General features: G+C 71.1%; 46 protein-coding genes, 2 tRNA genes, 1 other RNA gene and 2 pseudogenes (1 of these 51 only partly in view). 36 read left to right on the top strand and 15 right to left on the bottom strand.

Going from position 1 to position 44741, the window contains the following annotated elements; translation table 11 throughout:
- The first annotated feature begins 26 nt into the window (after nucleotides 1-26).
- From BLU84_RS13670 to BLU84_RS29030, 4 genes and pseudogenes are all read left to right on the top strand, one after another.
- A complete protein-coding gene (locus tag BLU84_RS13670; protein ID WP_074867790.1) occupies nucleotides 27-1040 on the top strand; it encodes an isocitrate dehydrogenase in 1014 nt (337 codons plus the stop codon).
- A gap of 26 nt (nucleotides 1041-1066) precedes the next feature.
- On the top strand, nucleotides 1067-1534 hold the full coding sequence (locus BLU84_RS26530; protein ID WP_139174986.1) for a hypothetical protein: 468 nt from the start codon (nucleotides 1067-1069) through the stop codon (nucleotides 1532-1534).
- Between the two features lie 417 nt (nucleotides 1535-1951).
- Entirely contained in the window at nucleotides 1952-3304 is a 1353-nt protein-coding gene (locus tag BLU84_RS13660) for a Na+/H+ antiporter NhaC family protein (RefSeq protein WP_074867784.1), read from the top strand.
- Nucleotides 3253-3378, top strand: a pseudogene (locus BLU84_RS29030) (hypothetical protein); the annotation flags it as partial. The gene BLU84_RS13660 and the pseudogene BLU84_RS29030, both read left to right, overlap by 52 nt.
- On the opposite strand, the pseudogene BLU84_RS29025 reads toward BLU84_RS29030, so the two are convergent.
- The 3 genes and pseudogenes from BLU84_RS29025 to gloB form a co-directional block, all read right to left on the bottom strand.
- Nucleotides 3360-3410: pseudogene (locus tag BLU84_RS29025) on the bottom strand (hypothetical protein); the annotation flags it as partial. The pseudogenes BLU84_RS29030 and BLU84_RS29025 overlap by 19 nt on opposite strands.
- A 194-nt stretch (nucleotides 3411-3604) precedes the next feature.
- Nucleotides 3605-5194: a transglycosylase SLT domain-containing protein gene (locus tag BLU84_RS28675; protein ID WP_074867781.1), complete on the bottom strand. Its 1590-nt coding sequence runs from the start codon at nucleotides 5192-5194 to the stop codon at nucleotides 3605-3607.
- Nucleotides 5191-5973, bottom strand: coding sequence for a hydroxyacylglutathione hydrolase (gene gloB / locus BLU84_RS13650; protein ID WP_074867778.1), 783 nt, complete (start codon nucleotides 5971-5973; stop codon nucleotides 5191-5193). The genes BLU84_RS28675 and gloB overlap by 4 nt, the downstream gene beginning before the upstream one ends.
- Before the next feature lie 173 nt (nucleotides 5974-6146).
- On the opposite strand from gloB, the gene BLU84_RS13645 reads away from it, so the two are divergent.
- The 3 genes from BLU84_RS13645 to dnaQ all read left to right on the top strand — a co-directional run bounded on the left by BLU84_RS13645 (nucleotide 6147) and on the right by dnaQ (nucleotide 8308).
- Entirely contained in the window at nucleotides 6147-6887 is a 741-nt protein-coding gene (locus tag BLU84_RS13645) for a methyltransferase domain-containing protein (RefSeq protein ID WP_074867775.1), read from the top strand.
- 66 nt (nucleotides 6888-6953) lie between these two features.
- On the top strand, nucleotides 6954-7424 hold the full coding sequence (rnhA, locus tag BLU84_RS13640) for a ribonuclease HI (RefSeq protein WP_074867771.1): 471 nt from the start codon (nucleotides 6954-6956) through the stop codon (nucleotides 7422-7424).
- 149 nt (nucleotides 7425-7573) lie between these two features.
- Nucleotides 7574-8308 (top strand): DNA polymerase III subunit epsilon, encoded by a 735-nt coding sequence (dnaQ, locus tag BLU84_RS13635; protein ID WP_074867768.1) that lies wholly within the window; start codon nucleotides 7574-7576, stop codon nucleotides 8306-8308.
- A gap of 247 nt (nucleotides 8309-8555) precedes the next feature.
- On the opposite strand, the gene BLU84_RS13630 is transcribed toward dnaQ, so the two are convergent.
- Both BLU84_RS13630 and BLU84_RS13625 read right to left on the bottom strand, forming a co-directional pair.
- Nucleotides 8556-9260, bottom strand: coding sequence for a PP2C family protein-serine/threonine phosphatase (locus BLU84_RS13630; RefSeq protein ID WP_074867764.1), 705 nt, complete (start codon nucleotides 9258-9260; stop codon nucleotides 8556-8558).
- A gap of 355 nt (nucleotides 9261-9615) precedes the next feature.
- Nucleotides 9616-9706 (bottom strand) — tRNA-Ser (locus tag BLU84_RS13625).
- Nucleotides 9707-9888: 182 nt separating this feature from the next.
- Between BLU84_RS13625 and BLU84_RS13620 the strand changes: the two genes are divergently transcribed.
- Nucleotides 9889-10293, top strand: coding sequence for a DUF6165 family protein (locus BLU84_RS13620; RefSeq protein WP_074867761.1), 405 nt, complete (start codon nucleotides 9889-9891; stop codon nucleotides 10291-10293).
- Between the two features lie 13 nt (nucleotides 10294-10306).
- On the top strand, nucleotides 10307-11005 hold the full coding sequence (locus BLU84_RS13615; protein ID WP_074867758.1) for a hypothetical protein: 699 nt from the start codon (nucleotides 10307-10309) through the stop codon (nucleotides 11003-11005).
- Between the two features lie 3 nt (nucleotides 11006-11008).
- Here the strand turns inward: BLU84_RS13615 and ybiA are convergent, their stop codons facing one another.
- Together ybiA and BLU84_RS13605 are read right to left on the bottom strand one after the other, a co-directional pair.
- Entirely contained in the window at nucleotides 11009-11563 is a 555-nt protein-coding gene (gene ybiA / locus BLU84_RS13610; protein ID WP_074867757.1) for a riboflavin biosynthesis intermediates N-glycosidase, read from the bottom strand.
- Nucleotides 11564-11673: 110 nt separating this feature from the next.
- On the bottom strand, nucleotides 11674-12735 hold the full coding sequence (locus tag BLU84_RS13605) for a glycosyltransferase family 9 protein (RefSeq protein WP_074867754.1): 1062 nt from the start codon (nucleotides 12733-12735) through the stop codon (nucleotides 11674-11676).
- A 52-nt stretch (nucleotides 12736-12787) separates the two neighbouring features.
- On the opposite strand from BLU84_RS13605, the gene BLU84_RS13600 reads away from it, so the two are divergent.
- The 7 genes from BLU84_RS13600 (at nucleotide 12788) to BLU84_RS13570 (ending at nucleotide 18149) form a co-directional block, all read left to right on the top strand.
- Entirely contained in the window at nucleotides 12788-13537 is a 750-nt protein-coding gene (locus tag BLU84_RS13600; RefSeq protein ID WP_074867749.1) for a 3-deoxy-D-manno-octulosonic acid kinase, read from the top strand.
- A 77-nt stretch (nucleotides 13538-13614) separates the two neighbouring features.
- Nucleotides 13615-14376: an MBL fold metallo-hydrolase gene (locus BLU84_RS26520; protein ID WP_074867744.1), complete on the top strand. Its 762-nt coding sequence runs from the start codon at nucleotides 13615-13617 to the stop codon at nucleotides 14374-14376.
- The gene (gene moaA / locus BLU84_RS26515; protein WP_074867740.1) at nucleotides 14373-15413 is read left to right on the top strand and encodes a GTP 3',8-cyclase MoaA; all 1041 of its coding nucleotides are present in this window, start codon (nucleotides 14373-14375) and stop codon (nucleotides 15411-15413) included. Before BLU84_RS26520 ends, moaA begins: the two co-directional genes overlap by 4 nt.
- Nucleotides 15414-15556: 143 nt before the next feature.
- The gene (gene moaC / locus BLU84_RS13585) at nucleotides 15557-16093 is read left to right on the top strand and encodes a cyclic pyranopterin monophosphate synthase MoaC (RefSeq protein WP_074867736.1); all 537 of its coding nucleotides are present in this window, start codon (nucleotides 15557-15559) and stop codon (nucleotides 16091-16093) included.
- Entirely contained in the window at nucleotides 16090-16332 is a 243-nt protein-coding gene (locus BLU84_RS13580) for a MoaD/ThiS family protein (RefSeq protein ID WP_074867733.1), read from the top strand. Before moaC ends, BLU84_RS13580 begins: the two co-directional genes overlap by 4 nt.
- A 3-nt stretch (nucleotides 16333-16335) precedes the next feature.
- Nucleotides 16336-16788, top strand: coding sequence for a molybdenum cofactor biosynthesis protein MoaE (locus BLU84_RS13575; protein WP_074867730.1), 453 nt, complete (start codon nucleotides 16336-16338; stop codon nucleotides 16786-16788).
- A 356-nt stretch (nucleotides 16789-17144) separates the two neighbouring features.
- Nucleotides 17145-18149, top strand: a complete 1005-nt coding sequence (locus BLU84_RS13570) for a YncE family protein (RefSeq protein WP_074867727.1) — start codon at nucleotides 17145-17147, stop codon at nucleotides 18147-18149.
- A gap of 160 nt (nucleotides 18150-18309) precedes the next feature.
- Here the strand turns inward: BLU84_RS13570 and ffs are convergent.
- An RNA gene (gene ffs, locus BLU84_RS13565) (signal recognition particle sRNA small type) lies at nucleotides 18310-18406 on the bottom strand.
- A gap of 234 nt (nucleotides 18407-18640) precedes the next feature.
- Here ffs and BLU84_RS13560 point away from each other — a divergent pair.
- On the top strand, nucleotides 18641-19372 hold the full coding sequence (locus tag BLU84_RS13560) for a metallophosphoesterase family protein (protein WP_074867724.1): 732 nt from the start codon (nucleotides 18641-18643) through the stop codon (nucleotides 19370-19372).
- Between the two features lie 205 nt (nucleotides 19373-19577).
- Nucleotides 19578-21281 carry a sensor domain-containing diguanylate cyclase gene (locus BLU84_RS13555; RefSeq protein WP_170849166.1) on the top strand — a complete coding sequence of 568 codons (1704 nt, stop codon included), beginning with the start codon at nucleotides 19578-19580 and terminating at the stop codon, nucleotides 21279-21281.
- Between the two features lie 67 nt (nucleotides 21282-21348).
- On the opposite strand, the gene BLU84_RS13550 is transcribed toward BLU84_RS13555, so the two are convergent.
- Nucleotides 21349-21441, bottom strand: a tRNA-Ser gene (locus BLU84_RS13550).
- A gap of 323 nt (nucleotides 21442-21764) precedes the next feature.
- Here BLU84_RS13550 and dnaX point away from each other — a divergent pair.
- From dnaX to BLU84_RS13520, 5 genes are all read left to right on the top strand, one after another.
- A complete protein-coding gene (dnaX, locus tag BLU84_RS28670; protein ID WP_425479371.1) occupies nucleotides 21765-24341 on the top strand; it encodes a DNA polymerase III subunit gamma/tau in 2577 nt (858 codons plus the stop codon).
- 160 nt (nucleotides 24342-24501) lie between these two features.
- Complete coding sequence (locus tag BLU84_RS13535) at nucleotides 24502-24822, top strand: YbaB/EbfC family nucleoid-associated protein (protein WP_057946968.1); 321 nt, start codon at nucleotides 24502-24504, stop codon at nucleotides 24820-24822.
- 19 nt (nucleotides 24823-24841) lie between these two features.
- Entirely contained in the window at nucleotides 24842-25075 is a 234-nt protein-coding gene (locus tag BLU84_RS13530) for a hypothetical protein (protein WP_074867718.1), read from the top strand.
- 31 nt (nucleotides 25076-25106) lie between these two features.
- Complete coding sequence (recR, locus tag BLU84_RS13525; protein ID WP_074867715.1) at nucleotides 25107-25703, top strand: recombination mediator RecR; 597 nt, start codon at nucleotides 25107-25109, stop codon at nucleotides 25701-25703.
- Nucleotides 25704-25841: 138 nt separating this feature from the next.
- The gene (locus BLU84_RS13520) at nucleotides 25842-26195 is read left to right on the top strand and encodes a histidine triad nucleotide-binding protein (protein WP_074867713.1); all 354 of its coding nucleotides are present in this window, start codon (nucleotides 25842-25844) and stop codon (nucleotides 26193-26195) included.
- Nucleotides 26196-26288: 93 nt separating this feature from the next.
- Here BLU84_RS13520 and BLU84_RS13515 read toward each other — a convergent pair whose 3' ends face one another.
- The 4 genes from BLU84_RS13515 to BLU84_RS13500 all read right to left on the bottom strand — a co-directional run bounded on the left by BLU84_RS13515 (nucleotide 26289) and on the right by BLU84_RS13500 (nucleotide 30784).
- A complete protein-coding gene (locus tag BLU84_RS13515) occupies nucleotides 26289-26774 on the bottom strand; it encodes a Slp family lipoprotein (protein ID WP_074867710.1) in 486 nt (161 codons plus the stop codon).
- Nucleotides 26771-28816, bottom strand: a complete 2046-nt coding sequence (locus BLU84_RS13510) for a transglutaminase TgpA family protein (protein WP_074867709.1) — start codon at nucleotides 28814-28816, stop codon at nucleotides 26771-26773. Before BLU84_RS13510 ends, BLU84_RS13515 begins: the two co-directional genes overlap by 4 nt.
- Nucleotides 28809-29741, bottom strand: a complete 933-nt coding sequence (locus tag BLU84_RS13505; protein WP_074867982.1) for a DUF58 domain-containing protein — start codon at nucleotides 29739-29741, stop codon at nucleotides 28809-28811. Before BLU84_RS13505 ends, BLU84_RS13510 begins: the two co-directional genes overlap by 8 nt.
- A 74-nt stretch (nucleotides 29742-29815) precedes the next feature.
- Nucleotides 29816-30784, bottom strand: coding sequence for an AAA family ATPase (locus tag BLU84_RS13500; RefSeq protein ID WP_074867706.1), 969 nt, complete (start codon nucleotides 30782-30784; stop codon nucleotides 29816-29818).
- A 426-nt stretch (nucleotides 30785-31210) separates the two neighbouring features.
- On the opposite strand from BLU84_RS13500, the gene BLU84_RS13495 reads away from it, so the two are divergent.
- Nucleotides 31211-33055 (top strand): glycosyltransferase family 39 protein, encoded by a 1845-nt coding sequence (locus tag BLU84_RS13495; RefSeq protein WP_139174984.1) that lies wholly within the window; start codon nucleotides 31211-31213, stop codon nucleotides 33053-33055.
- A 119-nt stretch (nucleotides 33056-33174) separates the two neighbouring features.
- Here the strand turns inward: BLU84_RS13495 and BLU84_RS13490 are convergent, their stop codons facing one another.
- Nucleotides 33175-33750, bottom strand: a complete 576-nt coding sequence (locus tag BLU84_RS13490) for a Maf family protein (protein WP_074867699.1) — start codon at nucleotides 33748-33750, stop codon at nucleotides 33175-33177.
- 67 nt (nucleotides 33751-33817) lie between these two features.
- Entirely contained in the window at nucleotides 33818-34156 is a 339-nt protein-coding gene (locus BLU84_RS13485; RefSeq protein WP_074867696.1) for a hypothetical protein, read from the bottom strand.
- A 157-nt stretch (nucleotides 34157-34313) separates the two neighbouring features.
- Between BLU84_RS13485 and BLU84_RS13480 the strand changes: the two genes are divergently transcribed.
- From BLU84_RS13480 to BLU84_RS13425, 12 genes are all read left to right on the top strand, one after another.
- Nucleotides 34314-34838 (top strand): YceD family protein, encoded by a 525-nt coding sequence (locus BLU84_RS13480; protein ID WP_074867692.1) that lies wholly within the window; start codon nucleotides 34314-34316, stop codon nucleotides 34836-34838.
- A gap of 132 nt (nucleotides 34839-34970) precedes the next feature.
- The gene (gene rpmF / locus BLU84_RS13475; protein ID WP_074867689.1) at nucleotides 34971-35165 is read left to right on the top strand and encodes a 50S ribosomal protein L32; all 195 of its coding nucleotides are present in this window, start codon (nucleotides 34971-34973) and stop codon (nucleotides 35163-35165) included.
- A 262-nt stretch (nucleotides 35166-35427) separates the two neighbouring features.
- On the top strand, nucleotides 35428-36408 hold the full coding sequence (locus BLU84_RS13470; protein WP_074867686.1) for a beta-ketoacyl-ACP synthase III: 981 nt from the start codon (nucleotides 35428-35430) through the stop codon (nucleotides 36406-36408).
- Between the two features lie 91 nt (nucleotides 36409-36499).
- A complete protein-coding gene (locus tag BLU84_RS13465; RefSeq protein WP_074867682.1) occupies nucleotides 36500-37303 on the top strand; it encodes a BUD32 family EKC/KEOPS complex subunit in 804 nt (267 codons plus the stop codon).
- Between the two features lie 355 nt (nucleotides 37304-37658).
- A complete protein-coding gene (gene fabD, locus BLU84_RS13460; RefSeq protein ID WP_074867678.1) occupies nucleotides 37659-38600 on the top strand; it encodes an ACP S-malonyltransferase in 942 nt (313 codons plus the stop codon).
- Nucleotides 38601-38755: 155 nt separating this feature from the next.
- A complete protein-coding gene (fabG, locus tag BLU84_RS13455) occupies nucleotides 38756-39502 on the top strand; it encodes a 3-oxoacyl-ACP reductase FabG (RefSeq protein WP_074867675.1) in 747 nt (248 codons plus the stop codon).
- A 130-nt stretch (nucleotides 39503-39632) separates the two neighbouring features.
- A complete protein-coding gene (gene acpP / locus BLU84_RS13450; protein WP_031373652.1) occupies nucleotides 39633-39872 on the top strand; it encodes an acyl carrier protein in 240 nt (79 codons plus the stop codon).
- A gap of 282 nt (nucleotides 39873-40154) precedes the next feature.
- The gene (fabF, locus tag BLU84_RS13445) at nucleotides 40155-41408 is read left to right on the top strand and encodes a beta-ketoacyl-ACP synthase II (RefSeq protein WP_074867672.1); all 1254 of its coding nucleotides are present in this window, start codon (nucleotides 40155-40157) and stop codon (nucleotides 41406-41408) included.
- Between the two features lie 124 nt (nucleotides 41409-41532).
- Nucleotides 41533-42366 (top strand): aminodeoxychorismate lyase, encoded by an 834-nt coding sequence (pabC, locus tag BLU84_RS13440; protein WP_074867669.1) that lies wholly within the window; start codon nucleotides 41533-41535, stop codon nucleotides 42364-42366.
- Between the two features lie 66 nt (nucleotides 42367-42432).
- The gene (mltG, locus tag BLU84_RS13435) at nucleotides 42433-43584 is read left to right on the top strand and encodes an endolytic transglycosylase MltG (RefSeq protein ID WP_233431134.1); all 1152 of its coding nucleotides are present in this window, start codon (nucleotides 42433-42435) and stop codon (nucleotides 43582-43584) included.
- Entirely contained in the window at nucleotides 43581-44231 is a 651-nt protein-coding gene (tmk, locus tag BLU84_RS13430) for a dTMP kinase (RefSeq protein WP_074867667.1), read from the top strand. The genes mltG and tmk overlap by 4 nt, the downstream gene beginning before the upstream one ends.
- Nucleotides 44228-44741, top strand: the 5' portion of a protein-coding gene (locus tag BLU84_RS13425; protein ID WP_074867664.1) for a DNA polymerase III subunit delta'. The gene runs 470 nt beyond the window's last position; only the first 514 of its 984 coding nucleotides appear in the window; the start codon lies at nucleotides 44228-44230; the stop codon falls past the right edge of the window. Before tmk ends, BLU84_RS13425 begins: the two co-directional genes overlap by 4 nt.

Here is a 44741-nt window from a genome sequence, read left to right as displayed (position 1 = left end):
CGCCCCACTGCTGGAAGAATTCCCTCATGACGCAAACGATTACGGTCATCCGTGGCGACGGCATCGGCCCGGAGATCATGGACGCCACCCTGCACGTGCTCGACGCGATGAACGTCGGCCTGAGCTACGAGTTCGCCGACGCCGGCCTCGTCGCCCTGGAGAAGCACGGCGAGCTGCTGCCCGCAGCGACCATGGATTCGATCCGCAAGAACCGCATCGCGCTCAAGAGCCCGCTGACCACGCCGGTCGGCGAGGGCTTCAGCTCGATCAACGTCGAGCTGCGCAAGCGCTTCGACCTGTACGCCAACGTGCGTCCGGCCAAGTCGTTCCCGAACACCAAGTCGCGCTTCCCCTCGGGCGTGGACCTGATCACGGTGCGCGAGAACACCGAAGGCGTGTACATCGGCGAAGGTCAGTCGTTGTCGGACGACGGCGAGACGGCTTTGCTGACCCAGAAGATCACCCGCCGCGGCTCCGAGCGCATCGTCCGCTACGCCTTCGACCTGGCCCGCAAGAGCGGCCGCAAGAAGGTCACCGTGGTGCACAAGGCCAACATCCTGAAGTCGACCTCGGGCCTGTTCCTGAAGACCGCGCGCGAAGTGGCGCAGCAGTATCCGGACATCCAGTGCAACGAGATGATCGTGGACAACACCTGCATGCAACTGGTGATGCGTCCGGAGCAGTTCGACATCATCGTCACCACCAACCTGTTCGGCGACATCATCTCCGACCTGTGCGCCGGCCTCGTCGGCGGCCTGGGCCTGGCCCCGGGCGCCAACATCGGCACGGATGCGGCGATCTTCGAAGCCGTGCACGGCTCGGCCCCGGACATCGCCGGCAAGGGCATCGCCAACCCCTGCGCGCTGCTGCTGGGCGCGGCGCAGATGCTCGACCACCTCGGCCAGCCCGAGAAGGCGACCAAGCTGCGCGAAGCGATCATCGCCACCCTGGAAGCCAAGGATTCGCTGACCCCGGATCTTGGCGGCGAAGGCAACACGATGTCGTTCGCCAAGGCCATCGCCAGCCGCGCGATCGCGTAAGGCGGCGCCCGCCCGCGGGCCATTGGATGGATCGACGACGGGGCGCCTGCGGGCGCCCCGTTTCGTTTTTTGCGGGGCAGCGCACGGGCCGCGCCGCGCAGCTGTGCGCGCCGGCCGCATTGCGGCGCAAGCCCGGTGCTAGGCTCGGCGGCGAAGTTCGGCAGGACGCCGTCCACTGCTCGAATGGCCGTCGATGCGCGCCAGCGCGCTGCATCGCCACGGTTCCCTCGCGGCGGCCATTTCGCATTGAGGTATCGATGAAGACCAGGGAAACGAAGGTCAAAGCGCTCGCATGGCTGGCACTGGCGTTGTTCGCCGCCGCCGGCACGGTCGCCGCGATTCCGAGGCCGGGCACCTGCACCGCCGCGAACCAGGGCCAGCGCGTAACCGAAACCGCGTCCAACGGCAGCTCGCGGATCTATCTGTGCGACGACGGTTTTTGGCAGCTGTATGCGATCTGCGACAACCGCGGCCGCTGCACGATCGTGATCTGACCGTGGGTGGCGGCGCCTGGGCGAGTCGGTCCGGGGCGTCGCGAGGTTTGGACGGGGCGCCTTCGGGCGCCCTGTTTGGTTTTCGGGGGGGGGGGCGCGGCCCTCACCCCAACCCGCACCCCGGCCCGAACGCAGAGCGTTCGGGCGTTCGGTGCTGCGCGAGCCGGTGGCTCGCAAGCGCAGCCCCTCACCCCGCAAGCGGGAGAGGGGCTAAAGCAGCGGCGCTGCCTGCTGTTCCTTCTCCAGCTTGCGGGAGAAGGTGGCCCGAAGGGCCGGATGAGGGCTGGGCCGGATGAGGGCCGCCCCCCACGCCCCAGTCAGCATTTATCCCGCCACAGCATTCCACCCCCGGCACTCGACAGAACTGTGTGCTGCACTGCAAAATCGCACGGTTTTCTAATCCATCTGGATGAAGCGATGAATGACTCCCCGCGTCCGGGCGCGCCGATCGCCCCGAGCGCCCTGGCCCTGACCCCGCTGTTGCTGTTCCTGGCGCTGTTCTTCGGCGCCGGGCTGTACTTCACTGCGCACGGCGATGCGATGGGCTTCTACCAACTGCATGCGCCGGTGGCGATCCTGCCGGCGCTGGCGTTGGCCGCGTTCATCGCCTGGCGGCGCGGGATCAAGCCGCTGGAGACCCTGCTGGAGGGCATGGGCGACCACAACGTGGTGCTGATGTGTCTGATCTTCCTGCTCGCCGGCGGCTTCGTGGAGGTGTCCAAGGCGATCGGCGCGGTCGACGCCATCGTCGCGCTCGGCGTGGGCAACGTGCATCCGGCGCTGCTGCTGCCGGCGCTGTTCGTGGTCGCCGGCTTCATCTCGCTGTCGCTGGGCACCTCGATGGGCACCATCGCCGCGGTCGCGCCGATCGCCCTGGGCGTGTCCGACGCCTCCGGCCTGGACCGCGCGCTGGTGCTCGGCGCGGTGATCGGCGGCGCCACCTTCGGCGACAACCTGTCGGTGATCTCCGACACCGCCATCGTCGCCAGCCGCACCCAGGGCTGCACGATGCGGGAGAAATTCCGCGAGAACCTCAAGCTGGCGCTGCCGGCGGCGCTGGCGACCCTGGTGCTGCTCGGCTTCCTCGGCGAAACCGCGCCGGTGCAGACGCCCGATCCGGTCTCGCCGTGGCTGATCCTGCCGTACCTGATCGTGCTCGGCCTGGCCATCGCCGGCGTCGACGTGATCATCGTGCTGAGCCTGGGCCTGGTGGTGGCCGGCCTGTTCGGCGTGTTCTTCGCCGAGGACTTCGGCTTCGCCGCCTACACCACCCACATCTGGGACGGCTTCGAGAGCATGGTCGAGATCACCTTGCTGTCGCTGCTGGTCGGCGGCCTGGGCGCGCTGATGAAGGCGGCCGGCGGACTGGCGTGGCTGGCGCAGGCCATCGGCAAGTTCGCCCGCGGCCACCGCAGTCGCCGCGCCGGCGAGGTCAGCATCGCCGCGCTGTCGGCGACCACCGACGTGTTCACCGCCAACAACACGGTGGCGATCCTGATCAGCGGCGGGCTGGCGCGCGATGTGGCGCAACAGCACGGCGTGCCGCCGGCGCGCGCGGCGAGCGTGCTCGACATCTTCGCCTGCGTGACCCAGGGTGTGCTGCCCTATGGCGCGCAGATCCTGTTGGCGGCGTCGCTGAGCAAGGTTTCGCCGCTGCAGTTGGTCGGCAACGTGCATTACAGCTGGTTGCTGGGCGCGGTGACGATCGGGGCGATGCTGTGGCCGTCGCGCAAGCGCAAGGCCGAAGAGACGGTGGCGGCCGCGCAGTAACGCGCGCGGCACCGGCTGTCGCTGTAGGAGGGACTTCAGTCCCGACGCTCTTCGGTCTGTTTGAGGCGATCAGGCCGAAGAGCGTCGGGACTGAAGTCCCTCCCACAACAGCAGGAGCTCACGCGACAGCGAGAACTCCTGCAGCAGCGAGAGCTTCTGCAACAGCAAGAACTTCCACAGCAGCAAGAGGTCCCGCAACAGCGAGAACTTCCGCAGCAAGAGCTCACGCGACATCGAGAACTTCCGCGACAAAAAAAGCCCGGCGATGCCGGGCTTTTTCGTTGCTGGGTCGTCTGGCGCTTACTTGCGCTTGCCCACCGGCGGATCGATCAACAGCGCCTGCCCGGGCTTGAGCACTGCATTGGCGGCCAGTCCGTTGAGCTTGAGCAGATCGGCGGCGCGCACGTCGTAGCGCTTGGCGATGGTCCAGGGATTCTCGCCGCGGCCGACGGTGTGCTTGCGCGGCGCGGCCGCCGTTGCGGCGCGCTGCGGCTTGGCCGGGCGCTGCGGCGTTTCGGCCGGGCGCTCGGCGGCGGCCGAGCCGAAGGTCATCGGCGCGGCGTCGCGCGATTCGGCGGCTGCGAGGGCCTGCGCGTCGTCGTTCTTAGTCGTGCCGGCGGGCTTGGCGTCGGCGACGGTTTTCGTTTGGTTGTTGGCCGCGTCGCCCGGCTTGGCGCTGACGGTGGTCTTGGCGTCGCTTTTCGCTGAGTCGCCCGGTTTGGCGGCCGCAACGATCTTGATGTCGCCCTTCGCCGCATCGCCCGGTTTAGCGCCGGCCTTCGTATCGTTCTTGGCCGCATCGCCCGGCTTGGCGTTGGCCACAGTTCTGGTATTGACCTCGCTCGCCGGCAGATCGCCGGAGGCGGTAGCCACGTCGGCCGTGGTCGTCGCGGGCGCGCCGACCGCGGTCGCGGCCACCGCCAGCAGCGGCGCGCGGCGGCCGCCGGGGCGGCCGATGCGGCCGTCGCCGAACACCGGGTTGAGGCGCTGCAGCCAGGCGATGTCCTGGTCGGTGCGCGCGGCCCATTCGCCGAGGCTGTCGACGCCGTCGGGCACGGTCACCGCGGCCAGCCGCGGCACCGGGCGGTCGAGCGCGCTGAGCCATTCTTCGCGGTCGTCGGCCTGCTCCATCAGGCACGACAGTGCGTGCAGCTTGCGCACGTAGGCGGTGGTGATGTCGGACAGCCCGGTCAGCTGGTCGTGGCGGGCGTCGGCGATGTTGACGCCGGCGCGCTTGATCGCGTTGAACACGCGGTATTCGCCGGCGTTGTAGGCCATCACGGTCAGCCGCCAGTCGCCGCCGAACATGCCGTGCAGGGTCTTGAGGTAGCGCACCGCGGCCTGGGTGGATTCCACCGGCGACAGGCGCCCGTCGTAGCCCTCGCGCATCGGCACGCGGTGGTTGCGCGCGGTCATCGCGATCATCTGCCACAGCCCGGCCGGGCCGGCGGCGCTGCGCGCGCCGGGGCGGTAGCCGCTTTCGACGAAGGGGATCAGCGCGTACTCGGTCGGCAGGTGGTTCTCGCGCAGGGCGTCGACCACGTAGCCGAACAGCGGCAGCAGGTCGTCGTCCTTGGCCGCCAGGCGCTTGGGCGCGGTGGCGAAGTGCTGGCGCCAGCGGCTGCTGACGCCGGGCTCGCAGCTCGGATCGGCCAGGCCGTCGCGGAAGCGCTGGTAGATCTCGCGGCCGTTGCGGGTCGCCGCCTCGCTGGCGGCGGCCGGGGCGGCCAGCGTTTCGGCGGCGCCGGCGACTGGCAGGGCGGCGAGCCAGCACAGGCCGGCGGCGACGGCGGCGAGCAGCGGCCGGCGCGGTACGGCCGGCGGCGCGGCGGCGCGGCGCGCGCTCAGGCCGCGGCGACCCGCGGCCGGACTCGGCTGCGGCCCGCTCACGCGCGGAACCCGTCCTTCCAGCGCCGCAGTTCGGCGAAGGTCTCGACCTCGTCGGCCGGCGCCCGGCCCAGGCGCGCGCTCACCGCGTCGATCACCGCAGGCTCGCGGCTGCGCAGGAACGGGTTGGCGGCGCGCTCGTCGGCGATCGTGCTGGGCAGGGTCGGTTGTCCGGCGTTGCGCATGGCCTGGGCCTGTTCGATGCGGCGCTGCAGCGCCAGGTTGTCGGGTTCGACCACGCGCGCGAAGGCGGCGTTGGACAAGGTGTATTCGTGGCCGCAGCAGACCCGGGTCGGGTCGGGCAGGGCGGCCAGCCGGCTCAGCGAGGCCAGCATCTGGGCGGGCGTACCTTCGAACAGGCGGCCACAGCCCAGGCTGAACAAGGTGTCGCCGGTGAACGCCACCGGGGCGCCGTCCGGGCCGTCGTCGAGCACATAAGCGATGTGGCTCAGGGTGTGGCCGGGCACTTCCAGGACGCGCAGGGAATGGCCGGCCGCCTCGATGCGGTCGCCCTCGCCGAGACGTTGGGTGGCTTCGGCGATGCGTTCGTCGTGCGGCGAAAACACCGGAATCTGCGGCCAACGTTGCAGCAACGCCGCGGTTCCGCCGATATGGTCGTTATGGTGGTGGGTCAGCAGGATCGCCGCCGGGCGCAGCCCTTCGGCGGCCGCGGCAAGCACTGGGCCGGGTTCGCCCGGGTCCACGATCAGCGCGTCGCCGGCCTCGCTGACGAGGGCCCAGATGTAGTTGTCGCTGAGGGCGGGCAAGGCGAGCAGCCGCATCGAACCGGTTCTCCTGGCAGCGCCGCTCCCGCTGGCGCACGCGCGGCGGGGACGCCGCCGCAGTAGGCTGGGCGGCGTCGGCGCGGTTCGCGCCGGCACCGTGGTTTTTGCTATATCCATCGCTCGGCTCCGGGCCCGCGGTCGCGGTCCCGACCCCCTACCGAGAGGCGACCATGCCCGCCCTGTCCCACGGACGTCAACCCAACCCCGGTCACGGGGCCGGCCCCGGCCAGGCCCTGCGCTGGTTCGGCGAGGTCTCCGGGCACGGCCTGCTGGAGGTCGAGTCCGGGGCGATGGCGCGGGTGCTGGCGGCCAGCCCGGCCTTGCCCTGGGCCTGGTTCGGGGTCGCCGCGGCCTCGCCGCCGCACGGGCGCGGGGTGGCCCTGCACCGCAGCCTGGAAGGCTTCGACGGCGCATTGCGCTGCCGCCTGCCGCTGCCGCTGGCCAGCGAGGCGTTCGGCGCGGTGCTGCTGCAGCACGTGTTCGACGACGGCGCCGACCCGCTGCCGCTGCTGGGCGAATGCGCGCGCATCCTCGCCCCGGGCGGGCGGCTGTGGCTGGCCACGCTCAATCCCTGGAGCCCGTACCGGCTGCGCTGGGCGCGCAGCGGCCTGCGCGCGCGCGACGCCGGCCACTGGCAGGCAGCGCTGCGCGGCTCGGGCTTCGCCGCCGATCCGGTCAGCCTGCAATGGCTGGGCCCGCGCTGGCGCGAGGCGCACGGCGAGGTCGGGGTCGGCGCGGCCGACGTCCTGCGCGCCGGGCTGGCGCTGAGCCTGACCAAGCGCGTGCACGCCGCGATCCCGCCGTCGCGGCTGCAGCAACTGCGCTGGCAGACCGGGCTGGTGCCGCGCGACGCCGCCACCCAGCGCGGCGCGCCCGCGGCCGCGCGCGAGCGCGAAGACGGCAAGGACTGAGCGCGCGCCGCCGCGCGCCGGCCGGACGGGCCATAATGCGCGGCCGTTTTCCATGAGTAGCGTTGCGTGAGCCAAACCGACCCGGGCGCCGACAAGATCGTTTCCATCCACACCGATGGCGCCTGCCTCGGCAATCCCGGTCCCGGCGGCTGGGCCGCGCTGCTGCGCTACAAGGGCCACGAGCGCGAGCTGTCCGGCGGCGAGCCCGACACCACCAACAACCGGATGGAGCTGATGGGCGCGATCATGGCCCTGGAAGCGCTGACCGAGCCGTGCCAGGTGGTGCTGACCACCGACTCGCAGTACGTGCGCCAGGGCATCACCGAGTGGATCGGCAACTGGGTGCGGCGCGGCTGGAAGACCGCCGGCGGCGATCCGGTCAAGAACCGCGACCTGTGGGAGCGCCTGCACCTGGCCAGCCAGCGCCATTCGATCGACTGGAAGTGGGTCAAGGGCCATTCCGGGCATCCGGAGAACGAGCGCGTGGACACGCTGGCGCGGCTGCAGGCCGAGCGTTTGCGCCCGTACCGGCCTTGAGGGCTAGGAGATAGCGGATAGGAGTTAGGAGATAGCAAGAGCAGGTCGCCGCGCCTGCGCTCTTGCTATCTCCTAACTCCTATCCGCTATCTCCTGGCTGCTTTGCTATCTGCTAACTCCTACCTGCTATCTCCTGGCTACAATGCGGCATGCGTCAAATCATTCTGGATACCGAAACCACCGGCCTGAGCTGGGAGCGCGGCAACCGCGTGGTCGAAATCGGCTGCGTCGAGTTCGTCGAGCGTCGCCCCACCGGCCGCACCTACCACCAGTACATCAAGCCCGATTGCGACTTCGAGGCCGGCGCGCAGGAAGTCACCGGCCTGTCGCTGGAGCGGCTGGCCAATGAGCCGCCGATGGAGCAGGTGGTCGAGGCGTTCCTGGAGTTCATCCGCGGCGCCGAGCTGATCATCCACAACGCGGCCTTCGACGTCGGCTTCCTCAACAACGAGCTGTCGATCTGCGGCGCGCAGTACGGCAAGCTCGCCGACCACGTCACCGGCATCGAAGATTCGCTGCTGATGGCGCGCCAGCGCTTCCCCGGCCAGCGCAATTCGCTCGACGCGCTGTGCAAGCGCCTGGGCGTGGACAACTCGCACCGGCAACTGCATGGCGCGCTGCTCGACGCGCAGATCCTCGGCGAGGTCTACATCGCGCTGACCTCGGGTCAGGAGGAGATCGGCTTCGGCGATCCGGCCGCGGCGGCCGCGCAGGCGGAGCGGGTCAGCGTGCAGGTCGACCTGAGCGCGCCGCGTCCGCGCGTGGTGGTGCCGGCGGAAGAGCTGGCCGCGCACCAGGCGCGGCTGGAGAAGCTGCGCAAGAAGGCCGGCAAGTGCGTGTGGGATCTGATCGATCCGCCGGTGGCGGCTGCGGCCGAAGCCTGAGTCCGGGCGGGCTGAAACGAAAGCATCGGGCCTGAAGGCCCTCCCACAAGACCGGGCTGCGGGCCCGGCGCTCTTGTGGGAGGGCCTTCAGGCCCGATGCTCTTCTGCCCGACGCGGTACGGCCGGGGTTGCGTTGGCGCCCGAAGTGGCGCGGTCGCGGCTTGCGCCGCTCCTACAGGCAGCCCAGGCAGGAAGCGCCGCCGCATGAGCTACCGGTAGGAGCGGCGCAAGCCGCGACCGCGAAGCGTCAGTGGCTGCGCACCAACACTACGGTGATGTTGTCCGAGCCGCCGCCGTCCAGCGCCGCGGCCACCAGCGAGTCCACGCATTCCTGCGCGCTGCAGTCGTGGTGCGCCAGCACCCGCGCGATCGCGCGGTCGTCGACTTCCTCGGTCAGCCCGTCGCTGCACAGCAGCAACTGCATGCCCGGGCGCAGTTCGCCGGTCATGGTCTCGACGTTGAGGTTGCGCGGGTCGGTCACGCCCAGCGCCTGGGTCACCACGCTGCGGTGCGGATGGCTGCGCGCCTGCTCGTGGGTGATCACGCCGTTGGCGATGAGCTCCTGCACGTAGCTGTGGTCCTGCGAGAGCTGGGCCAGGTGCCCGTCGCGCCACAGATAGACCCGGCTGTCGCCGACCCAGGCCACTTCGAAGCGGTTGCCGTTGATGCGCGCGGCGACCACGGTGGTGCCCATCGGCAGGGTGTCGTTGCGCCGGCGCGAGGTGCGGATGATCTCCTCGTCGGCGATCCGGATCGCCTGCGCCAGCGCCGCGCCGCCGCGCACCTCGCGCACGATCACCTCGCGCGCCAGCGCGCTGGCGACCTCGCCGTACTCGTGGCCGCCCATGCCGTCGGCGACCAGCCACAAGCCCAGCTCGCTGTCGCCGTAGTAGGTGTCTTCGTTGAGTTCTCGGCGCAGGCCGACGTGCGTGAGGTGTCCGAATTCGATCATCTGCCGGTCATGCCATTCGCGTCGTCGGGATCGCCACTGAAGAGGTATACGGAATCATCGCGAGCGAGCGGCCGGGTGGCAAGAAAGCGTGATCCGTTCTGCGCTTCATGCATGAGCGCCGATGAAGGCCGTGTGTGCATGCGTCGCGTTTCAAAACTGCCACGTCGAGGCCGCGATTGCGAGACTTGCCGGTTCCGGCAAAACCCTGGATGAAGGCGCGCGGCCGCCGCTGTCCGCCGAAAACTCGCGATAGCGATGGCGTAGCGCATGTGCGGAGCCGGTGGCGGGAAGGGCGGTGCGCTTGCCGGAGCCAGAAAACGCAACGGGCCCGCGAGGGGCCCGTTGCGCTTGAATCTGGCGGAGAGGGGGGGATTCGAACCCCCGGTACGCTATAAACGTACGCCTGATTTCGAGTCAGGTACAATCAACCGCTCTGCCACCTCTCCGGGTGCAGTCGAGCCGCGTATGTTACGGACTGTCGCGCGCCGGAGCAAGCCTTGGCGCACGATCCGCCTTCATCGGCTTGCATGCGCGCGCCGCGCATCCGCCCGGCGGCCGCGCGCAAAGCCGGCGCGGCCGGCGCAGGGCTACACTAGCCGTCCCCCCATGCATTCAGGCGGTTGCGCCCATGTCCGAAATCCTGGTCCCGGTGTCCTTTGGCGAACTGCTCGACAAGATCGCGATCCTGCAGATCAAGTCCGAGCGCATGAGCGACGAAGCCAAGCTGGCCAACGTGCGCAACGAACTGAGCGCGCTGGAGCAAACCTGGATGGCCCATCCGGCCGCCGGCCAGGACATCGTGCGCCTGCGCGCCGAGCTCAAGGCGGTCAACGAGCGCCTGTGGGTCATCGAGGACGACATCCGGGTCAAGGAAAAGCGCCAGGAGTTCGATGCCGAATTCATCGCCCTGGCGCGTTCGGTCTACGTCGAGAACGACGTGCGCGCGCGGGTCAAGAAACAGATCAACCAGGCCCTGGGTTCGACCTACGTGGAAGAGAAGTCCTACCAGGACTACGGCACCGGCCCGGTCTGAGGCCCGTTCGACCATGAGCCCTGCGCGCAAGGACGACGCGCCGTCGCGGCCGCGTTCGGCCGCGGCCTGGCTGTACGACGATCTGCTCGCCTGGCTGTGCCCGGGCGGGCTGCTGCTGACCGCGCTGGTGCTGCGCCACCCCGGCGGCCTGCATGCGCTGCGCGAGCAGGCACCGGAACTGGTCCTGCCGACCTGGCTGGCCGGCGCCTACGTGCTGGGCCTGGCGCTGAGCCCGCTCGGCCGGCTGGTCTATACCTTCGCCCAGGCCGTGGTCTGGCCGCGGCTGCGCCGGGCCTGGACGCCGGCGCTGGAGTTCCTCGGCGAGCGCCTGCGCCGCGACGAAGGCCTGCAACTGCCGCCGGCCGCGACCATGACCGCCTCGCAGTTCCACGACGCCGACCGGCGCCTGCGCGAATATCTGGAAGCGGTCGCGCCCGAATCGCGCGCCGCCCTGGACCGGATGAAGGTGCTGTGCAGCCTGAGCTGCAACGCCGCGGCGGCGTGCTTCGTGTTCGTGCTGATCGATGCGCTGTCCGGCGGCGTCGCCGACTGGAGCGGGGCGCGCGTGGCGATCGCCTGCGGCGCGATCGGCCTGGCCCTGGTCGCCGCGGTCTATCGCGAGCGCCGCCGCCAGCGCACCCAGCTGTCGGTGTGGCGGCGGGTGCAGATCGAGCGCGGCGAGGACGCCGCGGCCGCGCCGCCCGCGCCCTGAGCCTCAGCCGCGCGCGGCCAGTTGCGCGCGCACGTCCATCAGCGCGAAACCGAGCAGATTGAGCCCGGGCCACTGCGTCGGCCTGGTCGCGTCGGCGTGGTCGGCGGCCAGGCCGATGCCCCAGACCGCATCGACCGGGCTGGCCTCGACCAGCACCTGTTCGCCGGTGCCGAGCAGGAACTCGCCCAGGGCCGGGTGCTGCGCGAACTTGGCCAGGTTGCCGGCGACCACCAGCCGGTAGCGGTGCTCGGCCCAGCGGGTCTCGTCGAAGCCTGCGATCTTGCGGCCCAGGGCTTTGACCTCGGCCGGATCGTCGCTGGCGAGGATCCGCGCGGTAATGGCGTCGTCGCCGAACAAACGCGCCTTGCCGGCCATCATCCAGTGCTCGGCGCTGGCGTAGCGTTCGCCGTCGAGCTCGAACGCGGCCGGGTACCACTGGCTCAGGCAGCCCTTGCCGACCCGGCCGGGCCGGTCGCGGTGGCCCCAGAAGCACAGGTAATCGAAGTGGGCGCCGTTGCCGACGGCGGCGATGAGTCGGTCCAGCGAAAGCGGGGGCATGGCGATGGCCTGGGGATTCTTTGCAGGAGTTGGGTTGCGGTGCGCTGCGGCCGCTTGGCGGTGCCCAGGAGAGGACTCGAACCTCTCCCGGGCATTCGGGCCGGTGCGGCTCAGCGCCCCGGATGATCGGCGCGGTAGCGTTCGAACGCGGCGATGCCGTCCTCGACTTCGATCAGGTCCATGACCCCGTCGTGTTCGATCTTGGTGCCCCAGGCGACCTGCGCCGCGGGCTTGCCGAGGTATTTGCGCGCGGCGTCGTCGTAGCGGTCGGCGCAGTAGCGCAGGTCGCTGTAGGGGCCACTGCGCGCCGGGTTGCTGGCCGCGTGCAGGCCCAGCACCTTGGTGCCCATGGCGTTGGCGATGTGCATCGGGCCGGAGTCCGGGGTCATCAGCAACTGGCCGCGTTCGAGCAGGGCCGGCAGTTGCTTGAGGGTGTCCTTGCCGACCAGGTCGAGGGCGGGATGGGCCATCGCCGCGAGGATGGCGTCGGTGGTGTCGCGCTCGAGCTGGCTGCGGCCGCCGCACATCACCACCCGCCAGCCCTGCGCGGCGGCGTGGTCGGCGACCGCGGCGTAGCGCTCGGGGCGCCAGTTGCGCAGGGTGTGGCTGGAGCAGGGCGAAATCAGCAGTGTCGGCGTGGCGTCCTGCGGCCACTGCGCCCGCGCCCACTCGCGCGCCTCCTCGGGTACCGGCAAGTCCCACACCACCTCGGTCTGGCGCAGCCCCAGCGGCTCGCAGAAGCTGCCGATGGCGTCGAGCACGTGGATGCCGGGACGGTCGGGGATGCGTTCGTTGACGAACAGGCCGTGCAGGTCCTTGGAGCGCGAACGGTCGTAACCGATCCGCCGCGTCGCCGGCACGAACGCCGACAGCAGGTTGGCGCGCGCGGCCACCTGCATCTGCAGCAGCGCATAGAACTTGCCGCCGGCCAGGCCTCGCTCGCGCAGGCCGCGGCGCAGCGCGCGCATGCCGGCCCAGCCGCTTTTCTTGTCGTATTCGATGAAGTCCACGCCGTCCAGGCCTTCGAGCAGGCGGCGCTCGCCCTTGCCGATGATCCAGGCGATCGACGCTTGCGGGCGGGCCTGGCGCAGGGTGCGCACCAGCGGCACCACGTGGGTGACGTCGCCGAGCGCCGACAGGCGCAGCAGGCACAGGCTGGGGGCGGGCCCCAAAGTCGGACGGTTCGGGGTCGATTGGTTCACGTGACTTGTTAGACTCGGACGGATGACGGGTTATGACGCCGCCGAGGGACTGACGCCGTACCGCGACGACAGCGGCTACGGAGCGATTCTGTTCGACCGCGCACGGGTGCAGCAAGCCGCGCCGGAATGGTTTACGCCCGGACACTGGGGCGCGCAAGCGCGGCCGGTGGACAGCGGCGGCCGCGGCGGGGCCTGGTTCGTCGATGCGCCGTTCGGCCATGCGGTGCTGCGCCGCTATCTGCGCGGCGGGCTGGTCGCGCGCTTCAACCGCGACCTGTACTGGTGGCGCGGCGGCGAGCGCACCCGCAGCTTCGCCGAATTCCGCCTGACCCGCGAGGCCGCGCGCCGCGGCCTGCCGGTGCCGGCGCCGATCGCCGCGCTGTACCGGCGCGAGGGGCTGCGCTACCGCGCCGCGATCCTGGTCGCCCGGCTCGACGGCGTGCGCTCGCTGGCCGACCGCGCCGCGGTCGCCGGCGACGGCGCTCCGTGGGAGGAAACCGGCCGGCTGATCGCCCGCTGCCACCGCGCCGGGCTCGACCATGCCGACCTCAATGCCACCAACCTGCTGTTCGACGCCTCCGGCCGCGGCTGGGTGATCGACCTGGACCGCGGCCAGTTCCGCATCCCCGCCACCGGCTGGCGCGAGCGCAACCTCGCCCGACTCAAGCGCTCGCTGCTGAAATTGCGCGGCGAGCGGCCGGTCGCCGAGGTCGAGCGCGACTTCGCCCGATTGCGCACGGCCTATGACCGCGCCTGGGAACGTGGTTACTAGATAGCGGCCCGGGACAGGGCGGCGAATCACTCAAAATCCCGGCGCGCCGGGCGATCGGATGTTGCAAGGGGGGCGGAATGACTTGGCGGCTGCGTCTGCACGGTGTCGGCAATGCGTCGGCGGTGGAACTGGGATCGGCGATGGCCACGCTGGAGCGCGACGGCGAGCCCTGGCTCACCATCGATTGCGGCGGCGAGGGCCTGACCGCGTTCCTGGCGCACTACGGGCGCATGCCCGAGGCGGTGTTCCTGACCCACGCGCACATGGACCACATCGCCGGCTTCGAGCGTTTGTTCGTCGCCCATTATTTCGACGAGGCCCGGCGCGGCCGGCTGCCGCGGCTATATATCCCCGCGCCGCTGGTGCCGCTGCTGCAGCAGCGCGTGGCCGACTACCCGAACGTGCTGGCCGAGGGCGGGGTGAATTTCTGGGATGCGTTCCAGCTGGTGCCGGTCAGCGGCCATTTCTGGCACCGCGGCCTGCGCATGGAGGCATTCCCGGTGCGCCACCACTGGCCCGACAGCGCGTTCGGCCTGCGCCTGCGCGGCAGCGCGGTGTGGACTGGCGATACCCGGCCGATCCCGGAAATGCTGGCCCAATTCGCCAACGACGGCGAACTGATCGCGCACGATTGCGCCCTGCACGGCAACCCCTCGCACAGCGGCATCGAGGACCTGGAGCGCGAATACCCGCCGGCGCTGCTGAACCGCTGTGTCCTGTATCACTACGCCAGCCGCGAGGATGGCGACGCGCTGGCCGCGCGGGGGTATCGTGTCGGCAGGCCCGGCGAGGCCATCGACCTGGCCGACCCCACTGCCGCACAGGTGCCGCCTTCGTGAATGCCGCTGCCGACCGCCTCATCCCGCTCGCCGCGCCCGGTCCGCTCGACCGCCGCGGCCGGCCGTTGCGGGACCTGAGGCTGTCGCTGATCGAGGCCTGCAATTTCCGCTGTCCCTACTGCATGCCGGCCGAGCGCGTGGCCGACGACTACGGTCTGGACGCCGCCTCGCGCCTGAGCTTCGACGAGATCGAAACCCTGGTGCGCGGCTTCGTCCGCGTCGGCGTGCGCAAGCTGCGCCTGACCGGCGGCGAGCCGCTGTTGCGCAAGGGGCTGCCGGAGCTGATCGCGCGCCTGAGCCGGATCGACGGCCTGGACGACCTGGCCCTGACCACCAACGGTTCGCTGCTGGCGCGGCAGGCGCGCGCGCTGCGCGAGGCCGGGCTGCGCCGGCTGACGGTGAGCCTGGACGCGCTCGACCCGGACCTGTTCCGGCGCCTGTCCGGCGGCCGCGGCGAGGTCGCGCAGGTGCTGGCCGGCATCGAGGCCGCGCGCGCGGCCGGGTTCGGGCCGCTGAAGATCAACTGCGTGGTCCAGCGCGGCGTCAACGAAGACCAGGTGCTGCCGCTGGCCGAGCGGTTCCGCGGCAGCGGCGACGTGCTGCGCTTCATCGAATACATGGACGTGGGCAACTGCAACGGCTGGGATCCGCGCGGGGTGGTGAGTTCGCAGGAGCTGCGCGACGCCATCGACGCGCGCTGGCCGCTGCGCGCGCTGGACGCGCAATATCGCGGCGAAGTCGCCTCGCGCTACGCCTACCGCGACGGCGCCGGCGAAGTCGGCTTCGTGTCCTCGATCAGCGCGCCGTTCTGCGGCGACTGCCACCGCGCGCGGGTATCGGCCGACGGCCAGCTGTACACCTGTTTGTTCGCCGCCGCCGGCAGCGACCTGCGCGGCGCGCTGGCGCAGGGCGAAAACGCGCTGACCGAGCGCGTGGCCGCGCTGTGGAGCGGCCGCAACGACCGCTACAGCGAACTGCGCGCAGCCGACGCGCCGCGGCCGAAGCGGCACGTGGAGATGTTCCTGATCGGCGGTTGAGCGGCCGTGGCGGCGAGCGGCGCGGCCGATCTGCTTATCATGCGGTTGTCGCCGCCGCGGGTTCGACCCGAGCTATGGCGCGTCTTGCATTTTTCGTGCGTACCGGCCGAGCCCGGGTACGCATCGCACTGGAGTCCGGCGATTTGAAAGCCAAGCCAACCACCGTCGCAAGGAACACCAAGGCCAACGCCGCCGCGACCCTGACCCACCTCGACCGCGACGGCCGTCCGGCGATGGTCGACGTGAGCGCCAAGCCGGTCACCGCGCGCGCCGCGGTGGCGCGCTGCCGGGTGCGCTTTCCCGCCGCGCTGGCCGCGCAATTGCGCGCCGGCGGCATGAAGAGCAAGAAGGGCGCGGTGATCGATACCGCCATCGTCGCAGGCACCATGGCGGTCAAGCGCACTCACGAGCTGATTCCGTTCTGCCATCCGCTGCCGATCGACGGCTGCCGGTTCGACGTGGAATGGGCGAGCGACACCGCGCTGTCGATCGAATGCGAAGTGCGCACCACCCACCGCACCGGCGTGGAGATGGAGGCGCTGACCGGCGCCACTGTCGCGGCGCTGACCGTCTACGACATGTGCAAGGCGCTGTCGCACGCCATCGTCATCGGGCCGGCCCAGTTGGTGGGTAAGCGCGGCGGCAAGCGCGACTTCGGCGTCGCGGGGCAGGGCGCATGAGCCGGCTGACCGTACTGTATTTCGCCAGCCTGCGCGATGCCGCCGGCACCGCCAGCGAGTCGGTCGAGGCCGATGCGCGCGACTTGCGCGGCTTGTACGAGATCTTGCGCGAACGCCACGGCTTCGTCCTGCCGGTCGAGCGCTTGCGCGTCGCCGTGGACGGCGCGTTCGCGCGCTGGGACGAGGCGCCGCGCGCAGGCAGCGAAGTCGCCTTCATTCCGCCGGTGTCGGGAGGCTGAGCGATGACGCAAGCGGAAGCATCGACGTCGCGGTTCGCCTTGTCCGACACCGCGTTCGAGCTCGCGCCGCTGCGCGCGGCGCTGCTCAGCGCGCAGGCCGGCGCGTATGCGAGCTTCGAAGGCTGGGTGCGCGACCATCACGCCGGCCGCGCCGTGCTCGGGCTGCGCTACGAGAGCTATGCGGAACTGGCGCTCAGCGAAGGCGAGAAGGTGCTGGCCGAAGCGCTGGAGCGCTTCGCGGTCGTCGACGCGCGCTGCGTGCACCGCGTCGGCGACCTGGCCATCGGCGAACTGGCGGTGTGGGTGGGGGTGAGCGCGGCGCATCGCGATGCGGCGTTCGCGGCCTGCCGCTACATCATCGATGAGACCAAGGCGCGGGTGCCGATCTGGAAGCACGAGCGCTATGCGGACGGCGCGGCGGATTGGTTGCATCCGGAGTTGCCGGCGGCGGGTTGAGCCGGGTCGGAGAGGACCGCGTCGGGACTGAAGTCCCTCCCACAAAAGCAGAGTCCCTCCTACAAAAGCGAAGTCCCTGCCACAACAGCGAAGTCCCTCCCGCAAAAAACCGGGACTGAATTCGCTTCTACAAAAGCGTCGGTATCAGGGGATTTCCCAAAGACGTTCCAGGACTGGGTTCTTCCCGAGACCCAGGACTGGATTCTGCCCGCGACGGCTTTTGTGGGAGGGACTTCAGTCCCGACGCTTTCGTGCCCGCCGCGACATACATCGACCCGCGCGAACCCCAAGGCACATGCCCGCGTCATCGCGATCCGGTAGCGTCGGACACCGGACCGGATCGAGGAAACGCCGCCATGCGCCTGCGTTCGCTGTGTTTGCCCTTGCTGTTGTGCGCTGCGCTTCCGGCGGCGGCCGGCGAGCTGTTGGTCGGCAACAAATCCGCCGACACCGTCTGGCGTTTGTCGCTGGACGACGGCCGCAAGCTCGGCGAATTCGCGACCGGCAAGGCGCCGCACGAGATCGTGGTCGCGCCCGATGGCCGCACCGCGCTGGTCGCCAACTACGGCAGCGACAGCGCCGGCAACACCTTGAGCGTGCTCGATCTGCGCGGCAAAGCGCCGCCGCGGATCGTCGACCTCGGCCGCCACGGCCGCCCGCACGGGCTGCGCTTCCTGCCCGGCGGGCGCGAGGCCTTGGCCACCACCGAGGCCTCGCAGCATCTGCTGCGGATCGACGTGGCGCGCGGCAAGATCGTCGCCGAGATTGCGCTCGGCGCGGGCAAGGGCCACATGGTCGCGGTCGCCGGCGACGGCAAGAGCGCCTACGTCACCAAGGTCGACCGCGGCACGGTCAGTCGGATCGATCTGGTCGGCAATCGCAAGACCGACGAAGTCGATGCGGGCAAGGGCGCCGAGGGCGTCGCGGTGCGGCCGGGCGGCGGCGAGGTCTGGGTGACCAATCGAGAGGCCGGCACGGTGACCGTGCACCAGCCGCAGAGCCTGGCGATCCTGCGCACCTTGCCGAGCCCTGGGTTTCCGATCCGGGTCGCGTTCACCGCCGACGGCCGCCAGGCCCTGGTCAGCAACGCGCGCGCGGCGACGCTGTCGGTGTTCGACGCGCAACGCAAGCGGCCGCTGGCGACGGTGGCTTTGAGCCGCGAGGGCAAGGAGTATCGCGACACCATGCTGGGCCGCGCGGCGTTGCCGATCGGCGTGGTCGCCGATCTGGCGCGGCCGCGGGTGTATGTGGCGATCAGCGGCGGCGACGAGATCGCGGTGATCGACCGCGCGAGCTGGAAGCCGGTGGCGTACTGGAAGACCGGGCGCGAGCCGGATGCGGTGGCGGTGGTGGCGCCGTAGGGGCGGGCCCTCACCCCAACCCCGCTCCCGCCAGCGGGAGCGGGGCTTCGCGGAGTTGCTGCCTGCACGCGGAGGCGTCGGCTTTCTGTTTCGTGTGCAGGAGAGAGCCGGCGCGAGCGTCTTCGCCGCGCGGAGTTTCCGACCCGCAAAAAGGCGGCGGCCCCGCAAGCGTGACTCCGGCGCCCGAATCGACCGATACCGTTGCTGCCTTCCGGCCCTGGCGGGATTTTCGATCTATCGTCGCGGAGGCGCCAACGGGGCCACCATAGAACTGTCGCGGCAGTGAGGACCGATTCGCACTGGGCGGACGGATCGCTGCCGGAGGGGCGGCATTCTGCCTGAAAGCGGGGCCGCGGCGCAAACCGCCGGCGCCGGGCCGGCGCCGGCGGGCTTGCCGGCCGCGCGAGCGCCTGGTGCGCGGTTGCGCCGCGCCGGCGCGGCGGTGGACTGCCGTCGCGAACCGCCGCGGCGCGAACGCTTATGATCCGCGCATGCGCATCGCTGTCGTCTCCGATATCCACGGCAACCTCGCCGCGCTCGAAGCGGTGCTGGCCGACCTGGGCGGGCGCGGCATCGAGCAGGTGCTCGATCTGGGCGACCTGCTGTCCGGCCCGCTGCGGCCGGGCGAAACCTGCGACCGCCTGATCGAACTGGACTGGCCGACCATCGCCGGCAACCACGAGCGCCAGGTGCTGTACGACCCGCCCGAGGGCATGGGCGAATCCGATCGCTACGCCGCCGCGGACCTTCGCCCCGACCAGCGCCAATGGCTGCAGTCGTTGCCGCCGAGCCGGCGCCTGGGCGAGGTGCTGATGGTCCACGGCACGCCGGCCAGCGATCTGGAACCGCTGCTGGAAACCATCGACGCCGACGGCATCCGCGCGGCCACCGCGCAGGAGGTCGACGCGCGCGCCGGCGCCAGCGATGCGCGGCTGATCCTGTGCGGGCACACCCACACGCCGCGCATCGCGCGGCTCGCCGACGGGCGCCTGATCGTCAATCCCGGCAGCGTCGGCCTGCAGGCCTATGCCAGCGAGCGGCCGCATCCGCACAAAGTCGAGAACGCCAGCCCGCACGCGCGCTACGCCATCGTCGAGCGCGGCGCGGACGGCTGGGACGCGCAGTTGCTGCAAGTCGAGTACGACTGGAACGCCGCCGCCGCGTTGGCCGAGCGCAACGGCCGGCCGGACTGGGCCAAGGCGTTGGCGACCGGGCGGATGTGAAGCGCCGGCCGGACATCGCCGTGATTCGGCGCGTCGGCGCGCGCAAAATGCCCGCGCCGCTCGCGCGGCGACGAGCGGCGCGCGCTGGGGTTTGCGCGTGCGTATCTGCGGCAGCCGCGCGTTCGGCGCTCGGATTTTCGGCGACGTTCGCCGTCGGCGACGCTATCCTCGCCGGATAAGGCGGGGAGAGCCCATGGATCGTCGTATGGCCCGAGCGTTGCGCATCGTCGTGTGGCTGCTGGCGTGCGCTCTGGCGCCGTGGCCGGCGCTGGGCGCGCAGCCTGCGGTGCCGTTCGAACTGGCCCTGCTGCCGGCGGACGTGCCGGACCAGTCCTACCAGTTCGTGCGCTCACCGCAGGCGCAGACGCTGTTCCATGCCGTGCCGGGCGCTTCGATCCTGGTGCGCGGTCGGCAGGCGCGCTGGTGGCGCCTGACCGCGCTGCGCGACATCGACCCGGGCGACTCGCCGCAACTGGTCATGTCGCACCCGTTCCTCAAGCGCCTGGAAGTCTGGCGCCCCGGCGACAGCTTCGGCGTGCGCCGCGCGCTGTACGGCCCCGACAGCGACCTGAGCCATTCCGCGCTGTCGCACGTGGTGCCGCTGCCGCAGGGCCTGCGCGCGGGCGAATCGGTGTACCTGCGGATCCGCTCCAGCTCCAACGTCGTCTCCACTTTGTCGATCGAGCCCTTGGCCGCGGTCTATGCCCGCGACGGCGCCTACAACCGCATGCGCACCTTCTTCCTGACCGCGCTGGGCGTGGTCGCGCTGCTGTCGATCGGTTTTTCGATTTCGCTGCGCCAGCGCGGCTACAGCTACCTGGCCGCGACCCTGCTGACCCAGGTCATCACCCTGGCGATCGAAGGCGGCGACTTCCGCGCCAATCCGTGGCTGTCGGCGATCGCCACCGACCGCCGCACCGCGATCCTGCTCAACACCGCCGCAGTGTTGGCGAGCGTGCGCTTCCTGCGCTTCTTCCTCGACCTGCCGGCGACCCAGCCGCGCGTCACCCGCGCGCTCGACGCCTGCAGCGCGGTGCTCGGCACGCTGCTGGTGGTATCGGTGTTCCACGTCTGGCCGTGGACCTCGTTCTTCGGCAACGGCGTGCTGCTGATCGTCATCGCCACGATCGTGCTGGCCTGCGTGCGCGCGATCGGCGAGCGCCGGCCGGAGGCGTTCATCCTGCTCGCGGCGTGGGCGCCGTTGATGGCGGTGCTGGTGGTCCGCATCGGCGGCCAGGCGAAGTGGTGGCCGAACTACGAGTGGTTGCACTTCGCTTATCCCTGGACGGTGACCTTCGGCGGGCTCGCGCTGCTGTGGGGCTTCACCCATCAGCACGGCGCGATCCTGCGCAGCGCCGTGCGCCAGCTCAGCCGCGACCGCGACTCCGCGCGCCAGCGCGCGGCCTACGACGGCCTGACCGGCGTGCTGGCCCGGCCCGCGTTCGAGGACGCGCTGGCGACCGCCGTCGCCGGCGCGCACGCCAGCGGCCGCCCGCTGTGCGCGGCGTTCATCGACGTGGACCGGTTCAAGCTGGTCAACGACGCCTACGGCCACGCGATCGGCGACGAAGTGCTGCGCATCGTCGCCAAGCGCGTCGGCAACCGCCTGCGCGCCGACGACTGCCTGGGCCGCTACGGCGGCGACGAAATGGTGCTGCTGTTGCCCAACACCGCGCTCGTCGAGGCGCTGCGCCTGGCCGACCAGTTGCGCCAGGCGATCGTCGCCAGCCCGTTCGCGATCGACGGCGCCCTGATCGACATCGACCTGAGCCTGGGCGTGGCCCAGTTGCGCGCCGGCGAGCCGGCGGTGGAACTGCTCAAGCGCGCCGACAGCGCGTTGTATGCGAGCAAGCGCAATGGGCGCGGGCGGGTCAGCGGGGACGAGGAGTGGACGCAGGTGGCGTCCTAAGGCGCGCGCACACGTGTTCGCGCCGCAAACAAAAAGCCCCTGGGAATCCCAGGGGCTTTTCGCGATCTGGCGGAGAGAGGGGGATTCGAACCCCCGAAGCGCGGTTTAGACGCTTACACACTTTCCAGGCGTGCTCCTTCAACCACTCGGACACCTCTCCGGAACTGTCCGGCCGCCGTGGGCGGGCCGTGCAGGGCCAGGGATTCTAGCCGGCGCGGCGGCGCGGGACAAGCTGCCGAGGGCGAGCGGCATCGCCCCGGCCGATATCGCTGCGCGCGCGTCGAGTGGGGGGCGGCCGCGCTCGCGCGGGCCGCGACGGGCCCGGCCTCGCCTCGCCCTGGGGAGCGGGGGTGGGCCATGGCACAATGCAGGGCCGGTCCGCGCGCGTCGCGCCGTCGGCCGGCGCGCCGGCTGCGTCGCCGGCGCCCGCGGCGGCCCGATGGCCGCGCGCCGCTCCCCCGTCCAACCGAGTCCAAGGATCCGATGTCCTATCTCGTCCTCGCCCGCAAATGGCGCCCCAAGCGTTTCGCCGAACTGGTCGGGCAGGAGCACGTGGTGCGCGCGCTGACCAATGCGCTGAGCACCGGACGCGTGCACCACGCCTTCCTGTTCACCGGCACCCGCGGCGTCGGCAAGACCACGATCGCGCGCATCTTCGCCAAGTCGCTCAACTGCGAGCGCGGCACCTCGGCCGATCCTTGCGGCGAGTGCAACGCCTGCCGCGACATCGACGCCGGCCGCTTCATCGACCTGCTGGAGATCGACGCGGCCAGCAACACCGGCGTGGACGACGTGCGCGAGGTGATCGACAACGCGCAGTACATGCCCAGCCGCGGACGGGTCAAGGTCTACCTGATCGACGAAGTCCACATGCTGTCCAAGTCGGCCTTCAACGCTTTGCTCAAGACGCTGGAAGAGCCGCCGGGGCACGTCAAGTTCCTGCTCGCCACCACCGACCCGCAGAAACTGCCGGTGACGGTGCTGTCGCGCTGTCTGCAGTTCAACCTCAAGCGCCTGGACGAGCAGCAGATCGCCGGGCAGATGACCCGGATCCTGGCCGCCGAAAGCATTCCCGCCGAGGAATCGGCGATCCGCCAGCTGGCCAAGGCCGCCGACGGCAGCCTGCGCGACGGTTTGTCGTTGCTCGATCAGGCCATCGCCTACAGCGGCGCGGGCAGCGCCGACGGCGTCGGCGGCGAGCAGCCGCTGCCGGGCGCGGCGGTCGCGGCGATGCTCGGTTCGGTCGACCGCACCCGCGTCGGCGCGGTGCTGTCGGCGCTGGCCGACGGCGACGGCCGCCGCCTGCTCGACGAGGTGGCGACCCTGGCCGAGTTCTCGCCCGATTGGGGCAATGTGCTGGAATCGCTCGGCGATGCCTTGCACCGCATCCAGGTGCGCCAGCTGGTGCCCGAGGCGGCGGTGGAGGCCGACGGCGTCGACGTCGACGGCCTGGCCGCGCAGCTGCGGCCGGAACTGGTGCAGCTGTGGTACCAGATGGGCTTGAGCGGGCGTCGCGACCTGCCGCTGGCGCCGAGCCCGCGCGCCGGCTTCGAGATGATCGTGCTGCGCATGCTCGCGTTCCGTCCCGGTGCGGGCGGCGACGCGCCGCCGCCGTCGGGTTCTGGCAGCCGCGGCGAATCGGCGCGCAGCGCCGGCGCCGCTGCGCAGGCGGCTGCGGCGATGCGCGAGATGGGCGCTTCGGCTACGGCGGCTGCATCGGCATCGGCATCGGCATCCGCACAGACTCCGGCGCCGACGCCCGAAGCGCGCGTGCCGCTGGCGGTGCGCGAGACGCCGGCGGTGTACCGCACCGACGCGCGCGTTCAAGACGCCTCGATTCAAGACCGCGACGACACGCCGCCGTGGGCGCCGGCGCCGGCCGCGCCGCAACCGCCCGCGCCGGTGCGCGAAGCGGCGGCGAAGCCCGCGGCTGCGGCCCTCGTCAATCCGTTCGCAGACGATCCGCGCGATGTGACGACGAGCGCAGCGCCGAAGCCTGCTGCACCGGTTCGCGCCAATCCGTTCGAAGACGCTCCGCGCGAGGCCGCGCCGAACGTCGCGTCGAAGCCCGCAACGCCGGCCCGCGCCAATCCGTTCGAAGACGCCCCGCGCGATGCCGCGCCGAACGCTACGCCGAAGCCCGCAACACCGGCCCGCGCTAATCCATTCGAAGACGCTCCACGCGATGCCGCGCCGAACGCCGCGCCGAAGCCTGCAACGCCGGCCCGCGCTAATCCGTTCGAGGACGATCCGCACGAGGCCACGCCGAACGCTGCGTCGAAGCCCGCAACGTCGGCCCGCGCCAATCCGTTCGAAGACGCCCCACGCGAGGCCGCGACCAACGCCGCGCCGAAACCCGCAACGCCGGCCCGCGCCAATCCGTTCGAAGACGCCCCGCGCGATGCCGCGCCGAACGCCGAGCCGAAGCCCGCGACGCCCGCCCGCGCCAACCCGTTCGAAGACGATCCGCGCGACGCCGACAGCGTCGCCGCCCCCTCGTCCGCGCGCGGCCCGCTGTTCGAAGACGATCCGCGCGATGCGCCCACGCCGCGCGCCGCCGAGCCCGCGCGGCCGGCGCCGCCCGCGCGCGAGGACATCCTCGCCGCGGCCGAGCCGATCACCATGCCCGCGCGCGCCGCCGCGGCCGGCGCCGGCATCGCCGACGACAGCGCCTGGCACGCCCTGATCGACAGCAGCGGCCTGCGCGGCCCGGCCCGGATCCTGGCCGAGCACGCCGCCTTCCTCGGCTACGCCGACGGCGTGCTGACCCTGGCGCTGGGCCCCAACGACGAGCACCTCAAGGCGCCGGCGCTGATCAAGCTGGTCGCCGACGCCCTGGCCGCGCGCCTGGGCGCGGCGCCGCAGATCCGCTTCGAAGCCGCGCCGGCCGGTGCGGCCGGCAACGGCGAGTCGGTGCACGAGCGCAACCTGCGCGCGCGCGACGAGCGCCAGGCGCGGGCCGAGGACATGTTCATGAACGATCCCGACGTGCGCCGCCTGATCGAGCAATACGGCGCCAAGGTCGTGCCCGATTCGATCCGCCCCTTCGACGAACCCTGAGCGGGCCGCGCGGCCGCCCCTTGCGCGCGGCCGCTGCCGGCCCAACACCTGAACCGACATCGCGCCGTGCTTCACTGGCGGCGCCCGGCCCGGCCAAAGTCCGGCCCGCCCCGGGCCCGCCCGGCCACCCCTTTCTTCACGACACAGCAGGACCACCACCATGCGCGGCAACATCGCCCAACTCATGCAACAAGCGCAGAAGATGCAGGAAAACGTGCAGCGCGCCCAGGAAGAACTGGCCAAGATCGAAGTCACCGGCAGCGCCGGCGGCGGCATGGTCAGCATCACCGTCACCGGCCGCATGGAGTGCCGCAAGGTCCGCATCGATCCCAGCGTGCTGTCGGACCAGGAAATGGTCGAAGACCTGATCGCCGCGGCGTTCAACGATGCGGTCAACAAGATCAACGCCGAGTCGCAGGCGAAGATGTCGGCGGCCACCGCCGGCATGCCGATGCCGCCGGGCATGAAGCTGCCGTTCTGAGCCAAGCGAGACCAATCCCATGGGCTTCCATATCGGTATCACCGCCGCGCTGGTCGCGGCCGGCCTGTTCGGCCTGGACCTGTACGCCACCTGGGCGGTCTGGCGCGAGCCGGATCTGACCGGCGCGCAGAAGGGCATCCAATCCGCGATGGTCTGGCTGCTGCCGCTGCTCGGCGCCATCGTCGTGCTCAACGTGGTGCGCTCGATGAACCGCGAGCCGACCGCGCGCAGCAACTTCACCCCCTCCGAGTGAGCGCCGTCGCCGCCGCGGGCGGGGCGCGCGCATGAGCAGCGCCCTGCTCGAACAACTGATCGACGCGCTGCGGGTGCTGCCCGGCGTGGGCCAGAAATCGGCCCAGCGCATGGCCTACCATTTGCTCGAGCGCGAGCGCAGCGGCGGCCAGCGCCTGGCCCAGGCGCTGAGCGAGGCGATCGAGAAAATCGGCCACTGCGTGCGCTGCCGCGACTTCAGCGAAAGCGAGGTCTGTCCGACCTGCGCCAGCGCCTCGCGCGACGCGCATCTGCTGTGCGCGGTGGAATCGCCGGCCGACCGGCTGGCGATCGAGCAGGCCACCGGCTACCGCGGCCTGTACTTCGTGCTGCAAGGCCGGCTCAGCCCGCTGGACGGCATCGGCCCGCGCGAGCTCGGCCTGGACAGCCTAGCCGCGCGCCTAGGCGAGGGCGAGGTGCAGGAGCTGATCATTGCCACCAATCCCACCGTCGAGGGCGAGGCCACCGCGCACTATCTGGCGCAGTTGGCGCGCCAGCACGGGGTCAAGCCCAGCCGCCTGGCCCACGGCGTGCCGCTCGGCGGCGAGCTGGAATACGTCGACCGAGGCACCTTGTCGCATGCGTTCGGCAGCCGCACGGAAGTGAGCTGAGGGCTGCGGGACAAGCGCAGCGACGGCCGCGGCGAACGGCGGTTTCGCGACTGCGGTGGCCGTTCGGCGAGCGCGAAGCCTGCCGGTCGCGCCGCACTGCTACGATCCTCCCGGTCCTCACTCCCCGATCCCAACGCCATGACCGACCCGACCATCTTCGGCAAGATCATCCGCCGCGAACTGCCGGCCGACATCGTCTATGAAGACGACGAGCTGATCGCGTTCCGCGACATCGCCCCGCAGGCGCCGGTGCACGTGCTGTTCGTGCCGAAGACGCCGATCGCCACGCTCAACGAACTGCAGCCCGAGCAGGCGGCGGTGGTCGGCAAGCTCGCCTACGCGGCGGCGCAGTACGCCAAGCGCGAGGGCTTCGCCGAGGACGGCTACCGCGTGGTCATGAACTGCAACGAACATGGCGGCCAGACCGTGTTCCAGCTGCACCTGCATCTGCTCGCCGGCGACCACCTCGGCCGCTTCGGCACGCCGCGCTGAGCGCAGCGGTTTTTCGCCGTCCCCAAACGCACGAAGGCGCCGCGAGGCGCCTTCGTCGCATCCGGGCCGCGCAGCCTGCGCTGCGCGCCGGTGTTACCACCAGCCCCACCACGGCCACGGCGCCGGGCGTTCGATCACGTCGACCTGCTGGCGCACCGGCCACAGGTACACGACTTCGGCATCGAGCTTGGGGAAGCGGTAGTCGTACTCGCCGATGCGGCGCGACTCGTAGCCGGCGATGCGGCCGGTGAAGGTCACTTCGCGGTTCTTCTCGAACAGCGCCGGGTCGTAGAAACCGGTGCGGCAGGCGAGGAAACGGCCGCCGGTGTCGTCGCTGGCCCAGTACGGCCGGCCGGTGTCGCCCAGGCGGGTCGAGATCATCTCGAAGCACGTGCGGTTGGACTGCGGTTCGACGTTGACGACGCGGCCGCCCCAGCGCACCAGCGAGCCGGTGGCGTCGCGGGAGGCCGCATCGGACGGGGTGATCGCAGTGAACGTCCCCTGCAGGGGTTGGGGCGCCGAGACGCAGGCGCTGAGCAGCGCGACGCCGGCGGCTAACAAGGCAAGACGGAGCTTCATCGAGGTTCTCCTGTGCGGCCCGGGCGGTGCGCGCGTAGGGCCCGGACCAGTTCGTTGCGCAGTTCTCGGGCGTCGCGCCGCCCGGCTTGGTTGCCAGCGTACCGCCAATCGCTGAAATTTTGGCTGAGACGGCGCAGCTCCGCGGCCAGATCCGGCCGCGCCTTTGCGACACGTTCAGCCCAGGCCAGCGCCGGCTCGTGCGGCGCGCGCTCCAGGCGCAGGCGGCGATAGCGCCGGCCCAGCGCATGCCAGGCGCGCAGGACCGGATCGCGCTGGCGTTCGCCGCGGCTGCTCAGCCACACCATCCAGGCGCCGGCGAGGCTGGCGAACAGCACGAACAGCGCGATCAGGCGCGGGGCGTCGAGCCGGTCCACGCCGAACGGCTGCAGCAGCCGCTCCTGGCGGCTGGCGTCGAAGCCGAGCACGAAGTCGTTCCAGCCGCGCCGCGCCCAGTCGCCGAGGTTGAACAAGGGCGTGGCCGCGCCGATCCCGCCGAACAGGCCGCCGGCGCCGGGCGTGCGGTCGGCCAGGGTGTCGTAGATGCGTTCGGGCGCGACCGCGGCGGTCGGGTCCATGCGGGTCCAGCCGCGTCCGCGCAGCCACACCTCGGCCCAGGCGTGGGCGTCGGAGCGGCGCACCAGCCAATAGCCGCCGACCGGGTTGTAGTAGCCGCCGGCATAGCCGGTCACCACCCGCGCCGGCACCCCGGCCGCGCGCATCAGCACCACGAACGCGGAGCTGAAGTGCTCGCAGAAGCCGGCCTTCTGTTCGAACAGGAATTCGTCGACCGAATGCCGGCCCGCCAGCGGCGTGCCCAGGGTGTAGGCGAACTCGCGGTGGAACAGGTCCATCGCGCGCTGGGCGATGGCCGCGTCGTCGTCGCCGGCCTCGCGCCGCCATTGTGCCGCCAGCGCCAGGGTGCGCGGGTTGTAGCCGCTGGGCAGGTCCAGCGCGGCGCGGCGCAGGGTTTCGCGCAGGTCGGTTTCGAAGCGGCGCGGCGGCGAGGAGCGCAGGTGCCAGCGGGTCAGCGCGTTGAGCGGGCGGCGCGCGTAGATGCCGTAGTCGTAGCTCAGCCGCGCGTTGTCCGGCGCGCCCAGCGGTAGGTCGAGGGCGACGAACTGGCGGTCGTCGGTCGGCTCCACTTCCAGTTCGTAGTCCCAGATCGTGGCCGAGGCCTGGAACCCCGCCGGCGGCAGCCCGCCGAACCAGGCCTGGGTCCAGGTGCGGCCGTCGAAGTTCCACAGCACCGGCCCGCGCCAGTACATCTGCGAGGTCGGCGGCGCGTCGCCGTTGAAGCGCGCGCGCAGGGTCACGGTCTCGTCGTTCATCAGCTCGACCATTTCGCCCGGCGCCATCCGGTCGGACAGGCCGGGGCGGGCGAGGGCGCGGTCGGGCACGCCCCACAGCGGCGAGGCCAGGCGCGGGAACAGCCAGAACGCGGCCAGCGCCAGCGGCAGGCCGATGCCGATCAGCCGCGCCACCGACCACAGCTGCTGGCGCACCGGCGGCGCCGGCGCGCGCGGCTGGCCGGGCGCGGCCAGGGTGTCGATCTCGGCCAGGCGCTGCAGCGCGACCAGGGCGAAGATCGAGGCGGCCAGGCCCAGTACCAGCGACAGCGGCCCCTGGTCGAGCAGGAAGGTCGCGAACGGCCCGAACAGGCCGAAGCCGATCTGGCTGCGCGCGTCGCGCAGGGTGTAGGTCTCCGCCGGCTTGATCGCGAACATCGCCGCCAGCAGCGCGCAGCCGGTGTCGCGGCCGAACGAGAATCGCGCCAGCACCAGCACCGTGCCGACCAGCGCGATCACCAGCACCAGCCGCAGCAGCGCCGGTTGCGCGCGCCGCCACGACAGCGCGCCGACGCCGAGGCCGACCAGGGCGATGACCGCGGCGATGGTCGGCGGCAATTGCAGCAGCAGCGGCAACAGGCAGCTGGCGCCGGCCAGCAGCGCCCAGCGCCGCGCGCCGGGGTCGAGAGGAACGGCCACGGGCTTGGCGCGCACCGCAGCGGTCGCTGCGTTGTCGAAGGAAGCGGACTCAAGCATGCGGCAGCAGCGCCAGCGCGCGCAGGCAAGCGTGACGGTGGGCGACGCCGTTGCCGGGGCCGAGCGTGGGGTGGCCGGGCAGGCTCAGGCGGTAGCGGCAACCGTCGCGCTCGGCCTCGTCGACCCAGCGCGCCAGCCGCGCGATCCGCGCCTCCTGGCCCAGCCCGTGCAGGCGCTGCCAGTCCAGTTCGATGTCGGCGCCGAGCGGTTGTTCGTACTCGCGCACCAGCAACTGGTCGCGCCGGGCCGAATGCTTCCAGGCGATCGCCCTGCGCGCGTCGCCGAGGCGGTAGCCGCGCAGGTGGTGGACGTCGTCGCCGCTGGGATGCAGGCGGGTGACCGTCTGATCGCCGCCGCCGACCGGCAGCGGCGGCCCGTGCGCTTCCGGCGCGGGGTAGACCAGCAGCGGCGTTTCCGCCCACACGTTCGACCAGGCCCGCGCCAGCCCGAGCGGGCGGGTGGTCGAGACCCGCAGCTTGGGCGCGTCGAGCCAGCCGCGGCGGTGGGTGGCGATGCGCAGTTCGGCTTCGCCCGCGCCTTGTTCCAGGTCCAGCCGCGCCGGCTCGATCTCGCCGGCGAGGCCGTCGTCCACGAGCAGGCCGCGCCGCACCCGGTCCGGCGCGGCGCGCGCGTGCACGCGCACCCGCATCGCGCTGCCGGCCGGCACCGGCTCGGCGTCCACGGCGATGATGCGCAGGCCCGACAACTGCAACTGCGCCGCGATCAGGCTGGCCAGGCCGGCGCCGCCGAGCAGCAGTGCCAGCAGGAACGCCGGGTTGTTGTTGTAGTTGAGCGCGCCCAGGATCATCGCCGTCAGCAACGCGGCGTAGAACGCGCCGAAGCCGGTCGGCAGCACGTAGATGCGGCGGCGGTCGAACTGCGCCGGCAAGGCCTCGGGCCGGCGCGGCCGGGTCCAGGCGTGCATGCGCGCGCGCCAGTGCCGCCAGCGCGTGCGCGCGGCGGAGGCGGGCGTCGGGTCGGCGCCGGCCATGGCCGCGCTCAATCCACCGCCACGGCGTAGAGGATCGACTTGGCCAGATCGGCCGCGCTGTCGGCTTCGGCGACCAGGCGGTGGGTGGCGACTGCGGCGAACAGCGCCTGCACGTCCTCGGGCACCACATGGGTGCGGCCGAGCAGCAGCGCGTAGGCGCGCGCGGCGCGCAGCAGCGCCAGCCCGGCGCGCGGCGACAGGCCCACGCGCACGCCCGGGTGCTTGCGGCTGCGCGCGAGCAGCGCCTGCACGTAGGCGATCAGCGATTCGCTTACCTGCACCGAATCGACCGCGCGGCGGATCGCCTGCACGTCCTGGCTCGACAGCAGCGCGCGCGCCTGCGCGATCAGGTGGCGGCGGTCGGCGCCGGCGAGCAGGTCGCGCTCGGCGGCTTCGTCCGGATAGCCCAGGTGCAGGCGCAGCAGGAAGCGGTCGAGCTGCGAATCCGGCAGCGGGTAGGTGCCCGACAGGTCGACCGGGTTCTGGGTGGCGATGACGAAGAACGGATCCGGCAGCGGATGGGTGCGCCCGTCGATGGTCACCTGGTGCTCGGCCATCGCCTCCAGCAGCGCGCTCTGGGTGCGCGGCGGCGCGCGATTGATCTCGTCGGCGAGCAGCACCTGGGTGAACACCGGGCCGGGATGGAACTGGAACTGGCGCGAGGTCGGGTCGAACACCGACACGCCGACCACGTCGGCCGGCAGCAGGTCGGAGGTGAACTGCACGCGCTGGAACTCCAGGCCCAAGGTGGCCGCCAGCGCGTGGGCGAGGGTGGTCTTGCCCAGCCCGGGCAGGTCCTCGATCAGCAAATGGCCGTCGGAGAGCAGCGCGACGAAGGCCAGCCGCACCGCCTGCGCCTTGCCGAGCACCAGCGCGTTGACCTGGGCCTGGGCCTGTTCGAGGGCGCTGCGCAGCGCATCGGTTAGGATGATCGCTTCGTGCGTTGCGTTGCTTGCGGTGGTCTTGCCTGCGCTCATCGGGCCTGCCGTCGTAGAAAGCGTGAGGTTGGGAAGCGTGATGCGTGGAAGCGTGGTGCTGGGGCGCGTGGTTCGGAAGGGCGTTGCTGCGAAAAGCCCGATTGCGAAAAAAACTGCTCTGAAAGGCCGTCGTTCTGAAACGCAGCGACTGCGAAAACGCCGCTCCGGCAACACGATGGTGAAGCGCGCGCGATGCAGAATCGATTGCGCAAAACCTTGCGTTGCAACCTTGCGTTGAAGCGCGCGACGTCGAAAATGTCTTTTTTGTCAGGTTCGTGAGCGTCGACCTCGTACCGTAGAACCCGCTTCTGCGATAAGCGTCAACAAAACGCAGTGCGCTGGCGATGCGATGAGACGAGACGTTCCCCAAGATCCAGAGTGTAGCGAGGTCGGGTGCCGATGCGGGACAGGGACGAAGCCAGCGCGATGCGCAATCTGTTCTGGGCGCTGTGGACGCTGGTGCTGCTGCTCAAGCTCGCCGTCGCCGCCAAGCTGCCGTTGTTCGTCGACGAAGCCTTCTATTGGCAGGAAGGCCGGCATCCGGCCGCGGCCTATTCCGACCTGCCGGGCCTGACCGCGTGGCTGGCGCGGCTGGGGGTGGAGCTGGGCGGCAATTCGGCGCTGGCCTTGCGCGCGCCGTTCCTGGCCATCGCCGCGCTGGTGCCGTGGTTGCTGGCGCGGGTGACCGCGCGCGAGTTCGGCGCGCGCAACGGCTGGATCGCCGGCTGCTACGCGCTGCTGCTGCCGCTGGCGGGCACGCTCGGCCTGCTGGCATTGCCCGACGCGATGATGGCGCTGGCGACCTTGCTGTGCCTGGACGCCGGCGCGCGCCTGCTGCGCCAGGTCGATGCGCGCAGCGCGGTCGAGCTCGCCGCCGGCCTGTCGCTGGGCGCGCTCAGCCATTACCGTTTCATTGCCGTGATCGGCGTGGGTTTTGTGGTGCTGTTGCTGCTGCCCGAAGGCCGGCGCGCGCTGCGCGACGCGCGCGTGCTGACCGCGGCGGCGATCGGCGCCTCGGCCTGGGCGCCGCTGGTGGCCTGGAACCTGGACAACGCCGACGCCGGCCTGCGCTTCCAACTGGTCGACCGCCATCCCTGGGCGTTCCATGCCGACGGCCTGTGGTTCGTCGCGATCCAGGCGTTGCTGGTCACGCCGTTGCTGTTCGCCGCGCTGGCCGTCGCCGGCTGGCGCGGCGCGCGCGATCCCTCGCCGGTGACGCGCTATTTCGCCCTGCTCGGCAGCCTGGTGGTGCTGGGCTTCTTCGTGCTCGGCTTCTTCGCCGACACCGAACGGGTCAGCTTCCACTGGCCGCTGCCGGGTTTCATGGCGTTGTTGCCGTTGTTGCCGATGGTGCTGGCGCGCTGGCCGGAGTGGGCGCGCGGATTGACCGCGGCGCTGGCTGCCGCGGCGCTGCTGGCGATGCTGGGCTATTACGTGGCGGTGTCGCGGCCGGAACTGCGCGCGCGCAGCGCCGGCGAGAAGTGGTATCCGGCCAACTTCGCCGGCTGGGACGAGCTAGCGCGCGGCGTGCGCGCGCGCTTGAAGACGATGCCGCCGGGCACGCGCCTGGTCGCCGACAACTTCAAGGCCGGCGCCGAGCTGGGCTTCGCCCTCGACGATCCGCGCATCGCCGTGCTCGATCATCCGATCAACCACAAGCACGGCCGCGCGCCGCAGTTGCGGCTGTGGGGCCTGCACCGCGACGGTCGCGCCGACTGGGGCGCGCAGCCGGTGCTGCTGGTGGTCGGCGCGACCGAGGTCGAATACAAGAATCTGCTGCAGCGCTATCACGACCTGTGCGCGATGGTCGGGCCGCTGCCGCCGCCGCGCATGCTCAACATCGATCACGGCCGCCAGCGGTTCGCGTTGTTCGCCTTCGACGGCGCGCGGCGCGAAGGCGAGTGCACCACCCCGGCGATGGCCTGGATCGACCAGCCCGCCGGCGGCGCGCGGGTCGGGCCGGGCGCGTTCGCGGTCTCGGGTTGGGCGTTCAAGGACGGCGTGGGCCTGGCCAAGGTCGAGATCATGCTCGACGGCCGGGTGGTGGCACAGGCCGATTACGGCCAGGAGCGGCCCGGCGTGCGCGAATACTGGAGCCTGCGCGACGGCCGCCATTCCAGCGATCCGCAGCACCCGCGGGTGGGGTTCAGCGCGACGGTCGAGCTCGACGCCGAAGCGCCCGGCCGCCATTGGCTGGGCCTGCGCCTGCATGGGCGCGACGGCAGCGTCGAGGATTGGGCGGAGCAGCCGATCGATTTGCGTCGGCGTTGAGCGGGCGGGGCTGCGTAGCGCTCGGTCGTTGTTGCGGCGGCGAGCGCGGATGCGGTTTCGACGCGATTGAGTTGTCGCGGTCGCGGCTTGCGCCGCTCCTACAGGTAGGCAGTCGAGGCTTAAGGCAGCGCGTAGCCGGCGCGGCGCAGCAGGCGCGCGGTGGCGATCAGCGGCAGGCCGATCAGCGCGGTCGGGTCGCGCGACTCGATCGCCTCGAACAGGGCGATGCCCAAGCCTTCGGACTTGAAGCTGCCGGCGCAGTCGAACGGCTGCTCGGCATCGACGTAGCGCTCGATCTCGGCCGCGCCGAGTTCGCGAAAGCGCACCACGGTGACGTCGAGTTCGCTCAACGCGGCCTCGCCGTCGCGCAGCACGCACAGCCCGGTGCAAAAGCGCACTTCGCGCCCGGACATCGCACCGAGCTGGGCGATCGCGGCCTCGCGTCCGCCGGGCTTGCCGATCGGCAGGCCGTCGAATTCGGCGACCTGGTCGGAGCCGATCACCCAGGCGTCCGGGCGCTGCGCGGCGACCGCGGCGGCCTTGGCCTCGGCCAGGCGCCAGGCCAGCGCCGAGGGCGCTTCGCCCGGCTGCGGGGTTTCGTCGGTCTCCGGGCGCGCGACCTCGAACGCCAGGCCGAGGCGGCCGAGCAGTTCGCGGCGGTAGCGGGAGGTGGAGGCGAGGATCAGCGGGGTCATCAAGGCGGGCCTGAGCGGAGAGGGGTGAGGAGTGGGTACGGCCCGGCCACCGCTGCGCATGCGCGACTCAGTTCAGCCGGGCCTGCTCGATCTGCACCAGCTGCTGCTCGATCCGCCCGCGCGCGGCGTCGATCGAGGCGCGGACCTCGCCGAGCTGGTTCAGGCTGGCCTGGCGGCCGTGGTCGCGCAGCCACAGGCGCTGGCGCAGCATTTCGCGCATGGCATCGCCGACCGGGTCGCGGCCCTCGTCGCCGGCCACCGCCTCGATCTCGGCGCGGGCGGTGCGCAGGCGCGCCTCCAGCGCGTCGGCGGCGTCGAGCACTTCGCGCACCGCGCGCTGCCGGCGCAGCGGCCGGTAGAGCAGGGCGGCGATCACGGCCGCGGCGGCCACCAGAGTCAGAAACATTAACAGGACTAGGTTCACGGCCGGGACGATGGCGGGGGGCAAGGCCCGGCAGTCTGCACGCGCGGGCCCGCCACGGGCAAATCCCAACCCGGCCCGGGACTTGCGTTTTGACAATGGTTTGACAGCGACCCGATCGGTCTCTACCATTTCGCGGCTTATGTCAGCCGAAGTGCCACCTGGGCGGGTGCCCGAAGTTCTGGATGCCTGGCGCCTGGTGGCGGCACGGCGCGGCGTGGAAGGCCGTCTGCCGTTGTCGGCGCTGTCGCGCCTGGCGGGTCTGCTGTACGACACCGACGGCGAAGTCCGGTTCTCGCTGGACTTCGACACCGACGAACTGCAGACGCCCTACGCCGAGCTGAAGATCGACGCCGCATTGCCGTTGCTGTGCCAGCGTTCGCTGGAGCGGTTCGTGCTGCCGGTGCAGATCGTCCAGCGCCTCGGGCTGATCCGCGACGAGGCCGACGAAGCCGCGTTGTCGCCCGGCTACGAGCCGTTGCTGATGCCCGCCGACGGCATGCTGCAGCCCTCGGACCTGGTCGAGGACGAGTTGATCCTCGCCGTGCCGGTGGTGCCGATGGCGCCCGGCAACGAGGCGGTCGAGCGCGACTGGCCGGCCGACCAGGCCGAGCGGGACGCCGCCAACCCGTTCGCGGTGTTGTCGTCGCTGAAGAAAAACAACTGAGCCAAGCGATAAACCCGCGCGTTTGGTTCACAATACCCAGTTCCAACTCCGACCTGCAGGCATCGAGCGAGTCCTGCTAATCGGGCTTACGCTATCCACCTCAGGTTTCCACCGCTTTTCCGGAGCAAGACCATGGCCGTTCAGAAGTCCCGCGTCACCCCGTCCCGCCGCGGCCAGCGCCGTTCGCACGATGCGCTGACCAGCAAGCAGCTGGCCACCGACCCGACCACCGGCGAGACCCACATCCGCCACCACGTCACCGCCGACGGCTACTACCGCGGCAAGAAGGTGATCGACACCAAGTCGCGCGTCGCCGACGAGGAGTAATCCTCCCGGCCCGCCGCGGCGCGCGCTGGCATAGGCGCGCGTCGCCGCGATCTGGGCCGGCGGAGGATGTCGCCCGACATCGCGCCGGCACCGGTCGGACCGCCCCCGCGGCGAGTCCGTGCGACAACAGACCTGCGGCCGCCGCGGCTTCGTCTTCCGCCAGCTTCGCGCTGGCGGTCCTGTTTCTCGGTGGCCTGCGGGTGCGCGCGCGTTCGCGACGCCGCCGTTGCGCAGGCCGCCCCGGCCATTCCGCGGAGCGGTGATGACAGATCGGATTTACGCCCGTATCGCGGGCACCGGCAGCTACCTGCCGGCCCAGGTGGTGACCAACGACGAGCTGGCCAAGCGCGTCGAGACCAGCGACGAATGGATCCGGACCCGCACCGGCATTCGCCAGCGCCACGTCGCCGCCGAAGGCGAAACCACCGTCGACCTCGCCTATCAGGCCTCGCTGCGCGCGCTCGAAGCCGCCGGCGTGACGCCCGAAGAGATCGACCTGATCGTCCTGGGCACCACCACCCCGGACCTGATCTTCCCGTCCAGCGCCTGCCTGCTGCAGCACCGCCTGGGCGCCAACGGCTGCCCGGCTTTCGACGTCAATGCGGCCTGCTCGGGCTTCGTCTACGCGCTGACCGTGGCCGACAAGTTCATCCGCTCCGGCGCGGCCAAGACCGTGCTGGTCGTGGGTTCGGAAACCCTGACCCGCATGCTCGACTGGACCGACCGCTCCACCTGCGTGCTGTTCGGCGACGGCGCCGGCGCGGTGGTGCTCAAGGCCGACAGCGAGACCGGCATCCTCAGCACCCATCTGCACGCCGACGGCGGCAAGAAGGAACTGCTGTGGAATCCGGTCGGCGTCTCGGCCGGCTTCAAGCCCGAAGAGCACAACGCCGGCGTGCGCGTGCTGATGACCGGCAACGAAGTGTTCAAGCACGCGGTCAAGGCGCTGGATTCGGTGGTCGAAGAGACCCTGGAAGCCAACGGCCTGGACCGCCACGAGATCGACTGGCTGATCCCGCACCAGGCCAACCTGCGCATCATCGAGGCCACCGCCAAGCGCCTGGACATGCCGATGGAGCGGGTGATCGTCACCGTCGACAAGCACGGCAACACCTCGTCGGGTTCGGTGCCGCTGGCGCTGGACGAGGCGGTGCGTTCGGGCAAGGTGCAGCGCGGCCAGCTTTTGCTGCTTGAGGCGTTCGGCGGTGGTTTCACCTGGGGTTCGGCGCTGCTGCGTTACTGATTCGTTACAGGGGCGGCCGCTCCTGCGCGGAGCGGCGTCCCGATCGCGGGCCGGATGCCCGCGCGCGGCGCCACGCACAAGGACTCGCGTCATGGTGACCCGACTGAACCTGCAAGGCCGCACGGCCTGGCTCAAATCCTATGGCGGCGGCAGCCGCCGCCTGCGCTTGCGCGCGCTCGAACTGACCGCGCGCCGCCTCGGCGTGCCTTCGTTGTTGCCGCCGCCGCACCGAGTCGGCGCCGACGCGCGCCAGACCGAACAGCGCCGCCTGCAAGAGCTGGCCGCGGTCGACGTGCGCGTGCCGAGCATCCTCGGCGAGGGCGACACCTATCTGCTGCTCAGCGACATCGGCGAAACCCTGTCGGCGCGCCTGCGCCGCTCGACGCCGGAGCAGGCGTATCGGCTGGTGACCCAGGCCGCGCGTACGCTGGCGCAGGTGCACGCGCGCGGCGGCTACATCGGCCAGCCGCTGGCGCGCAATCTCACCGTCGACGCCGAGGGCCGGATCGGCTTCATCGATTTCGAGGAAGACCCGGCCGAAGTCATGACCGTGCAGCAGGCGCAGATCCGCGACTGGCTGATCTTCGCCGCCGGCGCTTCGCGTTACTTCCGCGATCCCGACCAGGAGCTCAGCGCGATCATCGCCGACTCGCTGCGCGGCAGCGCCGAAGAGGTGCGCCGCGGCCTCGGCGATGCCGCCGACCGGCTCGGTTTCGTGCAATCGCTGACCCGCTGGCTGGGCCGGCGCGCGCGCGGCCTCGGCGGCGCGGTGCAGGCGCTGCGCCGCGCGGCGTGGCTGTGGATGCTGGCCGCCGTGCTGATCGGCCTGGGCGTGGATTTCGCGCCGGACCGCGATTTCGATTCGCTGCGCGAAGTGGCCGAATTCATCGACTGATGCGCGCGGCGCGAGCGCTGCGCGAACAACGGCCGCGGGGCGACCCGCGGCCGTTTTCGCATCCGCATGATCATCGCGATGTTGGCGATCCCCCTGTAGGAGCTGCGCAAGCTGCGACCGCGAAACAACACATGCGACGCAAGCGATGTTTCGCGGTCGCAGCTCGCGCAGCTCCTACAACGAGCATTTTTCATGCGAACGTTTGAATGATCGCCAGTCGATCACGCCGAAACCGCCGATCCCGCACAGCCGCTCGCGTCACTTTGCGACGCGCTGTGACGCCGTACCGCCGAGTACAGACGTTCGCCACTTTTCGCCCGTATCATGCGCGCTTCCAACCGATACGGCAGTGCGTGTGAGCGATCAGCGACTTTCTTTCGTCTTTCCGGGCCAGGGCTCGCAATCGGTGGGCATGCTGGCCGAGCTGTCGGAACTGCACGCGGGTCTGCGCGAGACCTTCGCCGAAGCCAGCGACGGCGCCGGCGTCGATCTATGGGCGCTGAGCCAGGGCGGTCCGGAAGAGATGCTCAACCGCACCGAATACACCCAGCCGGCGCTGCTGGCCGCGGGCGTGGCGGTGTGGCGGCTGTGGCAGGCCCAGGGCGGCGCCCAGCCGGCGCTGCTGGCCGGCCACAGCCTCGGCGAATACACCGCGCTGGTTGCTGCCGGCGCGCTGTCGCTGCGCGACGGCGCCCATCTGGTGCGCCTGCGCGGCCAGCTGATGCAGGACGCGGCGCCGGCCGGAATCGGCGCGATGGCCGCCGTGCTCGGCGCCGAGGACGCCCTGGTCGAGGAGATCTGCCAGGCCGTGTCCGGCAGCGAAGTGGTGGTGCCGGCCAATTACAACTCGCCCGGCCAGATCGTCATCGGCGGCCACGCCGCGGCGGTCGACAAGGCCCTGACCCGGCTGGCCGAAGCCGGCGTGCGCAAGGCGGTCAAGCTGGCCGTCAGCGTGCCCTCGCACACCCCGCTGATGCGCGAAGCCGCCAACCGCCTGGCCGAAGCCATGGCCGGGCTGGACTGGCGCGCGCCGCAACTGCCGGTGGTGCAGAACGTCGACGGCCAGGTCCACGCCAGCGTCGAGGCGATCCGCGAGGCGCTGGTGCGCCAGCTCTACCTGCCGGTGCGCTGGACCGCCTGCGTGCAGGCGCTGGCCGCGCATGGCGCGCAGCGCGCCGCCGAGTGCGGGCCGGGCAAGGTCCTCACCGGGCTGATCAAGCGCATCGACAAATCCATCGACGGCCGCGCCATCGGCACCCCGGCGGAGTTCGAAACCGCCCTGTCCGACTGGCGCTGAACCCGCAGCCGCATCACCGGGCGCAGCGCTACTCAATCGCCGCCTCAGCCTGTAGGCTGGCCGCGCCCGGGCCCCGTGCCCGGCGGGCGGGGTCGCAGGACGCGGCGGTTATCAGCAGCGGCGCCACCACGAGCCAGCACTACGGAGTGAAACCAATGAGCACGACCCCGCTTTCGGGCGAAATCGCGCTGGTCACCGGCGCCAGCCGCGGCATCGGCGCCGCGATCGCCGACGAACTGGCCGCGCAGGGCGCGACCGTGATCGGCACCGCCACCAGCGAATCCGGCGCTAAGGCCATCGGCGAGCGCCTGGCCGCGCACGGCGGCCACGGCCGCGTGGTCGATGTCGCCGACCCGGCCTCGGTCGAGTCGCTGCTCGACGCGGTGGCCAAGGAGATCGGCGCGATCTCGATCCTGGTCAACAACGCCGGCATCACCCGCGACAACCTGCTCATGCGCATGAAGGACGAGGACTGGCAGGCCATCCTCGACACCAATCTCACCAGCGTCTACCGCACCAGCAAGGCGGTGATGCGTTCGATGATGAAGGCGCGCCGCGGCCGCATCATCAACATCGCCTCGGTGGTCGGCGTGACCGGCAACCCGGGCCAGGCCAACTACGCCGCCGCCAAGGCCGGCGTGATCGCCTTCAGCAAGTCGCTGGCGCGCGAGATCGGCAGCCGCGGCGTGACCGTGAACGTCGTGGCGCCCGGATTCATCGACACCGACATGACCCGCGACCTGCCCGAAGACGCGAAGAAGGCCATGTTCGACCAGATCGCGCTGGGCCGCTTCGGCGAACCGGCCGACATCGCCCGCGCGGTGGCGTTCCTGGCCGGCCCCGGGGCCGGCTACATCACCGGCGAAACGCTGCACGTCAACGGCGGCATGTACATGCCGTAAGGCCTTGACGTAGGCTAGTAAGCGATTGAACCCAAAGGGGTTTCGTCGACACCGGGGGCCGGTCTCGCGAAACATCCCGATTCCATTAGACTATCCCATCGAAAAACCCCTCACGGGAGGAGCAGCATCCATGAGCAGCATCGAAGAACGCGTCAAGAAGATCGTGGTCGAACAGCTTGGCGTCAAGGAAGAGGAAGTCACCAACAACGCTTCCTTCGTCGACGACCTCGGCGCGGATTCGCTCGACACGGTCGAGCTGGTGATGGCGCTCGAGGAAGAGTTCGAGTGCGAGATCCCGGACGAAGAGGCCGAGAAGATCACCTCGGTGCAGCAGGCGATCGATTACGTCAAGGCGCACGTCAAGTCGTAATCGGCCGCGACGCAGCCGCGCGCGAGTCCTCGCGCGCGGTGTGCGCCGGCATGCGTTGCGCGACCATCGCACGACCATCGCAATGGATCGATAAGCAACCACCCGGGGCCGCATTGCGGCCCCGTGCTTTTCCGGGGCGTCGATACGCCAGCGTAGCGTAGCGGCAGCTTCGGGCCGTTCGCGGCGCGCGACCGCCGCTCCTGCATCAGAGCTGCATCAAGCAAGACCCGCTTCGAACAAGACCTGCTTCAAACAAGACTGATCCCCAAGAGGTAAGGCTGAATGTCCAACCGTTCCTTCAACCGCCGCGTGGTCGTCACCGGCCTCGGCCTGATCTCCCCGCTCGGCAACGACGTCGCCAGCAGTTGGGACGGCATCGTCAACGGCCGCTCCGGCATCGGTCCGATCACCCATTTCGATCCCGCCGCGTTCACCACCCGCATCGCCGGCGAAGTGCGCGACTTCGACATCACCCGCTACGGGGTGAGTACGAAGGACGCGAAGAAGATGGACGAGTTCATCCATTACGGCGTCGCCGCCTCGCTGATGGCGCTGCGCGACGCCGGCATCGTCGTCGACGACTCCAACGCCGAGCGCATCGGCGCGCTGGTCGGCTCGGGCATCGGCGGCCTGCTCGGCATCGAGGAGCAGACGGTCAAGTACCACGAGGGCGGCCCGCGCAAGATCTCGCCGTTCTACGTGCCCAGCACCATCATCAACATGCTGCCGGGGCAGATCTCGCTGATCACCGGCGCCAAGGGCCCGAACTTCTCCGCGGTCTCGGCCTGCGCCACCTCGAACCATTCCATCGGCATGGCGATGCGCATGATCCAGTACGGCGACGCCGACGTCATGGTCGCCGGCGGCGCCGAGCGCGGCTCCTCGCCGACCTCGGTCGGCGGCTTCTGCTCGATGAAGGCGATGTCGACCCGCAACGACGATCCGACCCGCGCCTCGCGGCCGTGGGACAAGGACCGCGACGGCTTCGTGCTCGGCGACGGCGCCGGCATCCTGATCCTGGAAGAATACGAGCGGGCCAAGGCGCGCGGCGCGCGCATCTACTGCGAACTGGCCGGTTTCGGCGCCAGTTCCGACGCCTTCCACATGACCGCGCCGAGCGAGAACGGCGAAGGCCCGGCGCGCTGCATGGTCTCCGCGCTCAAGGACGCCGGCATCAATCCCGATCAGGTCGGCTACCTCAACGCGCACGGCACCTCGACCCCGCTCGGCGATCTGGCCGAGACCCTGGCGATGAAGCGCGCGTTCGGCGATCACGCCTACAAGATGATGGTCAGCTCGACCAAGTCGATGACCGGGCATCTGCTCGGCGCGGCCGGCGGCGCCGAGGCGATCTTCTCGGTGCTGGCGCTGCACGACGGCATCATCCCGCCGACCATCAACCTCGACGAAGCGGGCGAGGGCTGCGATCTGGACTACGTGCCGAACGTGGCGCGCGAGACGAAGATCGATGTGGCGGTGTCCAATGGGTTCGGCTTCGGCGGGACCAACGGCACGCTGGTGTTCAAGCGGATCTGATCGGCTCGCAACGATCAACGCGAAGGCCCGCGGAGCTTCGGCTTCGCGGGTTTTTTCTTTTTGGGGTTTGGTGCGAACCGCGCGACCGGCGCGGCGACCTGCGCGCCCACGGTAGGATGCGGCCATGGCTCCCGACGACCTCCCCGAAGCGCGTTTTTTCCAGGGCGCCCAGCGCGTCCCCGCGTTGCCCGCGTTCGACCGCGGCCAGGCCTACGGCGACGCCCTGTTCGAGACCCTGCGCGCGCACCGCGGCGAGCTGCCGTGGTGGGACGCGCATTGGGCGCGGCTCAGCGGCGGCGCCCGACGCCTGGGCCTGGCGCTGCCGGATCCGCGGCGCGTGCGCAGCGAGGCCGCCGACCTGCTTGCCGGCGCCGACGGCGTGCTCAAGCTGATCCTCAGCCGCGGCGCGGGCGGCCGCGGCTATGCGCCGCCGGCGCAGGCCGAGCCGGTGTGGACGCTGTCGCGCCACCCGCTGCCGCCGCCCGCGCGCGCCGGCGGCCTGCGCCTGCGCTGGTGCGAGCTGCGTCTGGGCGAGCAGCCGGCGCTGGCCGGGCTCAAGCACTGCAACCGCCTGGAGCAGGTGCTGGCGCGGGCCGAATGGGACGATCCGGACATCGACGAAGGCCTGCTGCGCAACGCCGCCGGCGAGCCGGTCTGCGCCACCGCCGCCAACCTGTTCGTCCTGCACGCGCAACAGTGGACGACCCCGCCGGTGGATCGCTGCGGCGTGGCCGGGATCTGCCGGCAGCGCCTGATCGAACTGAGCGCGGCGCGGGTCGCCGCGCTGACGGCCGACGAACTGCAACGCGCCGATGCGATTTTCCTGTGCAACGCCGTGCGCGGTATCCTGCCCGTGGCGCGGCTCGGCGAGCGGCAATGGGCGCCGCATCCGGCCGTGGCCGGGCTGCGGCGCCGGCTCGGCGACGCCCATCCCGCCTTCGTCCCCGGCGACGACTGAGCCGCCGCACCCGCGGCCGCCGGTCCGCGCCGGCGCGGCGGGCTCAGACCGTTCGATGGAGGTTGCGTGGCGGCAAAGGAAAAGAAGGGCAAGCGCGGCTGCGGTTGCCTGATCGTGATCGTACTGTTGCTGGCGGCGCTGGCCGCGGCCGGCGGCTGGGCGTGGCAGCGTTACCTGAGCTTCGCCGACGCGCCGCTGCAGGGCCTGCAGCCTGACCAGAGCCTGCTGGTGGAGCGCGGCGACTCGCTGCCGGCGGTGGTGCGCAAGCTGCGCGCGTCCGGCGTTGCGGTCGGCGAGGAAATCGAATGGCGGGTGCTGGCCAAGCAGCTCGGCGCGGCCGGGCGGCTGCAGGTCGGCGAGTATTCGCTGGCGCCGGGCACCAGCCCGCGCGCGCTGCTGACCGCGATGCGCGACGGCAAGGTGGTCAGCCACCGCTTCGTCATCGTCGATGGCTGGAACGTGCGCGACTTGCGCGCCGCGCTGGCGCGCGCCGACAAGCTCAAGCAACAAGCCTCGCAGCTCGACGACGCGGCGCTGATGAAGGCGCTGGGCAAGGGTGGGCAGCATCCGGAAGGCCGGTTCCTGCCGGAAACCTATTTCTACACCGGCGGCGACAGCGACCTGGACGTGCTCAAGCGCGCGTCCTCGGCGATGGACAAGGCGCTGGCGGCGTCGTGGTCCGGGCGCGACAAGGACAGCGTGCTCAAGACGCCGTACGAGTTGCTGATCATGGCCTCGATCGTGGAGAAGGAAACCGGCGTGCCGGCCGAGCGCGCGCAGATCGCCGGCTTGTTCGAGCGCAGGCTCAAGCTGGGCATGCGCCTGGAGACCGACCCGACGGTGATCTACGGCATCGGCCCGGCCTACGACGGCAACATCCGCAAGCGCGACCTGCAGACCGACACGCCGTACAACACCTACACCCGCGCCGGCCTGCCGCCGACGCCGATCGCGATGCCGGGGCTGGCCGCGCTCAAGGCCGCGGCCAATCCGGCGCCGGGCGACGCGCTGTTCTTCGTCGCCGCCGGCGACGGCAGCGGCCGCAGCCTGTTCGCCGCGACCTACGCCCAGCACCAGGCCAACGTGCGCATCTATCTGCAGCGCTATCGCCAGAACCAGGGCCGCGGCCAACCGGAAGAGGGCAAGGCGGTGCTGGAGGAAGCGGCCGAAGCGCCGTCCGCCGCGACGCTGCCGGCCGCGCCGGGAGCGGCCCGATGAGCCTGCGCACCTGGCCGCGCTTCGTCACCCTGGAGGGCGGCGAAGGCGCCGGCAAGTCGACCGTGCTGGCCGCGCTGCGCGACGCGTTCGCGCAGGCCGGCATCGATGCGGTGTACACCCGCGAGCCCGGCGGCACGCCGCTGGCCGAACAGATCCGCGGGCTCATGCTCGACACCCACCACGAGCCGGCCAGCAACGAAACCGAACTGCTGCTAGCCTTCGCCGCGCGCGCCCAGCACGTGCGCGCGACCGTGCTGCCGGCGCTGCAACGCGGCGCCTGGGTGCTCAGCGACCGCTTCACCGACGCCAGCTACGCCTACCAGGGCGCCGGGCGCGGCGGCGACGCGGCGTTCATCGCCGAACTGGAGCGGCGCGTGGTCGGCATCCGTCCGCTGATGACTTTGCTGCTGGACGTGCCGGTGGACGTCGGCCTGGCGCGCATGCGCGGCCGCGGCGCCGCCGACCGGATCGAAAGCGAGCGCAACGAATTCTTCGAACGCGTGCGCCGCGGCTACCTCGAACGCGCCGCGGCCGAGCCGAAGCGGTTCCAGGTGATCGACGCCACGCAGCCGGTGGAGGCAGTGGTCGCGCAGGCGGTGGCCTGCCTGCGCCTGCAGATCGAAGTGGTCGGGGAGAGCGTGCAATGAGCGCCGTCTCCAACGCCGCGTTCGCGCCCTGGCAGCGCCGCATCTACGAACAGGCCCAGGCCTCGATCGGCGCCGGCCGGCTCGGCCACGGCCTGCTGTTCTGCGGGCCGGCCGAACTGGGCAAGCGCGCGGTCGCCGAGCGCCTGGCCCAGGGCCTGCTGTGCCGCGAGCGCACGGCCGACGGCGGGCCGTGCGGGCGCTGCCGCAGCTGCCTGCTGCTGGCCGCGGGTACGCATCCGGATTACCAGTTCGTCAGCTTCGTGCCGAACAAGGAAGGCACCCGGCTGCGCACCGAAATCGTGATCGAACAGATCCGCAACCTGTCCGAGCGCTTGTCGCTGACGCCGCAGTACGGCGGCGCGCAGATCGCGATCATCGATCCGGCCGACGCGATCAACAACGCCGCCTGCAACGCGCTGCTCAAGACCCTGGAAGAGCCGGTGCCGGGCCGTTACCTGTGGCTGGTGAGCTCGCATCCGGCGCGCCTGCCGGCGACCGTGCGCAGCCGCT

Source organism: Lysobacter enzymogenes (assembly GCF_900106525.1).
Taxonomy (GTDB): domain Bacteria; phylum Pseudomonadota; class Gammaproteobacteria; order Xanthomonadales; family Xanthomonadaceae; genus Lysobacter; species Lysobacter enzymogenes.
This window is presented reverse-complemented; position numbering and strand designations above follow the sequence as displayed.

What these genes read in the sequence shown, in the direction of transcription:
- BLU84_RS13670 (WP_074867790.1), top strand. Translation starts at nt 27, where the DNA reads ATGACGCAAACGATTACGGTCATCCGTGGCGACGGCATCGGCCCGGAG.
- BLU84_RS26530 (WP_139174986.1), top strand. Translation starts at nt 1,067, where the DNA reads ATGGATCGACGACGGGGCGCCTGCGGGCGCCCCGTTTCGTTTTTTGCG.
- acpP (WP_031373652.1), top strand. Translation starts at nt 39,633, where the DNA reads ATGAGCAGCATCGAAGAACGCGTCAAGAAGATCGTGGTCGAACAGCTT.
- BLU84_RS13615 (WP_074867758.1), top strand. Translation starts at nt 10,307, where the DNA reads ATGAGCCCTGCGCGCAAGGACGACGCGCCGTCGCGGCCGCGTTCGGCC.
- BLU84_RS13660 (WP_074867784.1), top strand. Translation starts at nt 1,952, where the DNA reads ATGAATGACTCCCCGCGTCCGGGCGCGCCGATCGCCCCGAGCGCCCTG.
- gloB (WP_074867778.1), bottom strand. Translation starts at nt 5,973, where the DNA reads ATGCGGCTGCTCGCCTTGCCCGCCCTCAGCGACAACTACATCTGGGCC.
- BLU84_RS13500 (WP_074867706.1), bottom strand. Translation starts at nt 30,784, where the DNA reads ATGAGCGCAGGCAAGACCACCGCAAGCAACGCAACGCACGAAGCGATC.
- tmk (WP_074867667.1), top strand. Translation starts at nt 43,581, where the DNA reads ATGAGCCTGCGCACCTGGCCGCGCTTCGTCACCCTGGAGGGCGGCGAA.
- BLU84_RS13530 (WP_074867718.1), top strand. Translation starts at nt 24,842, where the DNA reads ATGGGCTTCCATATCGGTATCACCGCCGCGCTGGTCGCGGCCGGCCTG.
- BLU84_RS13470 (WP_074867686.1), top strand. Translation starts at nt 35,428, where the DNA reads ATGACAGATCGGATTTACGCCCGTATCGCGGGCACCGGCAGCTACCTG.
- BLU84_RS13535 (WP_057946968.1), top strand. Translation starts at nt 24,502, where the DNA reads ATGCGCGGCAACATCGCCCAACTCATGCAACAAGCGCAGAAGATGCAG.
- rpmF (WP_074867689.1), top strand. Translation starts at nt 34,971, where the DNA reads ATGGCCGTTCAGAAGTCCCGCGTCACCCCGTCCCGCCGCGGCCAGCGC.
- BLU84_RS13645 (WP_074867775.1), top strand. Translation starts at nt 6,147, where the DNA reads ATGCCCGCCCTGTCCCACGGACGTCAACCCAACCCCGGTCACGGGGCC.
- BLU84_RS13490 (WP_074867699.1), bottom strand. Translation starts at nt 33,750, where the DNA reads ATGACCCCGCTGATCCTCGCCTCCACCTCCCGCTACCGCCGCGAACTG.
- fabF (WP_074867672.1), top strand. Translation starts at nt 40,155, where the DNA reads ATGTCCAACCGTTCCTTCAACCGCCGCGTGGTCGTCACCGGCCTCGGC.
- BLU84_RS13495 (WP_139174984.1), top strand. Translation starts at nt 31,211, where the DNA reads ATGCGCAATCTGTTCTGGGCGCTGTGGACGCTGGTGCTGCTGCTCAAG.
- BLU84_RS13600 (WP_074867749.1), top strand. Translation starts at nt 12,788, where the DNA reads ATGACGGGTTATGACGCCGCCGAGGGACTGACGCCGTACCGCGACGAC.
- BLU84_RS13560 (WP_074867724.1), top strand. Translation starts at nt 18,641, where the DNA reads ATGCGCATCGCTGTCGTCTCCGATATCCACGGCAACCTCGCCGCGCTC.
- BLU84_RS13630 (WP_074867764.1), bottom strand. Translation starts at nt 9,260, where the DNA reads ATGATCGAATTCGGACACCTCACGCACGTCGGCCTGCGCCGAGAACTC.
- BLU84_RS13555 (WP_170849166.1), top strand. Translation starts at nt 19,578, where the DNA reads ATGGCCCGAGCGTTGCGCATCGTCGTGTGGCTGCTGGCGTGCGCTCTG.
- pabC (WP_074867669.1), top strand. Translation starts at nt 41,533, where the DNA reads ATGGCTCCCGACGACCTCCCCGAAGCGCGTTTTTTCCAGGGCGCCCAG.
- dnaQ (WP_074867768.1), top strand. Translation starts at nt 7,574, where the DNA reads ATGCGTCAAATCATTCTGGATACCGAAACCACCGGCCTGAGCTGGGAG.
- BLU84_RS13480 (WP_074867692.1), top strand. Translation starts at nt 34,314, where the DNA reads ATGTCAGCCGAAGTGCCACCTGGGCGGGTGCCCGAAGTTCTGGATGCC.
- fabG (WP_074867675.1), top strand. Translation starts at nt 38,756, where the DNA reads ATGAGCACGACCCCGCTTTCGGGCGAAATCGCGCTGGTCACCGGCGCC.
- BLU84_RS13580 (WP_074867733.1), top strand. Translation starts at nt 16,090, where the DNA reads ATGAGCCGGCTGACCGTACTGTATTTCGCCAGCCTGCGCGATGCCGCC.
- ybiA (WP_074867757.1), bottom strand. Translation starts at nt 11,563, where the DNA reads ATGCCCCCGCTTTCGCTGGACCGACTCATCGCCGCCGTCGGCAACGGC.
- BLU84_RS26520 (WP_074867744.1), top strand. Translation starts at nt 13,615, where the DNA reads ATGACTTGGCGGCTGCGTCTGCACGGTGTCGGCAATGCGTCGGCGGTG.
- BLU84_RS13510 (WP_074867709.1), bottom strand. Translation starts at nt 28,816, where the DNA reads ATGCTTGAGTCCGCTTCCTTCGACAACGCAGCGACCGCTGCGGTGCGC.
- BLU84_RS13520 (WP_074867713.1), top strand. Translation starts at nt 25,842, where the DNA reads ATGACCGACCCGACCATCTTCGGCAAGATCATCCGCCGCGAACTGCCG.
- dnaX (WP_425479371.1), top strand. Translation starts at nt 21,765, where the DNA reads ATGTCCTATCTCGTCCTCGCCCGCAAATGGCGCCCCAAGCGTTTCGCC.
- BLU84_RS13620 (WP_074867761.1), top strand. Translation starts at nt 9,889, where the DNA reads ATGTCCGAAATCCTGGTCCCGGTGTCCTTTGGCGAACTGCTCGACAAG.
- BLU84_RS13465 (WP_074867682.1), top strand. Translation starts at nt 36,500, where the DNA reads ATGGTGACCCGACTGAACCTGCAAGGCCGCACGGCCTGGCTCAAATCC.
- BLU84_RS13485 (WP_074867696.1), bottom strand. Translation starts at nt 34,156, where the DNA reads ATGTTTCTGACTCTGGTGGCCGCCGCGGCCGTGATCGCCGCCCTGCTC.
- BLU84_RS13570 (WP_074867727.1), top strand. Translation starts at nt 17,145, where the DNA reads ATGCGCCTGCGTTCGCTGTGTTTGCCCTTGCTGTTGTGCGCTGCGCTT.
- recR (WP_074867715.1), top strand. Translation starts at nt 25,107, where the DNA reads ATGAGCAGCGCCCTGCTCGAACAACTGATCGACGCGCTGCGGGTGCTG.
- BLU84_RS13575 (WP_074867730.1), top strand. Translation starts at nt 16,336, where the DNA reads ATGACGCAAGCGGAAGCATCGACGTCGCGGTTCGCCTTGTCCGACACC.
- BLU84_RS13505 (WP_074867982.1), bottom strand. Translation starts at nt 29,741, where the DNA reads ATGCACGCCTGGACCCGGCCGCGCCGGCCCGAGGCCTTGCCGGCGCAG.
- BLU84_RS13515 (WP_074867710.1), bottom strand. Translation starts at nt 26,774, where the DNA reads ATGAAGCTCCGTCTTGCCTTGTTAGCCGCCGGCGTCGCGCTGCTCAGC.